Below are 57,350 nucleotides of genomic sequence, written 5' to 3' on the forward strand. Positions count from 1 at the left end.
TGTCGACCATCTTCTCCAGGTCGGCGTTGGTCAGCACCCGTTCGGGCTGGTAGTGGCCTAGCGCGACGACACGGGATCCGGACACGGTGAACTCTCCTCCAGGACGGGCGACGCGGCGAATATAGCAACCGATCGGTCGGTAGCTAAAGGTCCTCGTAAGCTACCGGGATGAGCCCGCGCCGTTCTGTCGCCGACACCCTCGAGACGCGGCAGCGCATCCTCGACCACAGCCTCGCGATCGCCTCGGCGGAAGGCCTCGAAGGACTCACGATCGGCCGGCTCGCCACCGAGCTGGAGATGAGCAAGGCGGGCCTGCTCGGCCACTTCGGCACCAAGGAGGCCCTGCAACTCGCCGTCGTCGACCAGGCCGCCGCGGTGTTCCTGCGCGAGGTGCCCGGCAAGGTCGAGCAGATGCCGTCCGGCCTGCCGCGCCTGCGCGCCGTCTGCGAGGCGTGGGTGTCCTACCTCGAACGCAACGTGCTGCCCGGCGGCTGCTTCTTCACCGCGGCCACCACCGAGTTCGACGGACGCAGCGGCCGCGTGCGCGACGCCCTCGCCGGCATGAACGCCCTGTGGCGCCGCGACCTCCGCATCCACATCCGCCGCGCCGTCAGCGACGACGACCTGCCCCGCTCGACCGACGTCGAACAGCTGATCTTCGAGCTGCTCGGCATCATGCTGGCGCTCAACCACTTCCTTCAGCTGGAGCACGACAACGCCGCGCCCGCCCGAGCCCGTCAGGCGCTGAAGCGGTTGCTCACGAACTGATTCACGATCGTCGCGACCTCCGCCGGCTTCTCGGTGACCAGCCCGTGCGTCGCGTCGATCTCGTGCACCACGACGTTCGCCGGCACGTCCCGGCGCACCCCCGCGCGGTGCGCCTCGGACAACGGCAGCAGAGCTGGCGGCACCGGCAGGTCGCGCGCGGCGAGCACCAGCAGGAACGGCACGGTCACCTCGGCGAACACCGGCAGCGCGTCCACCAGCTCCGGCGAAGTCCGCAGCACGTCGAGAATCCTGCGCGACGGCCGGGTGATCGTCTCCAGCTGCGCGTCGAAGAGCGCGTTCAACTCGGCCAGGCTCCGCGTCACCTCCTCGGCGGCCAGCCCGGGGTAGTTCTCCGGATGCGTTGTGGCGGAACGATGTCCGTCCAGGCTGATCGCCGCCGGGCACGCCGGGTGACGCACCGCCCACAGCCCGGCGCGCACGCCGCCCAGCGAGTGACCGACCACCACGGGCTCGCCGAGTCCGAAGTGGACGACGGTCTCGCCGAGGTCGTCGAGCACCGCCTCCCAGTCCCAGTCGCCGTCGGGCGACTCGCCGTGCCCCCGGAGGTCGACCGCGACCGCGCGTCCGTCCAGCTCCGGCGCGAGCGCGGCCCAGTTCGAGCGGTCGCCGCCCAGCCCGTGCAGGAGCAGGTGCGGCGTGCCTTCGCCGCCGAAATCGGTCGCCGCCAGCTTCACCGGTCTCTCCTCAGTCCTAGCCGTGCCTGGATGGAGTCGACGGCCACCCCGCCGTCCGGATGCCGCTGCAACTTGTGGCGGTTCACGAGGTCGTGCACGCCTTGGCGGGTGATGCCGAGCATCGCGCCCGCCACCCCGAACGACACGCCCTCCTTGCTGGGATGGCCGACCCGGCGTGCGCAGACCCGTCCCAGGGGCGTCGCCCACCACTCCTCGGGCGGGTCGAACGGCTCGTCGCCGGGGTGGAGCACGGCGATCAGCCGCACGGCCACCTGCCGCGCCACCGCGTCGCGTGGCCCGAGGAGCTGGGCGGCCCACATGTCGGCGTCCGCGCGGACGGACAGCCGCAGGCCGTCGAGGTCGGCTTGCGGCAGCAGGATTTCCAGCGGGTCGAGGAGCCGGCTCGTGACGAGCCGGATCAGGTCGTCCCGCAGATCGACGTGTTCCGAGAGGGTCGGCACTTGACAGACGATAGCAAGTACTTGACGCCTGGCGTCAAGTAGTGAGCGCCGACTTCAGCACGTGTGACAGGACCGCTCGTGCGTCCGTGCCGGTCAGGAACGACCCTCGTAGCGCCAACCCGATCCCCACCGCCCCGAGCAGCACGACCACCTGCCGCACCGGCAGCGCGGGCGTGAGCCCCAGCCGTGCCACGTGTTCCTCCAGCACCGCGACCACCTGAGAGTCGTGCTGCTCCTGCACGGCGGCGATCTGAGCCGAGATCTCCGGCTGGGCGGCGGTGGCGGCGAGAACCTCCGCCGCCACCGCCGCCCACTTCGCCGCCTCCGCGTCCGCCACCCCGCTCAGCACCGCGACCAACTCGTCCGCCGACGAGGTCCGGGAGAGCGCGGCACGCAACCCCTCCAGGTGCGTTCCGGCGTCGGCCGACACGACGGCGAGCCACAGCCCTTCCTTGCCCCCGAAGTGCTTGTAGACCGCGCCCCGCGTGTACCCGGCCTCGGCGGCGATCTCCTCGACCGTGGCCGCCAGAAAGCCACGCCGCAGAAACACCAGCCGCCCGGCAGTCAACAGTTCAGCATGGGTCCGCGCCTGCGTCTCGGCTCTGGTCAACCGCACGGCAACCCCATCTCGGTAACACGGTGTTTCTGGAAACGCAGTGTCACTGTACGGTGGAGGACCATGGACCTCCTGGCAGGCCTCGCCGCGGTGCTGAGCCTGCCGCTCACCCTCGCCGCGTTCACCTGGTACGCGCGCAGAGCCCGCCGCACCGGCAGTGGCCAGTCGCTGATGGCGCCGTTCGAGGAGATCTGGGACCCGGTGGCGCACCGCACGCACGTCGAGGTGCACGCGGAAGCACAACGCACGCCCGAAACGCCGGCACCGGGCGACCCTCCGGAGGAGGAGTCGCCCGGCAAGGCGTGAATCAGGCGGCCCACATCTGGACGGGCGCGATGTAGTTCCAGCTGTAGAGCTGGTTCGCGCCGTCGTAGCTGCCGTCCGTGCCGGCGCCGTAGGTGTCGTGGACGTAGAACTGGCCGTTGTCGTGGTAGCCGATCACCACGGACAGGTGGCCTGCGGTCGAGCCCCAGGTGCCGCTCATGATGACGAACTTGCCCTGGTCGAGGAACGCGCGGACCTGCGCCGGGGTGAAGTTGCCCTGCTGGACGGCGGCGCCGTTGCGGGCCAGGAAGTCGCGCTCGGACTCCCAGGAGGCGCAGGGACGGGCCGGGTTGCCGCCGCAGTAGTAGCCGGTGATCCAGCCGTGCGCGCCCTTCCACGCCCCGGTGCGGCCCCAGTCGGCCATCGTGCGGTTGAAGGTGGTGCCGCGGTTGGAGAACTCGTCGGTGATGTAGCGGCCCCACTTCGAGTAGTGCGAGAACGGCTGGGACACCTGGACGCCGTACTCGTTGGGCAGCTGGTAGGTCACGAGGTCGATCACCGCGCTGGTCGGGCCGCAGGACGAGTTGCCGTTGAAGTCGTTGCGGGTGTCCCAGAGCTGGTGGATGTACTCGGCGCGGTTCAGCCGGCCCATCGTGGTCACCTGGCCGCCGTCCAACGACGAGGCCTTGAGCCCGGAAGCCTTCACGTAGCCACGCGCCGGGCTGCCGATCACGGCCTCGGCGCCGTCGAAGCCCGTCAGCGCGTAGTTGAACGACAGGCCCTCGGTGACCCGGGAGGCCTTTTGCGTGGCCAGGTCCTGCACGTAGACACCGTTGAACGCCGAGAACTGGTCAGGCCCGAGCGTCTTGTCCGACACGCAGCCCATGACCTCGTACGCGACGCGGGCGCCGTCGGTGCTCCACACCGCGCTGCGGTAGTGGTGCTTCGTCTGGCCGATCAGCGACGTGACCTCGCCGTTCTCCGACGCCAGCCCGAGCCACTGCGGTTCGGCGCCGCCGCACCGGTAGATCTCGTTGTGCTTGATGAAGCTGACGTGCCGCTTGCCCTCGACGTCGACCAGTTTGAAGTCGCGGTACAAAGCCTCGTCACCAGAACTGATGAGCGGCTTCGCGGCGCCCGACTTCAGGTCGAACCGCACCAGCGAGCCCACGAACGTGCTGTCGTCGGCCACGTCCGGGTGCTCGACGGCGAGCAGGCCCGTGCCGTCGGTGGTGAAGCCGAGCAACGACGGCGAACGCCCCTTGAGCTTGCCCGCGACGACGCCGTCCACCACCACGTTCTCGCCGTCGGCGTAGGCGAGCGTCGCACCGTGGAACACGGCCGACGTGATCGCCCCACGTGCGATGAACCGCTTCTTGCCGTAGCGGTCGACGGTGTGCAGCGAGCCACCGCTCGTACCGTCGAAGTCTGAGATCACAGCCGCATAGGCGCCATCGGCAGAAGACGTCGAACGGACTGTGTAGGCGGGATCGCTGACAGCGAAAGAGGCTCTCGCCACGCCGCCGACGACCACGTCGTAGCCGGAGCCCGAGCGGACGGCGTGCGACTGGGCGGGACTGGAGGAGTAGGGCTCGACGCCCTGGGCGGGGGACACCGCGGCGGCCACCGCGCCGAGTGCCAGCACCAGGGCCAGTGAGGTTTTCGTCATGGTGCAAACGTCCTGGCGCGTGGCATGCGTCCGGTATGCGGTTGGTGGTTACGATCGGGAGTTGTGGAGTTCCGGGTGCTCGGGCCGGTCGAGTGTTACGCCGACGACGGCGTGCGGCTGGGCCTTGGGCCGCCCAAGCAGCGAGCGGTGCTCGCGTTGCTCCTCGCGCAACCGGGCCGGGTGCTGTCGGTCGACCGGCTGATCAGCGTGCTGTGGGACGACGCCCCGCCCAAGACGGCGTTGAAGAACCTCCAGGTCTACGTCTACCAGCTGCGCAAGATCGTGGGCTCGCGGCTGCTCTCGCGCGCCCCCGGCTACCTGATGTCGATCGACCCGGCCGAGCTCGACCTGACCCGCTTCACCGAGTTGCTCGAGGTGGCCCGCCGCGAACGCACGCCGCAGGCCTACCGCGAGGCGCTCGCGTTGTGGCGCGGTCCCGCCCTCGCCGACCTGAGCGCGTCCGGGCTGCTGCGCGGGGTCGTGGCGCAGCTCGAGGAACTCCGGCTCGCCGCCCGCGTCGAGTGCGCCGAGGCCGAGCTGGACCTCGGCCGGCACGTCGAGATCAGCGCGGACCTCACCGAGTGGGTGCGCGAACACCCGTTGCACGAACGCCTGCGGGAACTGCAGATGGTCGCGCTGCACCGCGCGGGCCGGGCGGCCGAGGCGCTCGCCGCCTACCAGGAGTGCCGGCGCGTCCTGCAGGACGAGCTCGGCGTCGAGCCGGGGGAGTCGCTGCGGCGCCTGCAGGCCGAGATCCTGCGGGCGAAACCCGTTGGGGCGGCGGCGATCCGGCAGTTGCCCCCGGACGTCGTCACGTTCGCGGGCCGCTCGCGCGAGCTCACCCTGATCAAGAACCAGCTCCGCCAGGACCGGGTCGCGGTGTGCGTGATCACCGGCCAGGCGGGCATCGGCAAGTCGGCGCTGGCGGTGCGGGCGGCGCACGAGATCGCGGCCCGCTTCCCCGACGGCCAGCTCTACGCCGACCTGTCCGACGGCGCGTCCGAGCGGGTGCTGAGCCAGTTCCTCCGTGCGCTCGGCGAACGTCCCGGCGACGAGGAGGCCCTGCGCTACCGCTCGCTCACCGCGTCCCGCCGCCTGCTCGTGGTGCTGGACAACGTCGCCACCGCGGGCCAGGTCAAACGCCTGCTGCCGACCGGCCCCGGCTCGGCGGTGCTGATCACCTCGCGCCGCCCGCTGACGGCGTTGCACGGTGCCTCGTACGTCAAACTCGGTGCCCTGCAACTGGAAGACGCCTACCGCCTGCTGGAGGGTGTTGCCGGTCGGGTCGAGGACGCCGCCGACCTCGTGCGCTGGTGCGGCGGTCTGCCCCTGGCGCTGCGCATCGCCGGAGCCCGGCTCGCCGCCCGTCCACAGTGGACGGCCCCGTTGCTCGCGACCCGGCTGGCCGACGAGACCCGCCGCCTCGACGAGCTGCGGCTGGGCGACGTCGCGGTCCGCTCGGCGTTCGAGGTCAGCTACGCCGAACTCGGATCCGCCGACGTGGCCAGGGTCTTCCGCCTGCTCGGGCTGCTCGACGGCCCGGACTTCGCGGTCGCCGCCGCCCGCGCCCTGACCGACGTGCCGGACGTCGAGGAACTCCTCGCCGAACTCGCCGACGCGCACCTGGTCGAGGAACCGGTGCCGGGCCGGTACGCCCTGCACGACCTGCTGCGCCTGTTCGCCCGCGAACGCTGCCGCGCCACCGAGACGTCCGGGGAACGCACCCTCGCCCTGGAACGTCTGCACAAGCACTACCTGGAAGCGCTGGCGGACAACCCGACCGACCTCTGGCTGGCCGAGGAACGCGACAACCTCCTGGCCGCCGCCCACCAGGCCTCGCCGGCGGGGGCGATCGCGTTCGCCGAGGGCCTGTCCTGGTACTTCCGCCGCCGCTCGGAGGTCACGGACTGGACGGCGCTGAACACCCTGGCGCTGGAAGCCGCCCGCACGCTGGGCGACCTGCGGGCGGAAGCGCTGGCGCTGAAGGAACTCGGTGCGGCCTGCGAGCGGGGCTTCAGGTTCACCGAGGCCCAGCAGCACTGGACGGCCGCCCTGGAGCTGGCCCGCGCCCTGCACGACCGCCAGCTGGAAGCCGTGACGCTCAACAACCTCGGCATAGCCCACTGGCGCCGCCGCGACCTGCCCGCCGCCCTGACGTCGCTGGAGGCGTCGCTGACGTTGCGCGAGGAGCTGGACGACGCCCAGGGCGCGGCCTACGTGCGCACCAACCTCGGCCTCGTGCACGCGGCGCGCGGGGACCTCCCGGCCGCGCTGGTCTGCTACGAGGAGACGCTGACGACGTTGCGGGCGTGCGGCGACAGGCCGGGGGAGCTGCACGCGCTGGCGAACATGGCCGACGCGCACCGCCAGCTCGGGTCCCTTCCCCAGGCGCTGGAGCTGGCGGACGAGGCGTTGCGGCTGGCCCGGTCGGTGGGGGACCGGCAGATCGAGGCGGGGGTGCTGCTGGACCGGGGGATCGTGCACGAGCTGGCCGGGCGGGTGCAGGACGCCAAGGCCTCCTACGGGGAGGCCGTGGAGTTGTCGCGCCGGATCGGGTTCCGGTGGGGGGAAACGGAAGCGGCGCGGCGACTGGAGGGGCTGGACGGCTGAGCGAGCTGGGCGGGCTGGGCGGGCTGGGCGGGCTGAGCGGCTGGGCGGCTGGGCGGGCTGGGCGGCTGGGCGGGCTGGGCGGGCTGGGCGGGCTGGGCGGCTGGGCGGGCTGGGCGGGCTGGGCGGGCTGAGCGGCTGGGCGGGCTGGGCGAGTTGAGCGGGTTGGGTGGGCTGAGCTGCTGAGCGGACTGAGCGGCACCCCGCCGGGCCGAGTGCCTACCCGGCCGAGTACCTACCCGGCCGAGTACCTACCGGCCGAGTACCTGCTCGGCGCGAACACCCCGTCCGGGTCCAGCGCCAGCCCGATCCGCGCCTGCAAGCCGGTCGGCTCCCCGGGCCGGTCCACGTCCAGCCGGTGCGCCGGAAACCCCTGTGCCGCAAACGCTTCCCTCATCCGCCCCAAAGCCGCACGCGCCTCCGTCACGGCACCGGCGTCGTGCGCCGGGAACGCGAGGGCGATCACGTGGTCGACGGTGTCGAAGTCGTGCACGTTCACCGTGACCGCCGGAGTCGTGGCGCAGCAGTCGCGGATCAGCTTCTCCGTCACCGCCAGCGCCGCACCCGAGAACGGCACCACCGGCAGGAACATCAGCATCCCCACCTCGGCGTCGAGCCGGTCGGCCGGGCAGCCCCTCGTCCGCCGCACGAACCAGGTGTCGGCCGGATCGGGGTCGCCCGCGTACGTCCCCAGCACCGCCGCGTCCACGGCGGGCCCCTCCACCAACGGCGAATCCGCTGCCGCGCCACGAAGAACAGAGCTGAGCGCCTCCACGACCTCGCCCGCGCCGCTCAGGCACACGTGCGCCAGGTAGCCGTCGAACTGGGCGGCCACCGGGTTGTAGAGCTTGGTGGTCGGCGGGATCAGGCGCTGCGCCGTCCACTCGCGCAGGGCGTCGACGGCGTCGGCGAGGTCGTCGCCTGCGAAGGTGAACGGCAGCACCCGGACCTCCTCCGGGCGCGGCAGCAGCCGGACGACGGCGGCGGTGACGACACCGAACGCCGACTGCGTGAACAGGTGGGTGAGCGACGGGCCGAGGCCGTGCGGGCGGGGCGTCGCGGACGTTCCCGGCCACCAGCCGACGTGCTCCACGGTGCCGTCGGCCAGCACGACCTCCAGGCCCACCAGGTCCTCGGTGCGGGAGCGGTGGACGCCGAAGCCGCGTTCCAGGGCGTTGCCGATCACGCTGGTGTGCATCGAGGACGTGGTGAGGTTGAAGATCCTCGGCTTGCCCCGCAACGACTCCGCCAGTGCGCCCTGCGTCACGCCCGGCTCGATCACGGCGTAGCCGCGGTCGACGTCGAGCGCGCGCACCCGGTCGAGGCCCGACAGGTCGAGCACCACGGCGCCGTCGTGCACCGGCAGACCCGAGCCCAGGCCCCAGTTGTGGCCCTTGCTGAACGGGTGCAGCGACCGGCCGGAGCGGACGACGTCCACGACCTCGCCGACGCTGGAGGGCCGGAGGACGTCGGTGATCACGCGCGGGCGGAAGGCGGCGGGCTGCTCGATGGACACGTCGCGCACGATAGGTCGGCCGCAAGCCGGAAACGCCCGCACGCGCGCAGGACTACTCGAACCGGTGAACAAGTGGGGTCGGAAGTCGGTAGCCGCTGGCCGGCGCGGTGGCGAGGATCGGCAGGATGACGAGAATCCTGATCTCGCTGCTCCTCCTCGTGCTCACCCCGGCCACCGCCGACGCCGCCACCCCCTGCCCGCCGGTGATCACCGGCAACGGCCCGTCGCTGCACCCCGAAGGCGTCGCGTACGACCCGCTGCGCCGTCAGTTCCTCGTCGGCTCCGTCACGCACGGCACCGTGTCGAGGGTCGTCGGCGGCCAGGCCCGCACCCTCGTCGACGACCCGTGGCTGATCACCACGATGGGCCTCGCGGTCGATGCGAAGCGCGGCCGCGTGCTCGTCGCCAACGCCGACCTGGGGCTCGCCGACCGCAGCAGGCCGGAGACCACCAGGGCGTTCGCCGGGCTCGGCATCTACGACCTGCGCACCGGCAAGGCGCTGCACCGCGTCACGCTCGCCACCGGCCCCGGCCACTTCGCCAACGACGTCGCACTCGCCCCGGACGGCACGGCGTTCGTCACCGACTCCATCTCCGGCACGGTCCACCGGATCACGCCGAACGGCCACGCCACGCCCCTCGTCCAGCACCCCGGCCTCGCGCAGCCGCCGACCGGGGGCTGGGGCCTCAACGGCATCGTGCACGTCGGCGACCAGCTGGTCGTGGCTCTGTCGGGCGCCCGCAAGCTCGCGGTGATCCCGTTGGGCAACCCGCGCGACGTCACCACGATCACCGCCCCTGTCGGAGCGCCCGACGGGCTGCTCGCGCTGGGCCGCAACCGCTTGCTGCTCGTCGACAACACCGCCGCGAACCGGCTCGTCGAGGTGCGCACGCAGGATCGTTGGCAGACCGTGGAAATCGTCGAGGAGACCGTGTGGCCGGACAAGGCGCCGACCACCCTCGCGCAGACGCCGTGCGGCGTGTACGCGCTGGCAGGCAGGCTGGACGTGTTGCTCGCGGGAGGCCGCAGCGACGAGTTCGTACTCCGAAAGGCCTAGTCTGAGGCGTGTGGAACTGCTGCACCTTCGCTACTTCGTCGCGGTCGCCGAAGAACTCAACTTCTCGGCGGCCGCGAAGAAACTGCACATGGCCGCGTCGCCGTTGAGCCAGCGCATCAAGGACCTCGAACACGAGCTGGGACGCCCGCTGTTCGACCGCAGCACCCACCACGTGGCGCTGACGGCCGCCGGCACCGCTCTGCTGCCGATCGCGCGGGACGTGCTCGACCGGGTCGGCTCCATCCGGTGGCGCCTCGACCAGGCCGCGAAACCCGACCGCACCACCGTGTTCGTCGGCATGCCCGCGGGAGTCCACCCCGTGCTCAGGGAACGCCTCACCCTGCTCGCCGAGGGGGTCGCCGACCGGTTCGAGGTCAAGCGCTGGCCCGGCACCACCACGGACCTCGTCGCCGCGGTGAAGGACGGCAGGCTGGCGCTCACCCTGGCGAGGCTCCCGGTCCAGGAGGCCTCGCTCGACACCCTGCACGTCATGTCCGAACGGCTCGGCGCGGTCGTCCCCGCCGACCGGTTCCAGGGGAAGAAATCGGTCAAACTCGCCGATCTCACCGAAATGGCGTACGCGAAGTCGCCGGAAGAAATCATGCCCGCCTATTTCGAGGTCCTCGACCGGCAGTTGAACGAACTGGGCATCAAAAAGCGCATCCAGCTCAGCAACACCGGCTACCAGGGCACCTCGGAGATCGTCTCGAGCGGCCTCGGGTTCTCCGTGTCGATGCTGGACGAGGACAGCTCCATGCGCGGCTACCAGCTGGAGAACATGGCGATCCTGCCGTTCGAGGACTTCCGCGCCCAGCTCGACACCGGTCTGCTCTGGCGGCGCGACCGGGCGGCGGGCGGCGACCTCGACGACCTCGTCGAAGCGGCAAAAGAAATCTTCGCGGAGCCGATCGTCAAATAGGAAATGGTGTGACCGCTGTGGTCATGCCATTGTTCGCGACCTGATCGTTCCCTTTCCGTTCGGCCGGTACTAACTTCGGTGGTGCAGGAAACGAACAGGTGCGAAAGGACGAACGATGAAGGACATCACCGCCGGTCCGCTGGACGGCGTGCGGGTGATCGACCTCTCGACCGTGGTGATGGGCCCGTACGCGGCCCAGATCCTCGGAGACCTCGGCGCCGACGTGATCAAGATCGAGTCGCCTGTGGACACCGTCCGCAACGGCCGCTACCGCACCACGCCGGGCATGACGGCGTTGAGCCTCAACGTCAACCGCAACAAGCGCAGCGTCGCGTTGAACCTCAAGGACTCCGACGACCGCGAGACCGCGCTCAAGCTGATCGACACGGCCGACGTGCTGATCACCAACATGCGCCCGGGCGCGCTGAGCCGGCTCGGCCTCGACTACGCCGACGTCGCCGAGCGCAACCCCGGCCTCGTCTACGCCCATGCCCAGGGCTTTCGCGGTGACTCCGACCGCGCCGGCATCGCCGCCTACGACGAGACGATCCAGGGCGCGTCCGGCCTGGTCGACATCGCGAACCGCGCCATCGGCAGGCCCGTCTACCTGCCGACGATCCTCGGCGACAAGGTGTCGTCGCTGACCATCGCCTACAGCGTGCTCGCCGCGCTGGTGCACCGGAACAACACGGGTGAAGGCCAGCGGGTCGAGATTCCCATGGCCGACACGATGATCGCGTTCAACCTGGTCGAACACCTCGCCGGGCACGCGTTCGTACCGGCGGAGGGGCCGACGGGCTTCAACCTGTCGATGGCCAAGGGCCACCACGCCGTGCACACCAAGGACGGCCTCGCGTGCGTCGTCCCGTACAACCCGCAGAACTTCCGCGACTTCTTCGCCGCGGCTCAAAGGCCCGACCTGGTCGAGGACCCGCGCGTCGCCGGTGACCGCATCGACCCGAACGACAGCGACGACCTGATGGGGCTCGTGGACGAGTGCGCCGGCGCACTGTCCACAGAGGAATGGGCCGAGGTGTGCGCGAAGCACAGCATCCCGTTCGGACCGGTGCTGGAACTCGACAGGGCGCACGAGGACCCGTACGTCCGCGACGGCCACCTGCTCGACGAGGTGCAGCACCCGAGCGAGGGCGCGATCCGCTCGATCGGCATCCCGGTGAAGTTCTCCGCCACCCCCGCCACCGTCCGCCGCCTGGCCCCGCTGCCGGGCCAGGACACCGCAGAAGTCCTCAAGGAGTTGGCATGAGCGAGGTTCGCACCGAACGCGTCGGTTCGGCACTGCTGATCACGATCGACCGGCCCGAGGCCCGCAACGCCGTCAACGCGGCCGTCGCGGCGCGGCTCTCGGCCGCCCTGGACGAACTGGAGACCACCCCTGAACTCCGCGTCGGCGTGCTGACCGGCGCGGGTGGCTCGTTCAGCGCCGGCATGGACCTCAAGGCCGCGCTGAAGGGCGAGTCGCCGGTGGTCGGCGACCGCGGCCTCGGCGGGCTCACCGAGGCCGAGCTGAGCAAGCCGCTGATCGCCGCGGTCGAGGGCTTCGCGCTCGGCGGCGGGTTCGAGATGGCGCTGGCCTGCGACCTGATCGTCGCCGCGCAGGACGCGAGGTTCGGGTTGCCCGAGGTCAAGCGCGGCCTGATCGCCGCCGCCGGGGGAGTGGTCCGCCTGCCGCAACGGATCCCGCACCACCTCGCGATGGAGATCCTGCTGACCGGCGAGCCGATCGACGGCGTCCGCGCCGGCACGCTCGGCATCGCCAACCGGGTGGTGCCGGCCGGTGAGGCCGCCGCGATCGCACTCCAGCTCGCCGAGCAGATCGCGCGGAACGCCCCGCTGGCGCTCGCCGCCGTCAAGGAAGTCGTGCGCTCCCAGGACCCCTGGGCCGCACAACGCACCGCAAGCGCCCGCCTGATGACCACGGCCGACGTCCGCGAGGGCATGACCGCGTTCGCCGAGCGCCGCGCTCCACAATGGACAGGACGCTGAACCGTGCTGGGCATCACACCTCTCACCGCGCCGGCCTTTCCCGCCGTGCAGCCGAGGTTCTTCGACCGCGAGTACCTCAACATCGTCTACCGGACCGATCCCGATGCGCTGCGGGCCGTCGTCCCGCAGCCGTTGGAGATCGACGAGCCGCTCGTGCGGTTCGAGGTCATGAAGATGAACGACGTCACCGGCTACGGCCCGTACACCGAGGCCGGGCAGGCGGTCCAGGTCGTCTTCGACGGCGAACGCGGCGAGTACCTGCACGCGATGTACCTCGACAGCTTCGCCGCCACCGCGTCCGGCCGCGAGGTCAGCGCGTACCCGAAGGTCATGGCCTCCCCGACGCTCTACGCCGACAACGGCGCCCTGGTCGGAACCCTCGACTACGGCACGATCAGGGTCGCCACGGCCACGATGGGCTACAAGCAGTACGAACTGGACACTCGACAGGCTGAGGCCGAGATCACAGTTCCAACGTTCATGCTGAAGACGATCCCTGACTATGACGGTTCGCTGCGAGTGCAGGAGCTCGTGCGCACGGAGATCACCGACGTCGTGGTCAAGGCCGCGTACACCGGTCCGGCGCGCCTGCAGCTGTTCCAGCACGTCCTCGCGCCGCTCGCCGACCTCCCCGTGCTGGAGGTCGTGTCCGCCAGCCACGTCATCACCGACCTGACGCTCGCTCCCGCCAAGCCGGTCCACAACTACTTGGAGGAAGCGTGAAGACCGCAGTCATCGGTGCCGGGGTCATCGGCCTCTCGTGGGCCCGCTTGTTCGCCGAGCACGGCCACCCCGTGAAGGTGTTCGACCCCCGCCCGGACCTGGACGTCCCCGAGGGCGTCGAGGTCGCGCCGACCGTCGCCGACGCCGTGCGCGACGCCGACGTCGTGCAGGAGAACGGCCCGGAGGACCTGGAGTTCAAGAAGACCCTCTTCGCCGAACTCGTCCGCACAGCGCCGCGGCACGCGTTGCTGCTCAGCTCGTCGTCCGCGATCCCGTCGACCGCGTTCACGCGGGGCGTCGACGGCTCGCGCGTCCTCATCGGACACCCGTTCAACCCGCCGCACGTCCTCCCGCTGGTCGAGGTCGTGCCCGGCGAGCAGACCACCAAGGAGTCCGTCGGCCGGGCCGTCGAGTTCTACCGCGGACTCGGCCGCACGCCCGTCGTGGAACGCAAGGAGATCCCCGGCTTCGTCGGCAACCGACTGCAGGCCGCGCTCTCCCGCGAAGCCGCCTACCTGGTCGAACAGGGCGTGGTGACACCGCAGGACCTCGACACCGTCGTGACGAACTCGCTCGGCCTGCGCTGGGCGACCGTCGGCCCGTTCCTCGGCGCCCACCTCGGTGGCGGCCCCGGCGGCTACCGGCACCTCGCCCAGCACATCGGCAGGTCGATGCAGGGCCTCGAACTCGGCACCCCCGCACAAGATCCGGAACGGCTCATCAAGGCCGTGGAAGACGCTTACGGCTCCTCCACGTACTCGGACCTCGCCGAGACGCGCGACCGCAGGCAACTCGCCGTTCTGACGGCATTGGAGGAGAACTGACATGAACCGCCTCGAAGACCAGCTGACCGCCGACTTCTACAACTACGAGGCGTTGCTCGGCGACGAGGAGCGCAAGATCCTGCTGAACGCCCGCGAGTTCATGACCACCGAGATCAAGCCGCTGGTCAACGAGAACTGGGCCAAGGGCGAGTTCCCGCACGAGCTGATCGACAAGTTCCGCGGCGCCGGACTCACCGCCCTGTCCTACGAGGGCTACGGCGAGCACCCCGCCGCCGTCAGCAACCTCCTCACCGGCATGCTGGCCATGGAGATGACCCGCACCGACGCGTCGGTCGCCACGTTCTTCGGCGTCCACAACGGACTCGCGATGTACTCGATCTACGCGGGCGGCTCGCAGGAGCAGCGCGACCGCTGGCTCCCGGCGATGGCCGCGATGGACGAGATCGGCGCGTTCGCGATGACCGAACCGCTCGGCGGCTCCGACGTCGCGGGCGGCATGCGCACCACGGCTAAGCGCGACGGCGACACGTGGGTGTTGAACGGCGCCAAGAAGTGGATCGGCAACGCCACCTTCGCCGACCACGTGATCGTGTGGGCGCGCGACCTGGAGGACAACCAGGTCAAGGGTTTCGTGGTGGAGAAGGGCACGCCCGGCTTCGTCGCGGAGAAGATCGAGGGCAAGATCGCGTTCCGGATCGTCGAGAACGCCGAGATCACCCTGACCGACGTGCGCGTCCCGGAGACCGACCGCCTGCAGAACATCAACTCGTTCCGCGACGTCGCCGAGATCCTGCGCGCCACCCGCGGCGGCGTCGCCTGGCAGGCCCTCGGCGTGATGATCGGCGCCTACGAACTGGCCCTGGCCTACGCCAAGGAACGCGAGCAGTTCGGCCGCCCGATCGCGCGGTTCCAGATGGTGCAGGACAAGCTGGTGCAGTCGCTCGGCAACATCACCGCGTCGTGGGGCATGCTCGTGCAGCTCGCCCGTCTGCAGGACGCGGGCATCTTCCAGGACGAGCACTCGTCGCTCGCCAAGGCGTTCGTGACGTCTCGCATGCGCGAGGTCGTCGCCTGGGCGCGGGAGATCTTCGGCGGCAACGGGATCGTGCTCGACTACGACGTGGCGCGCTTCTTCGCCGACGCCGAGGCGATCTACTCGTTCGAGGGCACCCGCGAGATGAACACGCTGATCGTCGGCAAGGCGATCACCGGCGAAAGTGCTTTCGTCTAGGTCTCGGGGATCTCGACGACCACGTGGGTCGACTTGATCGAGGCCACCGCGACGCTGCCGACCTCCAGGCCGAGCTCGTCCGCAGACTCCCGGCTCATCAGGGACGTGATGCGGAAGGGCCCGGCCTGCATGTCGACCTGGGCCATCACCCCGTCCTTGACGACGCGCGTGACGATGCCCTTCATCCGGTTGCGGGCCGACGCGGCCACGGTCGCGCCCGGCTCGGCCACCTCGGTCATCTTCTGCGCGAACGCCGCGAGCTCGGTCCCGCTCACGCCCTTGCGTCCGTTGTCCAGGACCACGGACGCGAGACGGCCCTGGTCGATCCACCGGCGCAGGGTGTCGTCGCTCACCCCGAGAAGCGCGGCGGCCTCGCTGATCCGCAAGTTCGGCACGAAGCGAGCCTAGTCCGGCATTCGCCGGGAAGCCTTGCGGGTACGGTGCCAGGCGCAGGGAACTCTTCAATCCGACAGGTCGTGATGCATGAACGAGTTCAGGGACAACCTCCTCGCCCGCATCGAACAGGCGGAGGAGGCCACGCGTGTCGCGGTCGAGCAGAAGGACGCGTACGCGGCTGACGTGCACGGAGCCGATCTGGCGAACCTCCGGCGGCTCGCCGCGGAGCACGGGGTGAGCTGAGGGGCCGGGCACCCGGTGCCGCACCGGGTGCCCGAACTCGGTCAGTGTCCCGCGATGCCGCGCGGCCGGTACCCGGACTCCAGCAGCCGCACCTCGTCGTCGGTGAGTTCGAAGTCGACCGCCGCGATCGCGTCGTCCAGTTGTTCCCGCTTGGTCGCACCGAAGATCGGTGCCGTCACGACCGGGTTGCGCCGCAGCCACGCCAGCGCCACCTGCGCCCGCGACACCTCGCGGGCCGCCGCGATCTCCGCCACCGTGTCGACGATCTCGCGGTCGGAGTCGAGGTACAGCCGCTTGCCGAACTCGTCGGTGTCGGTGCGGGCGGTCGAGGCGTCCCAGTCGCGGACCAGCCTGCCGCGGGCGAGCGGGCTCCACGGGATCACGGCGATGCCCTGGTCCGCGCACAGCGGCAGCATCTCCCGCTCCTCCTCGCGGTAGACGAGGTTGTAGTGGTTCTGCATCGACACGAACCGCGTCCAGCCGTTCTGCCGTTGCGTGAACAACGCCTTCGCGAACTGCCACGCGTACATGGAGGACGCGCCGAGGTAGCGCGCCTTGCCGGACTTCACGACGTCGTGCAGCGCTTCGAGGGTCTCCTCCAGCGGCACGGCCGGGTCGAAGCGGTGGATCTGGTACAGGTCCACGTAGTCGGTGCCGAGCCGGCGCAGCGAGTTGTCGATCTCGGCGAAGATCGCCTTGCGGGACAGGCCCGCCCCGTTGCGGCCCTCGTGCATCCGGTTGTACACCTTGGTGGCGAGGACGATCTCGTCGCGCCGCGCGAAGTCCTTGAGCGCGCGGCCGGTGATCTCCTCGGAGGAGCCCGCCGAGTAGACGTTGGCGGTGTCGAAGAAGTTGATGCCGGCGTCGACCGCGGCCTTGATGAGCGGCCGGGACTCCTCCTCCGGCAACGACCACGGGTGGCCGCCGCGCTTCGGATCTCCGTAACTCATCATGCCGAGACAGATCTCGGACACGTCCATGCCGGCGAGCTTGGTGTACCGCACGGTCAGCCTCTCAAGGAAAACGACGATCACGGTCGGGTGATGGTGACGACAGCCCGTTCAACATCAACCTAGTCCCGCTCGCCGGAAGGTGCCTCTCTTCAACACGACAGTGGCGTTCGCGCCTGTTCGTCTGATCTGCGGGTTTAGCGTCGTTTTCCCGGGGTCTGAGAGGAAAGCGCATGACGAGCATCGACGTGGCCGCACCGCCGCAGGACGTGCAGGCCCGCACCCGTGCGGCGGTCGGTCCGCTGGTGCGGGCGGCCCTCGACGAACTGCCGGGCGAGACGCGCGAGGTGGTCGAGCACGGCCTGGCGGGCCAGGACTTCTCGACGGCCGCGCTGGTGCTGCTGTCCGCGGCGGCGTTCGGGGACGACGACGTGTCGCTGATCGCGGTGGCGCTGGAGTTCGCGCATCTGCACGAACAGCTGCACGCCGGGTTGATGGGCCGCACGGGCGCGCGCGAGGTGTTCGGTGCCGATCGGACGGTCTCGGCCGCGGACGCCTTGCTGTCGCTGGCCTGCGCTCGTCTCACCAAGCCCGGCGTGATGATCCTCAACGTCGCGCTGATGTCCGTTGTGGACGGCTATGTCCAGGAGATCGGCATGGCCGAGGACGACGACACGGACATGGCGCAGCACCTCGGTGTCGCGGCGGCGAAGCACAGCTCGCTCCCGGCGGCGGCGTGCGAACTCGGTGCCCTGGCGGCCGGGGCGACGGCGAGCCAGGCGGCGCACCTGAGGCAGTTCGGCGACGACCTCGGCCTGGCGCGCAAGCACGTCGACGACGTGCGGGGCATCCACGACGCCCTGGCCGCCGGCCGCCGCACGCTGCCGGTCGTGGTGGCGGTCAACGCGGGCGTCGAGGTCGACGGGCCCGACTCGCACCCGGCCGTCGTGGCGGCGGGCGGGGTGCGGTGGTGCGAGCAGCAGGCCGAGCTGCTGCTCGCGCGAGGGGTGAACCACCTGCGGCAGTGCAACCCGAGGGCGGAGGCGGCGGAGGAGCTGGTGCGCCTGGCGAGGAGGGTGACGACGGACCGGTTCGTCGCCGTCGTGCCCTCCCAGCCGACCGTCACCTGACCTACCGCGGTGCCCGGTCGCCCCTGAACCGTCACTCCGCGGCGCGGAGCACCACCTTGCCCTGCACGTGCCCGGTCTCGACCAGTTCCTGCGCCTTGGCCGCGTCGGCCAGTGGCAGGCTCGCCGCGATCCGCACGCGGAGCTCGCCGTCGGCGGCCTGCCGCGCGTACTCACCCAGCCTGGCTCCGAACGGCGCGCCGCCGCCGGTGAACACGACGCCCAGGTCGGCGGCCGCGGGGTCGGCGATGGTGACGATCCGGTCGGTGCCGCCGCGCAGTTCGATCGACACCGGCAGGTCGCCCTGCCCGGCCGCGTCGTAGACGGCGTCGACCCCGTGCGGAGCGGCCGCGCGGACCCGGTCGCCCAGCCCCTCGCCGTACGCGACCGGCGTGGCGCCGAGCGAGCGCAGGTAGTCGTGGTTGGCGGGCGACGCCGTGCCGATGACCGTGGCGCCCCGGGCGACCGCGAGCTGCACGCCGACCGCGCCGACGACCCCCGCCGCGCCGTGGATCAGCACGGTGTCACCGTCCTCGACGCCCAGCAGGTCCAGCACGCGGACCGAGGTCTCGACGGCGGTGGGCAGCGCGGCGGCGGTGTCCCAGTCGAGGCCCGCCGGCTTGAGCGCGAAGTCGGTGGCCAGCGCGTACTCGGCGTACCCCGCGGTGACCCAGCCGAGGACCTCGTCGCCCGCCTTCACCCCGGTGACGCCCTCGCCCACCTCGTCCACGATCCCGGCCGCCTCCAGCCCCGGGATCACGGGGAACGGGGGAGTCATCTGCGGGAACCAGCCGTTGCGGATCTTGTGGTCGAGCGGGTTGACCGCCGCCGCGACGACCTTCAGCCGCACCTGACCGGGACCGGCGTGCGGTTCCGGCGCCTCACCCAGGTTCAGCACCTCGGGTCCGCCGTGCGTGGTGTAGGTGATCGCCTTCATCGTGAACTCCCCGTGCCGTTTTGGTTGACATGTCAACCCTAGCGACGGCGCGAGGGTGCCTGCCCCCGCACTTCGGCTAGTTCGCCCTGGTCGAAAGACCAGCCGACCATCCGTTCGTGCGGGCTACGCTCGGTGCATGGACCTGAGGACCGCCGCCACGCTGATCCAGGCGCCGCTGAGCGAGACGCTGCCGCAGATCTCCGCGGCGCTGGCGGAGGCCATCCCGCACCGGGCGATCGCGGAGCTGTCCAACTGCTCGTTCGCGCCGTTCAAGTTCCGCGGCGAGGTGCCGGGCCCGGCCGTCACGATCACCGACCTCGCCGCGCTGCGCTCGCACGTGCCGGCGCAGGGGACCTGGCAGGGCCGTGCGCTCCTGGGTGGCGCCGAGGTGCCGGTGGTGGTCCTGATCAGCGTCGTCACCGAACCCCGGGCGATGCTCGTGCTGCTGCGCGACGACGACACCCCGGTGCCCGCCGAGGTCCTCGCGCCCGCCGGTGCGTTGTGGGACGTCGTGACCGCGCACATGGAGGGCCTGCGCAACGAGGCCGTGCCCGCCACTCTCGCCGTGTCCCGCGCCGCAGCAGCGGCGCGCGCCGTGGCCATCTCCGACCTCGGCGACGTGCACGGCGCCGCGCTGGCGTCGTTGCTCGGCGTGCTGCGCGACCGCGACGTGGAGGACTCGGTCGCCCGTTCCCGTGCCGTGGACCTGGCGGTGACCGCGCTGGTCGAACTGCGGGCGCGCGCCGACCTCGACCGCGCGCAGGTCGAGGAACGCGCCGGTGACGCGTTCGAGCGCCTCGCCGAGTCGTTGCGCCGCGTGCTGCGCGGCCGGGAGGTGCGCCTCGACCTGGGCCTGCCGGGAGCGGAGGAGGGCGCGGACCGGATCGTGCCGTCCGAGATCACCTCGACGGCCGCCGCCGTGGTCCGCTCGTCCGTGCACGCGATGCTCGACGACCAGGGCGGGGTGAGCCGCGTCCACATCGGCTGGAAGGTCGTCGGGGCGGTGCTGCGCGCGACCGTGCGCGACGACGGCCCCGGCACCCTGTCGTGCGGCAGCCTCGACCGGCGCCGCGTCCCGGAACGGCTCGGGCCGCTCGGCGGCAGGGTCGAGGTCGACGCCGTCCCCGGCTGGGGCGCGACCGTGACGATCGAGGTCCCGCTCGGCCCGCCGGAGACGCCGCGCGAAGACCCGCTGACCGTGCTCGGCGCACGGGAGTTGGAGGTGCTCGGGCAGGTGGCGCGGGGCAGGCGCAACCGGGACATCGCCGGTGACCTGCACATCAGCGAGTCCACGGTGAAGTTCCACGTCGCCAAGATCCTGGAGAAGCTCGGCGTGGGGTCGCGCGGCGAGGCGGCCGCGCTCGCCCACGAGTGGGGCGCGGCGGCGCGCTAGCTGCGCTGAGCGCTCCGCGAGCGAACCTGTGGCCGGTGGCGCGACGATGGTGTTTCGGGCTCGATACAGAGACCTGGACCACGCTCGGTTGCACGTCCAATAGTAGGAAGTCAAACTATTCTCATGACGATGCCGTCCTCTGGGCCGCCCTCCGTGCCCGCGTTGCACAAGCCGGTGAACCCGGTGCGCTTCGTGACCGCGTCCAGCCTGTTCGACGGCCACGACGCGGCCATCAACATCATGCGGCGGATCCTGCAGTCGCAGGGCGCGGAGGTCATCCACCTCGGCCACAACCGGTCGGTGGCGGAGGTCGTCACCGCGGCGATCCAGGAGGACGCGCAGGGCATCGCCATCAGCGCGTACCAGGGCGGGCACGTCGAGTACTTCTCCTACCTGGTCGAACTGCTCAACGAGCGCGGCGCCGGGCACATCCGCGTCTACGGCGGCGGTGGCGGCGTGATCGTCCCCGAGGAGATCGAGCTGCTGCACTCGCGCGGCGTCGCGCGGATCTTCTCGCCGCAGGACGGGCAGACCATGGGGCTCGCCCGCATGATCAACCTGATGATCGAGGAGTGCGACCACGCGCTCACCGCGCCGTTCAGCCACGACGCGCTGCTGACGGGAGCCGACGAGGCCCTGGCGCGCGCGATCACGCACATCGAGGCCGGTACCGCGGAGCCGCTGGAGACCACGCGCAAGGTGCCGGTGCTCGGCATCACGGGCACCGGTGGTTCGGGCAAGTCGTCGCTGACCGACGAGCTCGTGCGCCGGTTCCGGCTGGACCAGCAGGACAAGCTGCGCATCGCCGTGCTCGCCGTCGACCCGACGCGCCGCCGTGGTGGTGGCGCGCTCCTCGGCGACCGCATCCGGATGAACTGCCTCGACGGCGACCACGTGTTCTTCCGTTCGCTGGCCACGCGCCGTGCGGGCAGCGAGATCCCGGACGGCCTGGAGCAGGCCATCGTGGCGTGCAAGGCTTCCGGCGCGGACCTGGTCATCGTCGAGACGCCCGGTATCGGTCAGGGTGACGCGGCCATCGTGCCGTTCGTGGACTTCTCGCTGTACGTGATGACGCCGGAGTTCGGTGCCGCGTCCCAGCTCGAGAAGATCGACATGCTCGACTACGCCGACGCCGTGGCCATCAACAAGTTCGAACGCCGCGGTGCCGAGGACGCACGTCGTGACGTCGCGCGTCAGATGGTGCGCAACCGTGAGGCGTTCGGCGTGAAGTGGGAGGACATGCCGGTCTACGGCACGTCCGCGGCGACGTTCAACGACGACGGCGTGACGGCGCTGTACCAGTTCCTGCGCGACGGCCTGGTGTCGCACGGTCTTGCCGTGGAGGAGGGCACTCTGGTGCCCGTGTCCGGCAAGACGTCGACTTCGGCGTCCACGGTCGTGCCGGCGTCGCGCGCGCGTTACCTCTCGGACATCGCCGACACCGTGCGCGGCTATCACCGCAAGACCGACGAGCAGGTCCTCGCCGTTCGCACGCACACGCAGCTTTCCGCCGCGCAGAAGGCGTTGGAGGCCGCGGGCAAGAGCGTCGAGGACATCGCCGAGCTGGCGGCCGACGCCGAACGCAAGGTGGACCGTTCTTCTGTCGAACTGCTGACGGCGTGGCCGGCGACGGTCGAGCAGTACTCCGGCGACGAGCTCGTGTTCAAGGTGCGGGACAAGGAGATCCGCACGTCGCTGACGCGCGAGACGTTGTCCGGCAACCAGGTCCGCCGCGTCAGCCTGCCGCGCTACGACGACGAGGGCTCGTTGCTGCGGTTCCTGCGCAAGGAGAACCTCCCGGGCTTCTTCCCGTACACCGCGGGCGTTTTCCCGTTCAAGCGCGAGGGCGAGGACCCGGCGCGCATGTTCGCGGGTGAGGGCGACGCCTTCCGCACCAACCGCCGCTTCAAGTACCTGTCCAAGGGCAACCCGGCCACCCGCCTGTCGACGGCGTTCGACTCGGTCACGCTCTACGGCCGCGACCCCGACACCCCGCCGGACGTCTACGGCAAGATCGGCACGTCCGGCGTCTCGATCGCCTCGCTGGACGACATGAAAGCGCTCTACGACGGCTTCGACCTGGTGGCGCCCACGACGTCGGTGTCGATGACGATCAACGGCCCGGCGCCGACGATCCTCGCGTACTTCCTGAACACCGTGATCGACCAGCAGGTGTCCGCCTTCGTCGAGAAGGAGGGCCGCGAGCCGTCGGCGGAGGAGCACGCGAAGATCAAGGCGTTCGCGCTGGCCAACGTGCGCGGCACCGTGCAGGCCGACATCCTCAAGGAGGACCAGGGCCAGAACACCTGCATCTTCTCCACGGAGTTCTCGCTGCGCATGATGGCGGACATCCAGGAGTGGTTCATCCAGCAGCAGGTGCGCAACTTCTACTCGGTGTCGATCTCGGGCTACCACATCGCCGAGGCCGGGGCGAACCCCATCAGCCAGCTCGCCTTCACGTTGGCCAACGGCTTCACCTACGTCGAGTCGTACCTCGCGCGCGGCATGAACATCGACGACTTCGCGCCGAACCTGTCCTTCTTCTTCTCCAACGGCATGGACGCCGAGTACAGCGTCATCGGCCGGGTCGCCCGCCGCATCTGGGCCGTGGCCATGCGCGACCGCTACGGTGCCGCGGAGCGTTCGCAGAAGTTCAAGTACCACGTGCAGACCTCGGGCCGTTCGCTGCACGCGCAGGAGATGGACTTCAACGACATCCGCACGACGTTGCAGGCTCTCTGCGCGCTGTACGACAACTGCAACTCCCTGCACACCAACGCTTACGACGAGGCGATCACCACGCCGACGGAGTCGTCCGTCCGCCGCGCGATGGCCATCCAGATGATCATCAACAAGGAGTGGGGCCTCTCCGCCAACGAGAACCCGCTGCAGGGCTCGTTCGTCATCGACGAACTCACCGACCTCGTCGAAGAGGCCGTCCTGATGGAGTTCGACCGCATCTCCGAGCGAGGCGGCGTCCTCGGCGCGATGGAGACCGGCTACCAGCGCGGCCGCATCCAGGACGAGTCGATGCTCTACGAACAGCGCAAGCACGACGGCTCGCTGCCGTTGATCGGCGTCAACACCTTCCTGCCCGAGGACGGCACGCGCGAGGTCGTGAAGATCGAGCTCGCCCGCGCCACCGAGGAGGAGAAGGAGTCGCAGGTCGACCGCACGCGTGCGTACCAGGCAGCGCACCGCGACGAGGCCCAGAAGGCGCTCGCGCGGCTGCGGGAGGTGGCGCAGACGAACGAGAACGTGTTCGCGGTGCTGATGGACGCGGCGCGGGTGTGCACGCTCGGCCAGATCACCGAGGCGTTCTTCGAGGTGGGCGGGCAGTACCGCCGCAACATCTAGACGGCGTAGGGCCGGCCGACGATCCACCCGCCGACGTGCGCGGGCAGTTCGTCGGTCGGCACCACCTCGACGGGATCGCCGACGTTCACCACCCCGGACCGGACCACCCAGCTGTCGAGGCACAGCACCCCGCCGAACTCGTGCCGGATCCGCCGGTGCACGTCCAGGTCCTGCGCCCCGGTGTCGGGATCGATCGTCGTCACCACGCACCGCGCCCGCTTCTGGTACATCCCGATCACCACGTCGCCGACCACCAGCGCGTGTCCGGGCCACGTGTCCTCGACCCCGGCCTCCACCCCGCCGATCAGGATGTTGGGGCGCAGCCGCCGCACGTCGACACCGGCGGCGGCGACCTGTCCGTCGGTCGCCACCAGCACGTTCAGCACGTCGAAGCGTTCCGGCCCGTCATAGCGCGTCAGCCGTCCGCCGAACGGCAGCACGCGCTCGTGCGCCTGCCAGCTGTCCCACGGGTGCCCGTCCACCAACGGCCCGTCAGGCCCGGTGGTGGCGGGAATCGTGAGCAGTCCGTACCGCGTGCGTCCCGTCAGCACGCCGCGCGGTCCCTGCACGTGCACGAGCCGGTCGCCCTCGACGCCGTCGGACGTGAACCGCGCCTGCTCCAGGGGCTCGCCGCCGAGCGATTTCACCGGGTAGCGCCACAGCGCCTCGACGTGCACGTCACTCCGCCGGGATCTCGTCGGTGGACGACGGGTCGACGCGGCGTTCCGACTCCGCGATCCGCACGTCGTTGATGCTCGCCTCGCGCCGCGCCATCAGGCCCGACTCGGCGAACTCCCAGTTCTCGTTGCCGTAGCTGCGCCACCACTGGCCTTCGTCGTCGTGCCACTCGTACTGGAAGCGCACGGCGATGCGGTTGTCGCTGAACGCCCACAGCGACTTGCGCAGCACGTACTCGTGCTCGCGCTCCCACTTCGCGGTCAGGAACGCCACGATCTCGTCGGTGCCGCGGACGAACTGGGACCTGTTGCGCCACACCGAGTCCGGCGTGTACGCGCCGGCGACGCGCACCGGGTCCTTGGTGTTCCAGGCGTCCTGGGCGGCCTGCACCTTCAGCCGGGCGGTCTCGGCGGTGAACGGGGGCACGAGTTTCACGACGGTCCTTCCAACGGTTGGGCGACGTTGTAAACGTTAGAACGAAGACCTAACGGATGCAAGCCTGTGTTACCGTTAGACGTGCTGACGCCCGACGAGCCCCGTCCGGTCCTGTTGATGAACACCATCTGGGCCAACCGGTCGCACCTCCACGACGACCTGACGACTGTCGGTGGGCTTCGCGAGTTCCTCGGCGTGCCCGCCGACGAGGCCGACCTGGAGGCGTTCCTCGAGCTGCGGCAGGCCTTGCGCGACCTCGCCGCGACGCTCACGCAGGACACCCGCGAGATCGCGCAGGGCCGCGACCTCGCCCGCGCGGTGCTCGCGGTCAACCGGGCGGCGCGCAGCGCGAAGCACTGGCCCCAGCTGACCGTGCGCGACGGAGAGTTGGTGCGGCACAACGAAAGCGAGGGCTCACTCGCGGATCGCGAACGGGCCGCGATCGCCGCCGAGGCCGTCGAACTGTTCACCGGCGAGGACCGGCTGCTGGTGCGCGCCTGCCACGCCCCGGGCTGCGTGCTGTACTTCGTGAAGGACCACCCGCGCCGCGAGTGGTGCTCGCCCTCGTGCGGCAACCGGGTCCGCGCGGCCCGCCACTACCGGCGCAACCGGGGGTGAATTCCCTGGTCCGAACGGGTTTTCCTGATCAGCGGGGGTAAACATGAGCCGCGCCGGTTCCGATTAAACGGACAACAGTTGGGCGCGTTTTGTGTGTGGTGGTGATCCGCGATGTCCCGAGAATCCGTGCCAGGTCACGACATCAGCTATCACCTCGTCTGCTTCGACGAGACCGGCAACGAGCGGGGGCGCGACAGCGCGGACGTGCTGTACGACGCCCGCCGAGGCGTCACCGACGTCTTCTTCTTCATACACGGGTGGAACGGCGACGTGCCGGCCGCCCGCCACCAGTACGGGCAGTGGGTCAGAACCATGGCGGACTGCCGCGCCGAACGTGAAGCGGCACATCGGCTTCCGGGCGGCTTCAAGGCGTTGCTCGTCGGGCTCCACTGGCCGTCGAAGGCGTGGGGCGACGAGGACGTGCGGTCGGACGAGTTCATCAAGGCCCAGGCGAACCGCCTCGGCGGAGGCGCCGGCCGCACGGCCGCGGTGCGCACGATCGTCGAGGCCGCGCGGCAGCACCCCGGCTGGATGTCGGCCGCGGTCAAGCAGGCCTACGACTACCTGGAGAGCTCGGTGCCCGACCTGCCGGGCGAGGACGGCATGGTGTTCGACGCCGAGCAGCTCTACCGCGCGTGCCTCGAGGACCCGGCGCTGGGCGGCATCCTGTCGCCGTTGCGGATCCTGACGTTCTGGAAGATGAAGCGGCGCGCCAAGGTCTTCGGCGAGAGCGGCGCCGCGCGCATCGCCCGCGACGTCGCGCAGGCCGCCCCGCAAGCCCGCATCCACCTGATGGGCCACAGCTTCGGCTGCATCACCGCCACCGCGATGGCGAACGTCGTGCCCGCCGCGACGCTCACGCTCGTGCAGGGCGCGATGTCGCTGTGGTCGTTCGCGGAACGGCTGCCCGGCGAACCGGGCTCCGGCTACTTCCGCGGCGTGCTCGCCCGCGTGCCGGGCCCGATCATCGTCACCACGTCGTCGAACGACTACGCCATCGGCAGGTTCTACCCGCTGGCCGCGCGTTCGGGCCGCCAGGTCGACCTCGACTCGTACCCGAAGTACGGCGGCATCGGCTCCCACGGCGTGCAGGGCACGTACGCGCACGGCCACAACATCGGCGCGCCCGGCGAGCTGTCGCGTGGGCAGGTGCACAACGTCGACTGCACGTCCGTGATCCGCCGCATCGACGGGATCGCGGGCGCCCACAACGACATCTGCCACCCGGAACTCGCGCGACTGCTCTGGAAGGCGGTGCTGGTCCGCTAGACCGTCGTGGACGGTGACCCGCCGAGCCGCAGCACCACCTGCGGCACCAGCGTGTTGCCCAGCGACGGCCGCAGATCCGCGCGCAACGCCGCCAGGCCCGCCGGGTCGAGCGCGGGGGAGACGGCGAACCCGACCGTCGCCGCCGTCAGCACGACCCGCTGCATCGCCTGCCCCGCGCGGATCTCCGCCGCCGCGCCCTGGTTGAACGTGCAGAGCACCAGCTCCGTCGAGCTCTGCACGTGCAGCCAGGCCCGCTCGACCTCGGCGGCCCGCGACAGCAGCCCGCGCCACGAGGCCAGTTCGGGGAACGCCGTCCACGTGCGACGGCCCGCGCGCAGGGCGTGCAGCAACGCCACCACGTCCGGCCCCGCCTCCTGGTACCCGCCGAGCCGGATGGCCGCGGCCGCGTCGTTCGCGCTCGGCCCCGGCAGCAGCGTCACGAGTGGACGGATGCCGTGCCCCTGCAACGCCAGCCGGGCGTTGAGCAGCGCGACCCCGCAGCCGAGCCGCGTCTCCCTGCCGTGCGGGACGGCGGTGTGCAGCTCGATCTGCTCCGGGCGCACCTCGAAGCGGACACCGGACACCGAGGCCCTGGCGAGTGCGAGGACGTTGCGCACGTCCTCGCCCGCGAGCCCGAGCGAGCCGGGCACAGCGATCGTCATGGTCATACTCTCCGGCCGCTTCCGCGGGTCAGCCACGGTCGAAGGTCCTCACTTCCCAGGGCCTGTTTCAGGCAATCGTTCGCGACAGCCGGGGCCGAGGCGGCCCCTGACGGCACGGGCGGCCGACCCGAATACGCACCGGTATGCGGATCGGCCGCCCGCACCGCCAGGAACCACCTCGACCGCGTCTCTCATCGAACGATTGCCTGAAACAGGCCCTGGCCGTGCGGGGCCGCAAAGTGTGCGAATCTAGGCGGCGTGCCTGACGCGCCCGGTCGCCGCGACCTCGACGAGCTGCTCGACGAGGTCCGTGACCGCATGGACGAGATCGTCACCACCCGCGACCACATGCAGGAACTGCTGGGCGCGGTGCTCGCGGTCGCGTCCGGCCTCGAACTCGACTCGACGCTGCAGCGCATCGTCCAGGCCGCCGTCGACCTGGTCGGCGCCCGCTACGGCGCGCTGGGCGTCCTCGGTACCCGCGACGACCTCGCGGAGTTCGTCTACGTGGGCGTGGACGAGGCGACCCGCGCCGAGATGGGCCACCTGCCGGAGGGCAAGGGGCTGCTGGGCCTGCTCATCAAGGACCCCACGCCGTTGCGGCTGCGCGAACTCTCGCAGCACGAGATGTCCGTCGGCTTCCCGCCCAACCACCCGCCGATGCGCGGCTTCCTGGGCGTGCCGGTGCGCGTGCGCGACGAGGTGTTCGGCAACCTCTACATGACCGAGAAGATCGACGCGGCCGAGTTCACCGCCGACGACGAGGCCGTGCTGCAGGCGTTGGCGGCCGCCGCGGGCATCGCCATCGAGAACGCCCGCCTGTTCGAACGCTCCCGCATGCGCGAACGGTGGCTGGAGGCCATCGGCGAGGTCAACTCCGAACTGCTCGGCGGCGCCTCCGGCGAGTACGCGCTGCGCCTCATCACGCAACGCACCGTCGAACTGGCCGGCGCCGACGCCGCCCTGGTCGTCCTCGGCGACGGCCGGCACACGCCGTTGTCCGTGGCCGCCAGCGCGGGTGTCAAGGTCGAGGACTTCGACGCGGGCGACTACGCCGTCGACGAGGTCGTGCGTTCCGGCGTCCCGTTGCTCGTCGACGACCTGGGCACGGCGTTCGGCCCGGCGCTCGCGGTGCCGTTGCGGTCGGAGATGGGCGTGACCGGCGCGTTGCTGGTGCTGCGCCGCGGCGGCGAGACCCGGTTCCTGCCCGACCAGGTGCCGATGCTCGCGTCGTTCGCCGACCAGGCCGCCGTCGCCCTGGAATTCGCCGAGCAGCAACGCTCACAGCGTCTGCTCGACGTCCTCGAAGACCGCGACCGCATCGCCCGCGACCTGCACGACCACGTCATCCAGCGGCTCTTCGTCACGGGCCTCACGCTGCAGGCCACCATGCGCCGCGTCACCGAACCCGAGGTCGCCGCCCGCCTGCAGACCGCCGTCGAGCAGCTCGACGAGACGGTCCGCGAGATCCGCACGTCCATCTTCGACCTGCACTCGACCGACAACACCTCGCTGCGCCGCCGCCTGCTCGACCTGGTGGCGGGCCTGACCGAGGCGACGCACCTCAAGCCGTCCATCCGCATGTCCGGCACGGTCGACAACTCCGTACCACCCGAACTGGCCGAGCACGTCGAGGCCGTGGTGCGCGAGGCCGTCACGAACGCCGTCCGGCACGCCGAGGCCACCGAACTGACGGTGCTGATCGACGCCGGCGAGGACGTCGTGATCACGGTGCAGGACAACGGGGTCGGCATTCCCGCCGACGCGGCCCGCAGCGGGCTGCGCAACCTCTCCCACCGCGCGGCGCAGTTCGGCGGGACGCTCGCCGTGCACGCGACGGAGGGCGGCGGCGCCTGCGTGGTGTGGCGCGTGCCGCTCGGCTAGTACTTGATGGGGCCTAGTGCTGGGGTTTCTCGCCGTCCTTGCGGAACTGCGAGGCGAACACCGCTGCCTGCGTGCGGCGTTGCATGCCGAGCTTGGCGAGCAGGTGTGAGACGTAGTTCTTGACGGTCTTCTCCGCCAGGAACATGCGTTCGGCGATCTGCCGGTTGGTGAGGCCCTCGCCGATCAGGTCGAGCACCGTGCGCTCCTGCTCGCTGAGCATGCGCAGCGGGTCGCCCTCCTCGCGTTCGCGGCGAATCCTGTTGAGCAGCGCGGACGTCGTGCGGGCGTCCAGAAGGGACTGTCCCGCCGCGACGGTGCGCACGGCGTTGACCAGGTCGGCGCCGAGGATCTGCTTGAGCACGAAGCCCGAGGCGCCCGCCATGATCGCGTCGAACAGGGCCTCGTCGTCGGCGAAGCTCGTCAGCATCAGGCACTGCAGGCCGGGGATGCGGCTGCGCAGTTCGCGGCACAGTTCGATGCCGTTGCCGTCGGGGAGCCTGATGTCGAGCACCGCCACGTCGGCCTGGGCACCCGGCACCTTGGCCAGGGCCTCCGCGACCGACGCGGCGTCACCGACCACCTCGAGATCGGACTCCTCGCCGAGCAGGTCCGCGATGCCGCGGCGGACGATCTCGTGGTCGTCGACGAGGAAAACACGCGTCGCCATGGAGGTCACGGTAACCCAAAGACCCTCCCGGAAGGGGGCCGGCGGCAGGCGGCTCACTACGACGATCGGGTCAATTCAAGACGAAGGGCGCGACGGATCCGCCGGGTGCCGCCGGGTTTCCCCCGCAGCACCCCGATCCGCCGCGCCCTGTGCCCTGGTCGCCTGTCGTCAGGCCTGCTTGATCGCGGAGATCTCGAACTCCAGCACGACCTTCTCGCTCACCAGCACGCCGCCGGCCTCGAGCGCGGCGTTCCAGCTGACGCCGTAGTCCTTGCGGTTGATCGTGTGGGAGCCCTCGAAGCCGACGCGGGTGTTGCCGAACGGGTCGACGGCCACGCCCTCGAAGGCGAACGGGATGGTGATGTTCTTGGTGACGTCCTTGATGGTCAGGTCACCGGTGATCTCGAAGTTGTCGTCGTCGATCTGCTTCGCGGAGGTCGAGACGAACTTGATCTCCGGGTAGGTCTCGACGTCGAGGAACTCGTTCGTGGTCAGGTGGCCGTCGCGCTGCGCGTTGCGGGTGTCGATGCTCGCGGCCTTCAGCGTGACCTCGGCGGTGGTGTTCTCCGGCTTGTCGCCGTCGATGGAGATCTTGCCGTCGAACTCGTTGAACGCACCACGAACCTTGGTGACCATGGCGTGGCGGGCGACGAAACCGATGCGGGAGTGGGAACCGTCGATGACGTAGTCGCCGGTCAGTTCGGTGAGGTTGGTGGCGGTGGTCATGGTGTCAAGTCCTTCGGTTGCTCGATCTGGTTGAAGTATCACTCACCCTGCCGGAACGTGGATGATGTGTCAACTATTCCCGTATGCTGAACCGGTGACACGATGGTTGGAACCTGAGCAGCAGCGGGCGTGGCGTGCCTACGTCCGCATGCAGGGGGAGCTCAATGCGCATCTGAGCAGGCAGATGTCGGTCGATTCGGACATCTCGATGGCCGACTTCGCCGTGCTGGTGCAGCTCACCGACACGCGTGAGGAACGCGTGCGCGTGTTAGAGCTCGCACGGTCGTTGCACTGGGAGAAGAGCCGTATCTCACATCACGTCGCACGGATGGAGAAGCGCGGCCTGGTGCGCCGGGAGAACTGCCGCAGCGACGGGCGCGGGTCGTTCGTCGTGCTGACGGACCTGGGGCGCGAGGCCATCGAGGCTGCCGCCCCCGCGCACGCCGAGACGGTGCACAAGCTGGTGTTCGACCTGCTGAGCGACTCCGAGGTCGTGGCGTTGCGGGAGATCTCCGAGAAGATCTTCGAGCGCCTAACGACAGGAGAATGTGCGGCGGTAGTCGCTCGGTGCGACGCCGACGACCCGATGGAAGTGGTGTCGGAGGAGAGCGGCTGTTCCGAAGCCTGACCTGGTCGCGACCGAGTCGACGTCCAGGTCGGTCTCTTCCAGCAGCCTGCGCGCGTGCAGCACCCGCTGCAGCGACAGCCACTTGTTCGGCGTGGTGCCGGTCTCGGCGGCGAACCGGCGCGCGAAGGTCCGTTCGGACATGACGGCGAGCTTCGCCATCGTCGCCACCGTGTGGTTGTCGGCGATCGTGTCGAGCACCCGTTCCAGCACCGGCTCGAGGCTGTCCGAGCTGCACTCGGGGATGGGCAGCTCCACGAACTGCCGCTGACCCCCGTCGCGCTGCGGGGCCACGACCATCCGGCGCGCGATGGTGTTGGCGACCTTCGTGCCCAGCTCGCGGCGCACGAGGTGCAGGCACGCGTCGATGCCCGCCGCGGTGCCGGCGCTGGTGATGATGTTGCCGTCGTCCACGAACAGCACGTCCGCGTCGAGCCGTGCCTTCGGGAAGCGCTCCTTGAACGTGCGCGCCTCACGCCAGTGCGTGGTGCAGTGCCTGTCGTCGAGCAGGCCGGCCGCACCCAGGATGAACGCCCCGCTGCACACGCTGAGCAACGTCGCGTTGGTCTCCCTGAGCGCCTTGACCAGCTTCTCGGGGTAGTCGTCCCGCACCCGCGCGGCGGGCAGTGCGACGAGGTCGACGCTCTGCAGCGCGTCGAACCCGTGTTCCGGCGTGATGCTCACGCCGCGGATGCTCGTCGGCACCGGTTCGTTCGGGGTCTCCCCGCACACCCGGAAGTCGACCAGCGGCACGCCCTCCTCGGTGCGGTCGATGCCGAACACCTCGCAGAGCAGGCCGAACTCGAACGGCGCGACGCCGTCGATGAGCGGGACCGCCACAGAACGCAGCATGGCAGGATATTAGCGTGCAGCGTCAGATCTGCCACTGTTGGCTGGATATTGCTGGCCGCAAACTTACTGACATGACTCTTGCAGCGATCGTCCTGGCAGTGGCAGCACTCTCCGTCTGGCTCGACCGGCACCGCGACCGCAACGCCGGCCTGGCGGGCTCCTCCGACGTCAACGACCGTGACCGCGTCCGCGTGCGCAACGACCTGAGGTACCTCACCTGAGCTGCGTCGACCCGATCCGGGGAGCTGGTCCCGTGTAGCGGGCGACCGGCCGGATGATCTTCTTGTCCTCGGACTGCTCGAGGGCGTTGGCGCACCATCCGACCACCCGGCTGCACGCGAACGTCGGCGTGAACATCTCGCGCGGAATGCCGCACCGCTCCATCACCACGCCGGCGTAGAACTCCACGTTCGCGTACAGCTGCCGGCCGGGCTTGAGCTCGGCCAGCAGCTCCGTGACCCTCCGCTCGACGGTGACCGCGAACTCGGTGAGCGCGGTCGGCTGTTCCAGCGCGATCTCCTTGAGCAGGCGCGCCCGCGGGTCCTCCGTCTTGTAGACGGCGTGGCCGAAACCCATGATCCGGTCGCCCTGCTCGATGCGCTCGCGCACCCACGCGTCGATGTGGTTCGGCGACCCGATGAGGTCGAGCGCCTCCAACGCCCGATCCGGCGCGCCCCCGTGCAGCGGCCCGGAGAACGTCCCGATCGCCGCCGTCACCGCCGACACGACGTCGGCCCCTGCGCTCGCCACCACGCGTGCGGTGAACGTTGACGCGTTGAACCCGTGGTCGATCGTGGCGATCAAGTACTGCTCTACTGCACGGCTCGTCCATGTTGACGGCTCCAGTCCAGTCAACATGTACAACCAGTTCGCCGACATTGACAAATCAACCCTGGGGTTGACGGGATCAAGTCCACAGTTGATTCGGTGCAGCGCGGCGAGGATCGTCGGCGTCATCGCGCTGACCTTGAGCGCGTCCGCCTTGCGTTCGTCCATGGGCGCGTCCCACATCGGCCGGCTCGGCAGCATCGACAACGCGGTCCGCAACCCGGCCAGCGCCGTGCACCCCGACCTCGCGACGGCGGGTAGCACCTCGCGGATCGACGCGGGTAGCTCTCGCAGTTGAGCGGTGTGTTCGGTGAACCGCGCGGCCTCCTCGGCGGTCGGCAGTCTGCCTTCGGTGAAGAGGAACCACACCTCCTCGAACGACCGCGTCCTGGCCAGTTCGATCGCGTCGTGCTCGCGGTAGTGGTAGTAGCCCGCGGCCCCGTTCACGTCCCCGATCCGGGTGGTCGTGACGACGACGTCTTTAAGCCCTTTGGGGGCATCAATCAACATGTACGACAGGCTCCGTCAACATGTCCTGTACAGTCAACGTTGATGGAATCAATGTTGACGACGAATCAAGCTGCCCGTCGCCTCGGCGTGAAGCCGGCGACGGTCTACGCGTACGTCAGCCGTGGACTCCTGACCAGCGAAAAGGTCAACCGTTCCAGCATGTTCGACGTGGCCGAGGTAGAAGCTCTGGCGCAACGCACTGGTGCCCGCGGAGCAGTGGCCGCTGTGACCGATCGCATCCGCACCAGGATCTCGTTGCTGGAGAACGACCGCCTGTACTACCGCGGCCGGCCGGTGCCCGAGATGGCCGCCACGAAGCGGTTCGAGGACGTCGCCCACTGGCTGTGGACCGGCATCGACTCCGTGAACATCCAGTTCCCCGAGGGCCAGGAGATCTGGATGGCCCTCCCCGACAGTGCCACACTCACCGACCGGGTCAGGGTGGCCATCGCGCTGGCGAGCGTCGGCGATCCGCTCCGGTACGACCTGGACCGGGCCGTCACCAGCGCCAAGTCGTTGATCGCCGACGTGGTAGAGTCCCTGCCGCTCGTCGGGCGGCCCGCCGGCACCGACATCGCGGAGCGCCTCTGGGCCCGCCTCTCCCCGGAACCCGCGCAGACCGACCTGCTGAACGCGACGCTGATCCTCCTCGCCGACCACGACCTGGCGATCTCGACCATGGCCGCCCGGGTCGCCGCCTCGGCCCACGCCCACCCCTACGCCGTGGTGTCCGCCGGCATGGGGGCCATGGAGGGGCAGAAGCACGGCACCGCGACGACGATCGCGCACCGGTTCCTGATGCAGGCCGAGTCCGACCCGATGGGGACGGTGGCCGAGCACCTGCGGTCCGGTCTGCCGATCCCGGGGTTCGGGCACCGCGTGTACCAGCAGCGCGATCCGCGCGCCGACTACCTGCTGGCCGAGTTGCGGCGCCACGGGGACCTGGTGGCGGACAAGGTGATCGCCACCCAGACGCAGGGCTTCCCGAACGTCGACCTGGCGCTGGCGCAGTTCGCGCTCATGTTCAAGATGCCGCCCGACGCCGGCGAGGCCATCTTCGCGATCGCGCGCATCGTGGGCTGGATCGCGCACGCGATGGAGGAGTACAAGGAGCCGGGCCTGCGCTTCCGCGCGATGGGCGTCTACACGGGCGACCGGCCCTAGCTCGGTCCGGCGGATCGGCGCGGTCTTCCCGCACGACGATCTCCGCCGCCTTCTGGCCCACGAACTTCCCGGCCGAGGAGGAGATGCTGAGCCACGCAGATCGTCGATCCCGGCTCGACCGGCCGTTCCCCGGCTGACGAGGTCGGCCCGCTTGGGCGCTGGCGTGTTCGGCACGAGAAGCGGACCATGAAAACCATGAGATTGTCCGCAGTGGACAACTTGAAGGTGATCCTGGTGGCGTGGGTCATCGGCGGCCACGCGCTGCTCGGCTACGCCGCGATCGGTGGCTGGCCCTACGACGAGGTCAACGAGGTCACGTTCCACCCCGGTGCCGAGACGGTGCTCGCGGCGGTGATCGGGCCGTCCGGGTTGTTCTTCATGGGGACCTTCTACTTCATGGCCGGGATCTTCACGCCCGGCTCGATCGAACGCAAAGGGCGGCAGCGGTTCGTCGCCGATCGGCTCGTCCGGCTGGGGACGCCGTGGGTGGTCAGCGCGCTGGTGGTGTGGCCGACGTTCGTGTGGATCGCCTACAACGGTGCCGGGCGCGATGTGTCGTGGTGGCAGGCGTTCACGAACCGCGATCCCTTCCTCGACAGCGGGTCGTTGTGGTTCGTGGGCGTGCTGCTCCTCTTCAGCATCGGCATCGCGCTGGCGCCGCCGATCAGGGAACGGGTCATCACGCCGAAGACCGTGGTGGGCATGACGATGGCGGTGGCGGGGACGACGTTCCTGACGCGCCTGGTGTTCCCGGCGCGCAGCGGGCAGGTCGGGGACCTGCACCTGTGGTGGTGGCCGCAATGCCTGGGGATGTTGTTGCTGGGGGCCATCGGCGGGCGCAAGCTCGCTGAGCGGGTGCCGGACGAGATCTACCGCATGACGCGCACCGTGGTGGTGGGCACGATCGCGGTGCTGCCGGTCGCCGCAGCGCTCATGGGCGTGCTGGACCTGGCCGCGAGCGCTGAGCCGTTCCTCGGAGGCTGGCGGTGGCAGGCGGCGGCCCTCGCGGTGGTCGAGGGGATCCTGGTGGTGGCCGGGAGTCTGTGGCTCATCGGGTTGGCGCAGCGGCGGTTGACGCGCCAGGGGCCTTGGGCGCAAGGACTGGCGCGGTCCGCCTACGTCGCGTTCGTCGTACAGGGGCCGATCTTGTTGTTGCTGGCCACCGGACTCCGTGCGCTGCCGGCACCTGCCGAGGTCAAGGCCCCGTTGGTGGGGGCGGGGGCCATCGCCCTGTCGTTCGCCGTCGGATGGGTGGTCACTTCACGCCGAGGCGCTTCAGCACGCTCGTCGTGATGCCGGCCGAGTCGAGGCCGTGGGCTCGGAGGATGCGGGCCCGCGAGTCGTGCGGCAGGAAACGGGGCGGCAGCGCGAAAGTCGCCACGCACGTGGACGTCCCGGCCAGCGCCTGACCGAGACGGGCCCCGAGAGCACCGGTCGACGTGGCGTCCTCCACGGCCAGCACCAGGCGGTGCTGGCCGCTGTACTTGACCAGGTGCGGATCCAGGGGAGCGGTCCAGCGCGGGTCCACCACGGTCACGCGGACGTCGTGCGACGCCAGTTCCTCGGCGGCCGCCAGGCAGGGAGCGGCCAACGGGCCGACCGCGATCAGCAGGACATCGGCGTCCGCAGACTCCTTCAGCACGTCGAAGTGGCTCACACGACGCAGGGCAGGGATGTCCGGGCCCACCGCGGCCTTGGGGTAGCGGACGACCGTGGGCCCGTCGGAGACGTCCACGGCTTCGCGCAGCAACGCCGCCAGCGACGCCGGGTCACGTGGCGCGGCCAGGCGCAGACCGGGCACCACCGGGAGGATCGAGGCGTCCCACATGCCGTGGTGGGACGCGCCGTCCGGGCCCGTCACGCCCGCGCGGTCCAGCACGAACGTGACCGGCAGGCGGTGCAGCGCCACGTCCATCAGGAGCTGGTCGAACGCCCGGGACAGGAACGTCGCGTACACGGCCACCACCGGGTGCAGACCACCCATCGCCATGCCCGCGGCGGACGTCACGGCGTGCTGCTCGGCGATGCCCACGTCGAACACGCGCGTGGGGAAGTGCTCGGCGAACGGGCGCAGCCCCACCGGCTCGAGCATCGCGGCGGTCACGCACACCACGTCCGGACGGGCGGTGCCGATCGCCACGATCTCGTCGGAGAACGCGTCCGTCCAGGTGCGGCCACCCGAAGCACCGGACGCGCCCACCGCGTGCATGCGGTCGGCCTCGTCCGACTCGGCGGCCGAGTACCCCTTGCCCTTCACCGTCTTGCAGTGCACCACCACCGGACGGCCCAGGGACTTGGCCTCCCACAAGGCGTTCTCGACGGCGTGCACGTCGTGACCGTCGACCTCGCCGATGTAGGCCAGGCCCAGCGACTCGAACAACGCCCGCGCCGAGCCCGCCAGCAGAGACGCCGCGAAACCACCGGCGGTCGGGTCATAGGAACGGCCGTTGTCGTTCAACAGCACCACCACCGGACGTGCGGAGCCGCCGATGTTGTTCAGCGCCTCCCAGCACATCCCGCCGGTCAGGGCGCCGTCGCCGACGATCGCGACCACCCGCCGTTCGGCCGAACCCAGTTCGAACGCCTTGGCCAGACCGTCCGCATAGGACAGTGCGGTCGAGGCGTGCGAGTTCTCGATCACGTCGTGCGCCGACTCGGCCGCGGACGGGTAGCCCGACAGGCCACCTGCCTGCCGCAACGAGTCGAACTCCGCGCACCGGCCCGTCAGCATCTTGTGCACGTACGCCTGGTGGCCGGTGTCGAACAGCACCACGTCGACCGGCGAGGCGAAGACGCGGTGCACCGCGATCGTCAGCTCGACGGCACCGAGGTTCGGCCCGAGGTGGCCACCGGTCCGGTGCACCTTGGAGATCAGGAACGACCGGATCTCCGCGGCCAGGGACTCGAGCTCCGAGGACGACAGTGCGCGCACGTCCGCGGGCGAGGTGATGTCAGCCAGCACGGCGCACCGCCAACGGCAGGGTGAACGCGATCGTCTCGGTCGCCGTCGTGTGCGTGGAGACCGTCACGGACCCCAACGCCTCCAACGCCGCCACGACCTCGTCCACCAGCTCGGGAGGCGCCGACGCACCGGCCGACAGACCGACGGACGACACGCCGTCGAGCCACGCGGGATCGATCTCCGAGGCGTCGTCGATCAGGTACGCCGGGGTGCCACCGCGGGCGGCCAGCTCCACCATCCGCACCGAGTTGGACGAGTTCTTCGAACCCACCACCAGCACCAGGTCGGACTGCGCCGCGACCTCGCGGATCGCGATCTGCCGGTTCGTGGTGGCGTAGCAGATGTCGTCGGACCCGGGCCCGCGCAGCTGCGGGAACTTCCGCTCCAGCGCCGCGATGACCTCCAGCGTCTCGTCCACGGCCAGCGTCGTCTGCGTCAGGTACGAGACCGGCCCGGTGATCTCCAGGGCCTCGACGTCCTCCACGGTTTCCACCAGCACCATCTGGTCCGGTGCCTCGCCGAGCGTGCCCTCGACCTCCTCGTGCCCGGCGTGCCCGATCAGCACGATCGTGTCGCCGCGCTCAGCGAACCGGCGGGCCTCGGAGTGCACCTTCGTCACCAACGGGCAGGTGGCGTCCAGCACGTCCAGGTCCCGCAGACGGGCCTCCGCGCGCACGGCAGGAGACACGCCGTGCGCGGAGAAGACCGCCGTGGCACCGAAAGGCACCTCGGACAGCTCCTCCACGAACACGGCGCCACGATCCTCCAGCGAACGCACGACGTGGACGTTGTGCACGATCTGCTTGCGCACGTAGACGGGACCGCCGCGTTGGTCGAGCAGTCGTTCCACGATCTCGATGGCCCGCTCCACCCCGGCGCAGAACGACCGGGGTGACGCCAGCAACACCGAACGCGGCGGATGGTCTGTCATCTAGCGCCTTCCCGAAGCAGGTCCCGAAACGGGTTCAGTGGTCCCGGTGTGTCACGAGCTGGGCGAGCGTGCCGAGCTCCACGGCCGCCCGCGCGGTCGGCGAGGCCTCGCCGAGGTGCACCAGCGCCCGCGTGTGGAGTTCGTCGGCCTGCGTCTGGCTCCACGCGCGCCCACCGGCCAGATCGACCAGCCGAGCCGCCCGCGCAAGCGTTTCCGCGTTCATCTCCTGCGACCCGAGGTACAGCACGCCGAGTTCCTCGGACGCGGGCACACCGGCGTTCAACGCCCGCACGACCGGCAGGGACTTCTTGCGGTTCACCAGGTCCGAGTGCACGGCCTTGCCGGTCACCGCCGGGTCGCCCCAGATGCCGAGCAGGTCGTCCACGTGCTGGAACGCGAGCCCGAGCTCGGCGCCGAAGCCGCGCATCGCCTCGACCTGCTCGTCGGACCCGTCGCCGTACAGCGCGCCCAGAGCCGTCGAAGCACCGAGCAACGCGCCGGTCTTGCCGCGCGCCATCCGCTCGACCTCGGGCACGGACACGTCGTTGCGCGTCTCGAAGTCCAGGTCGTACGCCTGCCCGTCGAGCAACGCCACCACGGCGTCACCCAACGTCCGGATCGCCTCCAGCGAACGCGGGTGGCCCGATCCCGCCAGGACGTCCACGGCCAGCGCCTGCAACGCGTCCCCGGCCAGGATCGCCGCGTTCACGCCGAACACCGTCCACGCCGTGGGCCGGTGCCGCCGCGTGGTGTCGCGGTCCATCACGTCGTCGTGCAGCAACGAGAAGTTGTGGATCAGCTCCACCGCGACCGCCGCCGGCACGGCGGAGGCGGGGGTGCCGCCGACGGCCTCGGCCGCCAGCAGCACCAACGCGGGACGGATCGCCTTGCCGCCGTTCTCCAGCACCGGGTTGCCGTACTCGTCGCGCCACCCGTGGTGGTACTCCGCGACGGTCCGCAACGACGGCGGCAGCTGGTCGACGGCCTTGCGCAGAGCGGGCAGCACGAGGCTCCGGCTCCACGCGAGGACCTCGCCGGACGGACGCCCGGCGGTCAACGGTTCGGTCATCTCGGCTGTCATCGCTAGAGACCGATCTCCACGTTCTCCAGCACGCCCAGGGCGTCCGGCACCAGCACCGCGGCCGAGTAGTACGTCGACACCAGGTACTTGAGCATCGCGTGCTCGTCGATGCCCATGAACCGCACGTTCAGGCCGGGCTCGTACTCGTCCGGGATGCCGGTCTGGCGCAGGCCGACGACGCCCTGCTTCTCCTCGCCGAGCCGCATCGCGATGATCGACGTGGTGCCGTTCTTGTTGACCGGGATCTTGTCGCACGGCGCGATCGGGATGCCGCGCCACGACTGCAACGCCTTGCCCTCGACCTCGACCGTCGGCACGTACAGGCCGCGGTTGTTGAGCTGACGGCCGAACGCGGCGATCGCCTTGGGGTGGGCCAGGATCAGCTTGGTGTTGCGGCGCCGCGAGATCAGCTCGTCCATGTCGTCCGGCGTCACCGGGCCGGAGCCGGTGCTGACCCGCTGCTTCAGGTCGGCGTTCGCGAGGAGACCGAACTCCTTGTTGTTGACGAGCTCGAACTCCTGGCGCTCGCGCAACGCCTCGATGGTCAGCCGCAACTGGTGCTCGACCTGGTCCATCGGCTGGCTGTAGAGGTCCGCGACACGCGTGTGGACGCGCAGGATCGTCTGCGCCACGCTCAGTTCGTACTCGCGCGGGCGCAGCTCGTAGTCGACGAACGTGCCGGGCAGCGCGGGTTCGCCGTCGTGGCCGGACGAGATGTCGATCTCGGCCTCACCGTGCTTGTTGGAGGCGTTCGTCGGGTTTGCGAGCTGCCGCGCGATGTGCTCGCGCAACGGTTCGATCTGCCCGTTGAGCTGGGCGAACGCCGCCCGCGACAGCACCACCGCGGTCGTCGGCGTCAGGGCGCGGGCGGTGAAGCTCCAGTCCTTGTCGGCACCGGAGAGCACCGGCTCGTCGCCGATGTACTCGCCGTCCGCGATCGTGCCGAGCGCCACGTCGTCGCCGTACTCGCCGCGCCCGGTCTTGGTGACCTTGCCGTGCGCGATCACGATGATCTCGTCGACCGACTGGCCGCGCTGCGCGATCACCTCGCCCGGCTCGTACTCGCGTTGCTCGAAGCGGTTCGCGACGGCCGTGAGCGCCGCCTCGTCCTCGAACCCGCGCAGCAGCACGAACTCCGCCAGCTCCTGCGGCACGATCCGCACCTCGGAACCCACGGCGGTGAACGTGACCCGGCCGTCGCCGATCGCGAAGGTGAGCCGGCGGTTGACCCGGTAGGCACCACCCTTCGCCTCGACCCAGGGCAGCATGCGCAGCAGCCACCGGGGTGAGATCCCCTGCATCTGCGGTGCGGACTTGGTGGTCGTGGCGAGGTTGCGCGCGGCTGCCCTGGAGAGGCTCAGCTGCTTGTCCTCGACCCCAAGGCCCGGATCGGTAACAGTCACGAGAAGTCCTGCCAATCTGCTGGTGCGGTTGTGGAACTAGCGAACGAGCACGGCTGCGGTACCGAGACCCGTCGGCCGGTGGAAGGACGCCACAGAAGGCGTCGGGTAGGGCTCGTAACGGCCCGTGCGTTGCGTCCACATGAGCTCGCCCGCGAGCCATGCCTTCAACGCCTCGACGTACGCCTTCAACGCGGTGCGTTGCGCCGAGTCGAGCCGGTACTGGTCGGCGAGGTACGGCAGGTCGTCCGCCGCCGACGTCGCGAACTGCTTCATGCGGGCGTTCACCAGGTCCGCGACCATGGTCACCGCCTGCTGGAGTTCGCAGTCGAAGAACGTCCGCACGACGTGCACCGCGTTGGTGATCAACCCGGTGTCCGGGCCGAACCGCTCGTAACCCACGACGTCGGCTTTGAGACTGGTGATGTCGGCGAACGCGTCGACCATCGCCTGCATCGTGGAGTTCGCCATCAGCTCCGGCGGCAGCTGGTCGATCAACGGCCCGGCGGCGAGCCGCGCGGACATGTCGGCGGCGATGGTCCTGCGCCGCATCTCCACGAAGTCGACCGGGTCGGGCACCCGGCCCTGCGCGTTGGCGTGCACCTCCCACAGCATCGCGTCGAAGTACTCGTCGAGCGACGCCCGGTCCCTCGCGTCGAGCGGCGCGCGGGTGAGCAGGTCGGCCAGCGCCCGCTCGGCCACGGTCCACGTCGCCTGCGCCGGACTGTCCATGATGGACCGCATCCGCGCGACGAACGCCTTGGCGCCCGCCAGGTCGCGGGTGCGGAAGTAGCCGTCGTAGAAGATGTCCGCCACGTACCAGGCCCACACGTGCATGTCGCTGATCTGGACGAGCGCGTCCAGGCCGAGCGTCGGGTGGGCCAGGGGCGTGAACGAGCCGAAGTCGGACCGGTCGTAGTACGCCTCGGTCCAGAGCGTGCCGTCGAGCATGCCCATGTCCCGCGCCCACCGCTTGCTGTGCTGGCGCACCTTGTCGACGTGCGGCGAGAGCCGGGCGGAGAACGGCATGTCGAACGCCGGGAGCTCAACCACGTGCGACCCCCAGCCACGCGCCGGACGTGCCCAGGCCGGTCGGCCCGCGCAGGATCGTGCGGAAGAACGCGGAGTTGCCGGCCCCGCCGTCCCACCCAGAATCGTCGAACTTGCTGTAGCGGCCCGCGTGCAGGTGCCACTCGTGGCCGCCGGACTGCCAGTCCTGCAGGCCCTTGACGTACTTCAGGACCTGGGCCTGTTCGTGCGGCAGCAGCGCGTTCTCCGCGAACAGCAACGGCAGTTCGGTGAACACGGTGTTCTCGAACTGGTGCAGCCGCGAGGTCAGCAGCGCGTTCACGGCCTCGACCGCGGTCTGCGTGTCGTGGCCGAAGAACTTCTCGAACACGAGCACCCCGTTGGAGTTCTCGCCCTCGCGCTCGACCTCCCGTTCGTACGAGAAGATGTCGTTGCGCAGGTGGATCGCGTCGGAGAACGTGTCGGACAGGACCCGCAGCGGGCGGGTGCCCGCGACGGACGCGGGCACCTCTGCTGCTTCGGAGACCTCCACCAGGTTCGCCGACCACGGCGCGCCGCCGACCTTGCGGCGCATCTCGATGTACTCGATCGGGTTGGCGACCGTGCCGCTCTCGATGTTGCGGATCTCCCACATGCACTCGAGCAGCAGGTTGTGGGTGCTCGTGGTGAACCGGCGCCGCCAGTCCTGCGACATCAGCGGAATCGTCCGCTGCCACAGGTCGACGAGACCGCGTTCGGTCGGGTTCTGCGGCTCCGGCCACGGGTCCGTGCCGTTCAGCGGCATGAACGCCGGCAGCCGGTCGAGGTACGCCTTCGCGCCCGGCACGTCCTTGCTCTGCTTGAACTCCGCGAAGAACTCGTCGTCGAAGTAGAAGACCCAGACGTACCAGTCCGTGATGAGGTCGAGGACCTCCGCGGGCGCGTCCGGGTGGGTCCACGCGCACATGAACCCGTAGTCGTCGCCCGCGAGGACCTCCTCGGTCCACACCCCGGTGTCGAGCATCCCCATGTCCCGCGCCCACCGCGTGGAGTGGGCGCGGGCCCGTTCGAGGCTCGGGTTCATCCGCGCCGGGTGCGGCACGTAGAACTCCGGCATGGTGAAGGAGGCCAACTCAGCCCTCGCGACCCAGCTCGACGTGCTCCAGCACACCGATCGCGTCCGGCACCATGATGGCGGCCGAGTAGTAGGCGCTGACCAGGTAGTTGATGATCGCCTGGTCGTTGATGCCCATGAACCGCACCGAGAGGCCCGGCTGGTACTCGTCCGGGATGCCGGTCTGGTGCAGGCCGATGACGCCCTGGTTCTGCTCGCCGGTGCGGATCAGCATCACCGACGACGTGCGGGTGTCGGAGACCGGGATCTTGTTGCACGGCAGCACGGGGATGCCGCGCCACGCCGGCACCTGCTGGCCGTTGAAGTCGATGTGCTGCGGGTACAGGCCGCGCTTGTTGAGCTCACGGCCGAACGCGGCGATCGTGCGCGGGTGCGCGAGGAAGTACCCGGGGTCCTTCCACACGATCGACAGCAGCTCGTCGAAGTCGTCCGGCGTGGGCGGGCCGGACCGGGTGTGGATGCGCTGCTTGAGGTCCGCGTTGTGCAGCAGGCCGAACGACCTGTTGTTGACGATCTCGTGCTCCTGGCGTTCGCGCAGGGCCTCGATCGTGAGCCGCAACTGCTGCTCGACCTGGTCCATCGGGTTGTTGTAGAGGTCCGCGACGCGGCTGTGGACCTGCAGCACCGTCTGCGCGACGCTCAGCTCGTACTCGCGCGGCGAGAGCTCGTAGTCGACGAACGTGCCGGGCAGCACGGGCTCGCCGTCGTGACCGGACGCCATGCCGATCTCGGCCTCGCCGTGCTCGTCCTGCGGCTTGTTGCGGCTGTTGAACGTCTGCTGGATGTGCGCCCTCAGGCCGCCCGCTTCCCCGTTGAGCGCCTGGAAGTCGTCCCACGACAGCGTCAGCACGGTGACCGGGGTGACGGCCTTGGCCGTGTACTCCCACTCGCCCTGCGGTCCCGCGAGGACGGTCTCGCCGAAGTACTGGCCGTCCGCGAGGTTGCCCAGCACGGTCTCGCCGCCGTACTCACCGGTGCCGACCTTGTCGACCTTGCCGTGCGCGATCAGCACGACGGTGTCCTTCGGGCGGCCCTTCTCGACGATGACGTCGCCGATGCCGAACTCCCGCTGGGTGAACCGGCCGGCCAGCGCGGCGAGCACCTCGTCGTCCTCGAACCCCTTGAGCAGGGCCAGTTCGGTGAGCTCCCGCGGCACGACGCGGATCTCCGCGCCGATGTTGGTGAACGAGACGCGGCCATCGCCCAGCGTGTAGGTGAGACGGCGGTTGACGCGGTAAGCACCACCAGCGGCCTGCACCCAGGGCAGCACCTTGAGCAGCCAGCGGGAAGTGATTCCCTGCATCTGCGGGACGGACTTGGTGGTAGTGGCCAGATTTCGTGCGGCGGCCGTGCCCAAACTCAGCTGCTGACGGCCCTCATTGAGGTCAGAATCCGTCACAGTCACAACCGGTACCCACCTATCTCAATGCGCTAATGGACCAATCCGATAAGCCGGAACGGACGTTAGTTCGCGCTGTTGAGAACTGTGAAGGGGCCAAAAAGGCGACATTCGGGTGGGTGGTTTACGCCTGAAGGTGCTACGGAGCGTACAACCACTGCCTCATGCAACGGCGGTTGTATCGGCAGGTGGGTGACTGATCGTTATTCTTGCGAGGATGGAATCGGGCACTCGTTTGGCCCAGTAAGATCACTCTTTCGTGCGCATTGTGGCGGCTGGTGCTGATGTTATGAGAACACCACTTCGAGTGGGCTGAAATCCACTCGAAGTGGTGGGTCCTATTTGTACCAACGACTATTCGAGTTATTACGCGTCGCGCGAGTTCAGGAACGATTCCAGCTCGGCGACGACGAACGCGTGGTCCTCCGCCTGGGGGAGTCCGGAGACCCCGACGGTGCCGACGGGTCCCGTTCCACGAAGGATGACGGGAAACACACCGCCGTGCGCGGCGTACAGATCCGGGTCGAGCCGCGACTCCGCCTCGAACGTCGTCCCCTTCTCCCGGAACGTCTCGCCGACGTAGAACGAGCTGTGGCCGAACAGCTCGACGACACGGGCCTTGCGCTCGAGCCACCTGTCGTTGTTCGGCGCGGTGCCGGGCAGTGCGGCGTGGAAGAGCCGATGTCCGTTGCGCTGCACCGAGATCGCGACGGGCAACCCCTGCGCGCGAGCGGCGTCGAGCAGGTGCAGCCCGAGTTCGATCGCGACGTCGTTGCCGAACCGGTCGAACTGGAGCCGGCGCTCCTGGGTGAGGAGTTCTTCGGAGTTCACAGCTCTACCACCTCGTTCTCGCGTGCGGACAGGAATGCGGCCTCGATGACCTTCAACGCGGCGACGGCGCCGGCGGGGTCGACGGGAACCCGCCCGGCCTGGATCTCGGCGTAGAACTGCTGGTACGCACCGGGTTCCACGGCGACCTCGACCGTCTCGTCGAGTACCCCGAGCCGTCCGGTGCGGTCCTCCCGCCCCCAGTCCCGCCCCGGCCTGCGCCCGGCGGCGAGCGCGTCCTCCTGCTCGTCGAGCCCGTCGATCTCGAACGCCCCCTCGCTGCCGAGCACCCGGAACCGCGGCCCGTGGTTCGCCGCGTGCGCACTGGCCCACAGGTGTGAGCGCACGCCGTTCTCGTGCGTCAACGCGACGAACACGTCGTCGTCGACCTGTGCGTTGGGCCGCCGCCTGTCGAGTTCCGCGTACACCGTCCTGACCGGGCCGAACAACTGCACCGCCTGGTCGACGAGGTGCGCGCCGAGGTCGTACAGCAACCCGCCCGCCTCCGCGGGATCACCGAACTCGCGCCAGTTGTCCCAGATCTCCGGCACCCACCGCTCGAACCGCGACTCGAACCGCCGGACCTCACCCAGTTGCGCGGTGACCTTGCGAAGGGTCAGGAAGTCGCTGTCCCACCGCCGGTTCTGGAACACGGTGAGCGGCACGTTCGCTGCCCGGGCGGTCGTGATGAGCTCCGCGGCCTCGGCCGACGAAGGCGCGAACGGCTTGTCCACCACCACCGCGACACCCTTGGCGATCGCCCGCTTCGCGTACTCGACGTGCGTCCGGTTGGGCGTGGCCACGACGACCAGGTCGAGGTCCAGGTCGAACAGCTCGTCGGCGGTGACGATCTTCGCGTCCGGGTGCGCCGCCCGGGCCTGCGCCTGCCGCTCCGGGTTCGCCGTGACGATCGCGACGAGGTCCATGCCCTCGGTCGAGGTGATGAGCGGGGCGTGGAAGACCCGCCCCGCGATGCCGTAGCCCAGAAGTCCGACCCTAGTCATGCTTCCGATTAAAGCAACGCTGTTTAATAATTGCGACCGTGGACCTCACCTCGCTGCGTTCGCACAACGACCGGACCGTGCTCCGCCTGGTCCGTGCAGGTGTCCTGAGCAGGGCTTCCATCGCCGAGCAGGCAGGCCTGACCCCGCAGGCGGTCTCGAAGATCGTGGCGAGGCTCATCTCGGCGGGCCTGCTGGAGGAGACCGGCCCCGTCCGCGCCGGCACCAGGGGCAAGCCCCGCCGCTCCCTGCAACTCGCCGCCGACGGCGCGCACGCCTATGGCGCCTACGTGGACCGCGACGAACTTCGACTGGTCCAGCTCGACCTGACCGGCGAGGTCGTGTCGTCGACCGTCGCGCCACTGCCGCCGATGTTCACCCCGGACGACGTGCTGTCCACCCTGGAGCCGCTGATCGCCCCGGACGACAAGGTGCTGGGACTCGGCATCGGCATAGCCGGTCCGCTCGACTTCCGCGACGGCGTCGTGTCCCCGAACGGCCTGCCGGGCTGGTCCGCCGTCCCCCTGCGCGCGCTGGCGGCGGAACGCCTGGGCCTGCCCGTCGTGGTCGACAAGGACACCAACTGCGCGGTGCTCGCCGAGGCGTGGCGACGCCCGTTGCAGGACGCGGCCCTCGTGTTCGTGGGCACCGGTCTGGGCGTGGGCCTGTTCCTCGGAGGAGAGGTGCACCGAGGCGCACGGTCAGGCGCCGGCGAGTTCGGCCACACGACCATTCAACTCGACGGCCCGCTGTGCGTCTGCGGGCGGCGAGGCTGCATCGAGGCGGTGCACGCGGCCGCCACGGGCGTCGACGCGGCGCGGGTGATCGCGGCCGCCGTGACGAACCTGGTGCAACTGCTCGACCTCGACCAGATCGTCCTGAGTGGACGGAAGGTGCTCGCGTCGCCCGACCTCTACCTGCGGGCGATGCCGGACGTGGAGGTGAGCGTGACGGAACTCGGTGCCGACCTGGTGCCGGTGGGCGCAGGCCTGCTGGTGCTGGGGGAGTTGTTCTAGTGGTGTGGCCCGGAACGTTGCCGGGGGAATTCGCGGTCAGACGGGTGCGTCGTGGTGCCGCCCCCACGTCCTCGTACTGGTGGTACGGGGGCGTGGGGGCGGTGCCGCGAGGCGCCCTGCTGGGCGTGGATCACCTCGCCAACGCTCCGAGACGCGCCACTAGCATCGGGAGCGTGGACGTCGAGCACGTCATCGGCCTGCCGCACCCGCGGCTGAGACCGTTCGTCACGCGCTACTCCGGGTACCGGATGCACACGGCCCCCGGCGTGCATCGCGGCCTGCCCTCCCGCTCCCTGACGCTGGTCATCACGCTGGACGGCACGGTCGACCTGCCGGAGGGCCGGTTCGCCACGCTGTGCGGCGGGCTGCACGACGAGGCCGTCCTCATCACGCACGACGGGTTCCAGCACGGCGTGCAGTGCGACCTCACGCCGCTGGGCCTGCGCGCGTTGTTCGGGATGCCTGCCGGGGAGTTGAGCGCGACCACCGTGGGGCTCGACGCCCTCGACGCGCCCGTCTGCCTGCGGGAACGGGTGCAGGACGCGCCCACGTGGCTCGACCGGTTCGCGCTGCTCGACGAGCTGTTCGGCGCCCTGGTCCGGCCGGTGAAGCAGCAGGTCGAGGTGGCCTGGGCGTGGCAACGCCTGGCCGCGGGCGCCGCGGTGGCCGAGATCGCCGCCGAAGTCGGCTGGAGCAGGCAGCACCTGAGCGCGCGGTTCGCCGCCGAGTACGGCCTGACCCCCAAGGTCATGGCGAGGGTGATGCGCTTCGAGAACGCCAACCGGATGCTGCGCGGCGAACGCCGCCCCACCCTGACCGAGGTGGCGGCGGCCTGCGGCTACACGGACCAGGCCCACTTCAACCGGGACTGGCGCGCCCTCTGCGGCGCGACCCCGACGGAGTGGATCGCCGCCGAGCTTCCATTCGTACAAGGCAGCGAGCGCGGCCAGGCCTCACAGTGGTGACCATGAGCACACCACCACCCACCTGCTGGCCCACACTGTCCTATCAGGACGCTCCCGGGGCGATCCGCTTCCTGGTCGAGGCGTTCGGTTTCGAGGAACACCTCGTGGTTCCGGGCGAGGCCGACGGCGAGGTCGTGCACTGCGAGCTGGTCTGGCCGGAGGGCGGCGGGGTCATGCTCGGGTCCGCCGTGCGGTCGGTCGGCGAGGTCGAGGCGACGAAGGCCGGGCAGGCCTCGGTCTACGTCGTCACCGATCGACCGGACGAACTCCACGCCAAGGCCTTGGCGAACGGCGCACGGGAGATCCGCGGGCTGCGGGACGAGGACTACGGGTCGCGCGGGTTCACGGTCGCCGATCCCGAGGGCAATCGCTGGAGCTTCGGCACCTATCGCGGAGCGTGAGGCAACCTTCACGCGCTGTTCGCAGTCTCCCTGGGTGGAGAGGTTCACATCCCAGGGGAGGACACGTGCGCCTTGCACGATGTTTGGTGATCGCCGCGGTCGCCGCCGGACTGGTCGGTCCGGTGACGGCCGCGCAGGCGGAACCGCCGAGAGCTCAGCAGACCTCGACCATCACGTTGATCAGCGGCGACAAGGTCGTGGTCGGCGAACGAGGGGAGCTCGTCCGGGTCGAGGGCCGGCCGGGCATGTCGTTCGCCCGGTACGTGCGCGACGGTCACCAGTTCGTGGTGCCGGCGGACGCGGTCGACGCGGTGGGGCAGGATCGCGTCGACCAGCGCTTCTTCGACGTCACGGCGTTGCACTCGTACGGCTACACCGACGACAAGATCGACCGGATCCCGTTGCTCGCCAACGGGTCCGTCAAGAAGCAGGAGGCCGCCCGGCAGTGGAGCGGCCGCGCGCACGCGTCGCGGGCCGGGAAGTTGTGGCTCGACGGCAAGTCGAGGATCTCGCTGACCGAGAGCGTGCCGATGGTCGGCGGGCCGGCGGCGTGGCAGGCGGGGTTCGACGGCGGCGGCGTCACGGTCGCGGTGCTCGACACCGGCTACGACCAGCAACACCCCGAGCTGCAAGGCGTGGTCAGCGTGGCCAAGGACTTCACGCCCGCCGGCATCCAGGACGACGTCGGGCACGGCACGCACGTCGCGGCCACGATCGCGGGCCGCGGCAGCCGGCACGTCGGGGTCGCGAAGGGCGCGAACCTCGCCGTGGGGCGGGTCTGCGAGGCCGACTGGTGCCTCGACAGCGCGGTGATCGCCGGCATGGAGTGGGCGGCGCGCGAGGTCAAGGCCAAGGTCGTCAACCTGTCGCTGGGCGGTGACCAGTCCGACGGCACCGACCCGTTGTCGGTGAAGCTCAACGAACTCACGGCCGAGACCGGCACGTTGTTCGTGGTGGCGGCGGGCAACTACGGGACGTTCCGCAAGGTGTCGTCGCCCGCGTCGGCGGACGCGGCGCTGGCCGTCGCGAACCTCACCAAGGCCGGTGCGGTCAACGAGCTGTCGTCACGCGGGCCGCGGTGGAACGACTTCGCGGTCAAGCCGGACATCGCCGCTCCCGGCACGGACATCGTGGCCGCACGGGCCAAGGGAACCTACCCGGAGCACGCGGTCGACGAGTTCCACGCGCGACTGTCCGGCACGTCGATGGCCTCGCCGCACGTGGCCGGCGCCGCGGCGGTGCTGGCGCAGCGCCATCCGCAGTGGCGGGCCGCCGAGCTGAAGGCGCAGCTCATGGCGACGGTCAAGCCGGTCGCGGACAGCCCGGTGAACGTCGGCACGGGTCTGCTCGACGTCGGGCGCGCGGCCACCCAGAACGTCCGCGCGGACGTCGGCAGCCTGTCGTTCGGGCTGGTGGAGTGGCCGCACACCACCACGATCACGAAGACGATCACCTACACGAACTCGGGTGCGCAGCCGATCCCGCTCGCTCTGCAGCACGACCTGGGAGCGAACTTCACCGTGCCCGCGTCGGTGACGGTGCCCGCGGCGGGCAGCGTGGCGGTCGACGTCGTGCTGGACCCGCGCAAGGGGCTCGGCACGTTCTTCGGGCACGTCCAAGCGAGTGGCGACGGTGTTTCGCTCACCACGTCCGTCGGCGCGTACGTGCAGGAGGAACGGCACGAGCTGAAGGTCTCGATGACCGGCCGCGACGGCAAGCCCGTGCCGGACGAGTTCGTCGTCGTCGTGAACATGACGACGAAGGAAGCCTCGGTGCTGTCCATCGCCGGCGGCGTCGGGTCGGTGAAGCTGCCGGTCGCCGACTACGCCGTGCTCGGCCGCATCGACGAGCGCACCCCGAACCACGACTGGTTCGCGCCGGTGTCCGTGACCGATCTGGCGGGCCGCGTCTCGCTCACGCAGTCGGTGTCGGTCGACCTCGATGCCAGGCAGGGCAAGCGGTCCAGCGTGGAGTTGCCGGAACGCGACTCCGTCGTCTGGTACCGCGACACGGACCTGCGGGTGCCGTTCACGCCGGGCAAGATCAGCGGCGTCACGAGCATCCTGGACGGCCGGGTTCCCGTGTACACCCTGATGTTCGGTGGTCCGCTGCCCGAGCTGACCTACGTCGACGGCCTCAAGGGCGGCCAGCCGCTGATCTCCGTCGTCGACGGGTTCCCGGTGCGCTACTACGACGGCAGCGGGTTCCTGAAGCCCGGCGACCACCGGCTCGACGTGGCCGAACGCGGCGGTGACGTGCGCGGCAAGCTCGCGTTCGTCCGCCAGGCCGGTGAAGATCCCTACCTGGTGGCGCAGGAGATGAAGGACGCCGGAGCGGTCGCCGTGCTGTGGACGGGACCGGTGCCGTTCGCCCTCGAACCGCAGACCGCGATCCCCGTGATCGCGGTCCCGGAACACCACGTGACCACCGTGCCCGCGCAGCTCACGCTGCGGGCGATCGCGGGGTCGCCGGTCTCCTACACGTTGCTGCTGCAGGACGAGGGGAAGCTGCCGTCCGGCGTCCGGAAGATCCGGCACGTGGACCTCGGCGAGGTCAAGGCCCGCTACCACACGTCCGGCGCGGACGGCCTGGTCGGCCAGCGCAACTACCCGGTGGTCGACGGCGTGCTCGACCTGAGCATGGTGCTCGACGAGGACCTCTTCGCCCCAACGCAACGCACGGAGTACTTCACCGCCGGAAACGGGGTGAGCTGGTACCAGGAGGGGTTCGACGGACGCATGTTCGGTGCGGGCGACGACCAGAGCGCCACGTCGTGGGCCGACCTCGCCCCGGTGCGGTTCCAGCCGGGACGCAAGTACGAGAAGTCGAACCTGCGCGCGGTGACGTCGCCACGGCTCGGTGGCGCGTGGCAGGTGACGTGGGCGGACGGCGGCGGCGTCACGCGGTCCGGCGACCAGATCACCACGAAGATCTCGCCGTTCGGCGGTTCCGGCTGGGTGGAGAACTGGCACCGCGGCGGCTGGGCGTGGCTGGAGCTCAAGCACAACGGCGTCACCCGGGGCTACGCCGACGGCCGGCAGGGCACGCTGCCCGCACCGGCACGTGACGGCCGGTACCAGCTGGTGCTGGAGGGCGAACGCGACCGGCTCGCGCTGTCGACCGCGATTCGCACCGAGTGGGACTTCGCCGGTTCCGCCGACGGCCGCCTGCCGTTGCTGGAGGTCGACTACGCGGTGCCGGTCGACCTGCGCAACAGCTGGAAGGCCGGGGTGCCGATGCCGGTGAAGTTCAGCGCGGCCCGCCAGTCCGGCGCGGGCAAGGCGTCCGTGCGCTCGTTGCAGGCGTACGCCTCGTTCGACGACGGCGTCACGTGGACCCCGGTGAAGTCACTGATACCCGCGGGTGGTCAGGCGGGCGGCTTCGTGTCGTTGCGCGTGGTCGCCACGGACTCCGACGGCAACAAGGTCGACCAGACCGTGAAGAGGGCCTATCGGTTGCGTTAGTTCCCTCTAGCGGGTGACAACCTCGTTGTAGGCCGAACGGTCGTGCTTGTGTTGCGTCTTAGGGCGTAACCGCACGGCCGTTCGGTCGTTGTAAACCCCTGCGGCACCTGCCCTGCCGAGCGCGAGACGAACCAGGGACGCGGCGTCTCAGCGCCCAGGGCAGGTGCCGCCATTCTCAGTGGCTCGTTCTCCGTCTTTGTGGTGGCATTCGTGCTCGTGGGGACTTTCGAGGCGCTGGTGGCTGAGGGCGAGTCCGTGCCGCTGGACGGCTGGGACTTCTCGTGGTTCGAGGGACGCGCCACCGAGGAACGCCCGCCGTGGGGCTACGCGAACCGGATCGCCGAACGCCTGGGAGCGGTCTCATCAGCGCTGGACCTGCAGACCGGCGGGGGAGAGGTGACGGCCTCGGCACCCGTGCTGCCGCCGCTGATGGCCGCCACGGAGTCGTGGCCTCCCAACGCTCTCGTGGCGGCGCGGAACCTGCCGTTCGTGGTGCGGGCACCGGACGACGGGCCGTTGCCGTTCCGCGACGCGACCTTCGACCTGGTGATCTCACGCCATCCCGTGGTGACGCCGTGGGCGGAGATCGCGCGGGTGCTGAAGCCGGGCGGGACCTACTTCTCGCAGCAGATCGGGGCCGGCACGAACCGGGAGCTCACCGACTTCATGATGGGCCCGCAGCCGGTGAACCCCGTGCGGTCGACGGCGGTGGCGCGCGCGGAGGCGGAGGCGACCGGGCTGGAGGTGCTGCGACTGGAGCCGGTGTCGCTGCGGGTGGCGTTCTTCGACGTGGGCGCGGTCGTGCACTTCCTGCGCAAGGTGCTGTGGACCGTGCCGGGGTTCACGGTGGAGGCGTACCGCGACCGGCTGCGCGAGATGCACGAGCACATCGAGGAGCACGGCGAGTTCGTGTCGACGTCGGAACGTTTCCTCGTCGAAGCGCGAAAGACCCCCTCCTGAGGTGAGAGGGGGCCTCGTCGCGTTCGTGGACTAGCGGGGCTGGCGCTCCCGGCGGATCGTCACGCGCTTGCCCTTGATCGTGGCGTCGCGCAGCTGGTCGATCACGTCGTTCGCGGCCGGGCCGGGCACCTCGACCAGCGAGAACCGGTCGGCGATCTCGATCGCGCCGATGTCGCGGCCCTTGAGCTGCGTCTCGCCGGTGATGGCGCCGACGATGTCCTGCGGGCGGATGCCCGACGAGCGGCCGGCGCCCAGGAACAGGCGCGTCATGCCCTCGGACGGCCCGCGGCGCTCGCGACGCGGGCCGGACGGGGCACCGTCGCGGCGCGGGCGGTCCTCGCGCGGGCGGACCTCCGGGATCTCCTCCTCGTCGGCCGCGGCACCGGACGCCTCGTGGGCGAGCTTGACGGCGGCGAGGGCGATCTCCATGACGTCGAACTCGTCGGCGAGCGTCTCGACGACGACGCGGAAGCGCGACAGGTCGTCCTCGAGCAGCGACTCGTGCAGTGACGAGCGGGTCAGCTCCAGCTGGCGGGCGCGCAGGTCGGCGACCGTCGGGACCTTCTCGACCGGGATCTTGGTCTTGGTGACGCGCTCGATCGTCTTGAGCATCGAGTTCTCGCGCGGCTCGACCAGGGTGATCGCGACGCCCTCGCGGCCCGCGCGGCCGACGCGGCCGATGCGGTGCGTGTAGGCCTCGGGCGCGGACGGCACGTTGTAGTTCACGACGTGCGTGAGCTGCTCGATGTCGAGGCCGCGGGCGGCGACGTCGGTGGCGACGAGCAGGTCGGCCGTGCCGGAACGCAGGCGCGACATGACGCGGTCGCGCTGCTCCTGGCTGATGCCGCCGTGCAGCGACTCGGCGCGGTAGCCGCGGCCGTTCAGGGTCTCGGTGAGCTGGTCGACCTCGTCGCGGGTGCGGCAGAAGACGACGGCGGCCGTGGGCGACTCGACGTCCAGCACGCGGCCGAGGGCGGCGGGCTTGTGCTCGCGGCGCACCAGGTACGCGGTCTGCCGCACGCGCGGCGCCTCGCCCGGCTCGGTCTTCTCGCGCTCGATCTGGATGAGCGTGGGGTTGCGCAGGTGGCTCTTGGCCATGCGGTCGATGCGCGGCGGCATCGTCGCCGAGAACAGCACGGTCTGCCGTTCGGCCGGCGTCTCGGTGAGGATCGCGTCGATGTCCTCCGCGAAGCCCATGTCGAGCATCTCGTCGGCCTCGTCGAGCACGACGACCTGCAGGTCGCCGAGCTGCAACGTGCCGCGCTGGAGGTGGTCGATGGCGCGGCCCGGGGTCGCGACCACCACGTCGACGCCGCGGGACAGCTCGCGCAGCTGACGGCCGATCGGCTGGCCGCCGTAGATCGGCAGGACGCGGGTGCCCATGTGGCGGCCGTAGCGGTGCACCGCCTCGGACACCTGGACGGCGAGTTCACGGGTCGGGGCGAGCACGAGGGCGAGCGGCTTCTCGCCCTTGCCGATGCGGTCGGCGATGCGTTCGAGCAGCGGCAGCGCGAACGCCGCCGTCTTGCCGGTGCCGGTGGCCGCCTGGCCCAGCAGGTCGTTGCCCGCGAGCAGGGGCGGGATCGCTTCGCTCTGGATCGGCGTCGGCTCCTCGTAGCCCAGCGTGGTGAGTGCGTTGAGGATGTCGGAGCGCAGCCCCAGGTCGGCGAAACCGTTGTCGGCGGTGGTCATGGGGAGTATCTTCCCCCACCGCCTCACATCGCACTCACTCAGACCAGCTCAGGCGGTGTTCCGCGCCTCCACGCGGACGTCCGCGCGGGCCGTCACGCCGTTGACCGTGACCGAGATCTTCGCCTGACCAGGCCTGATCCCGGTGAGGACGCCGCTGTCCGGTTCGAGCCAAGCGACGTGCCACGGCCTGATCCCGGCCTTGCCGCCCACGTGCAATCCACGTGACCCTTCCCACACCGCGCCCATCGGATAACGGACCGGGATCTGCCTCGAACCCTGTTTCACCGTCGCCGCAACCGTTTCCGCGCCACCCGCCGGCAGCGTGGACGGAGCCGTGACCTGGAGCGCGTCCACGTGCGGCCGGATCTCGGCTCGGATGCCGTTCCCGGTGACGCCGACGAGCGTCCAGCCGGTGAACCCGCCCGCCTCCGAGGGTGCCTTGCCGGAGTTGCCGTTGATCACCTGCGCGACGCCGTCCACTGTGGACGCGAAGAACCCTCCCACGTGGCCTGCGATGAACGCCGTGGGTTCGTCTCGTTCGGACATCAGCCTCACGAGGTGGTCTGCCTCCATGCGGTCCGCGAGCTGGCTCGTGCGCGCGGGCGTGGGATCGAGCGGAGGGTGGTGCATCATCACGACGGCCTGGCCCTCGGCCGTGGCGAGTGCGGTGTGGAGCATCTCCACCTGCTCGATGCCGCCGCCCCTGAGCGTTCCGGTCGACGAGTCCAGCAACACGAACCTCGTGCCCTTGTGGTCGAACGTGCGGTACGTCGCGCCGAACTCGCGGCGGAAGTTGTCGATCGTGCCCGGCCCCATGACCTCGTGGTTGCCCGGCACGTAGTACCAGGGGAGGTCGCCGAGCTCCTCGGTGAGGGTCCTGCGCGCGAGCTTCAGGTCCTCGGGTGACGCCTCGTCGACCAGGTCGCCGTTGATCACCACGAACTCCGCGCCCGAACGTGTGACCTCTCGCAGCGTGCGCCGGGCGGACCGGACGAGGTCGCTGTCGGGGTTCCGCGCCACGAACTGCGCGTCGGACATGACCGCGAACGTCCAGCCCTCCGCCTGACCGACGTGGTCCTCGCGCAGCTCCTCGGCCGGAGGCAGGGTGACGTCCGGCGGCACCTGCGCGGTGATGTCGTCGACGATCACCTCGCCGGTGTAGGAGCGGTCCGCCTTGGTCTCGATCACGGTGAACCTCGTGACCCGGACCGGGAACCTCAGCTCGGGCGGGACGGCGACCTCGATCCGCTGCCAGCCGTCCCAGGTGACGTGGGGGCCGTAGAGCGACCGCGACCGTCCTGTCGAGTCGGTGACGGTGAACGCGGTCCACTCGCCGTTGCCCGCGCCGTGCACCCAGGCGGCGAGGGACAGGGGTTGCCCGCCGGCCTGGAGCGGGCGCGGCGGGACGGCGTACGCGGTGCGGGTGCCGGTGGACTTCGTGAAGTCGTAGCTCAGCCTGAGGCCCTCGCCGGTGTGGCCCCGGGTCTCCGGTTCGGCCCTGCCGGTCGCGCGGGCCGACCCGAACGTCCACTGTGGAGCATCGGTGAAGTCGGCGATCAGCTGGTCGTGCACGCCGACCGTGACGGCGATCTGCGTCTCCTCGCCCCGGGCGCGTGCCTTGATCGTGGTGGCGCCGGTGGCCAGGGCCCTGACCTGGAGGTCCGGGGTGACCTCCACGATCCTGCGGTCGTAGCTGAGGTCCAGGTCGGCGCGTTCGATCGGCGCTGTGAAACCCCTGCGGTCGAAGCCGTTGATGCGCAAAGGTTTGCGCTCGTCCTTTGCGAGGCTGATCCGGGCCTCCTCCGGAGAGAGGCGGGTGAGTTCGCCGAGGACGGTGAGGTGCTGCTGCTTCGCGGTGAGGCCGCGGAACGCCGTGAACGTCGCGGGTCCGGGGTGAGGAGAGGCGTGGAAGGTGTCACCGATGGCCCACCCGTTCGTGGCGCGCGAGACGTGCTCGCCCGGTGCCGGTCCGAACGTCTCGTCGTGGCCGCGGACGGTCATCCGGCGCGTCATGCCGGGGAAGACGCGGGTGCTCGCGGTGCTGACGTCGAACCCGGCGAGCCTCCCGCTGCCGGCGCGGGCGTAGAGCGCGAGGCCGTTGGGGACCGGGCGTTCGCCGCCCTCCGACGGGGTGTTCACGAGCGTGAGCGCGGTGGTGCCGGGGTCACGGGCGAGCATGGTCGACGAGCCGCCGCCGTCGAGGTTGAGGGCGTGGTGCGCGCCGAGTCCGATCATGGCGTCGGCGAGGTCACGCAGGTCGAGCCCCTGCAGGTAGGGGCTCTGTCGTCCGTCGACGGTCAGCATCTGCATCTTCCTGCCGTCCGCTGAGAACCCGACGGCGGTGCGGGGGTGCAGCGGTTCGGCGGGGGCGACGTTCCTGCCGTTCTCGACGAGCAGCTGGCGCCCGCCGATGGCGGTTTTCGGTTCGCTGCCGTCGCTGGTGCGGTTCTTGTAGCTGACCTCGACCCTG

The 57,350-nt window shown here is 70.2% G+C and carries 53 protein-coding genes and 1 pseudogene (2 of these 54 running past the window's edge); 27 read left to right on the forward strand and 27 right to left on the reverse strand.

Translation table 11 applies throughout. From position 1 onward, the window contains the following. Positions 1–85, reverse strand: the beginning of a protein-coding gene (locus QSK25_RS00570) for a beta-ketoacyl-ACP synthase III (protein WP_285630785.1). 860 nt of this gene lie to the left of the window's left edge; only the first 85 of its 945 coding nucleotides appear in the window; it begins with the start codon at positions 83–85; the stop codon falls past the left edge of the window. Positions 86–168: 83 nt separating this feature from the next. On the opposite strand from QSK25_RS00570, the gene QSK25_RS00575 reads away from it, so the two are divergent. Further along, positions 169–768, forward strand: coding sequence for a TetR/AcrR family transcriptional regulator (locus QSK25_RS00575; RefSeq protein WP_285630788.1), 600 nt, complete (start codon positions 169–171; stop codon positions 766–768). Here QSK25_RS00575 and QSK25_RS00580 read toward each other — a convergent pair. From QSK25_RS00580 to QSK25_RS00590, 3 genes are read right to left on the reverse strand one after another with little or no spacing between them, the layout of a single operon-like run. Further along, positions 738–1,463, reverse strand: a complete 726-nt coding sequence (locus QSK25_RS00580) for an alpha/beta fold hydrolase (RefSeq protein WP_285630791.1) — start codon at positions 1,461–1,463, stop codon at positions 738–740. The genes QSK25_RS00575 and QSK25_RS00580 overlap by 31 nt on opposite strands. Next, complete coding sequence (locus QSK25_RS00585) at positions 1,460–1,924, reverse strand: hypothetical protein (protein WP_285630794.1); 465 nt, start codon at positions 1,922–1,924, stop codon at positions 1,460–1,462. Before QSK25_RS00585 ends, QSK25_RS00580 begins: the two co-directional genes overlap by 4 nt. 34 nt (positions 1,925–1,958) lie before the next feature. Continuing rightward, positions 1,959–2,492, reverse strand: coding sequence for a TetR/AcrR family transcriptional regulator (locus QSK25_RS00590; protein ID WP_285630797.1), 534 nt, complete (start codon positions 2,490–2,492; stop codon positions 1,959–1,961). 111 nt (positions 2,493–2,603) lie between these two features. Between QSK25_RS00590 and QSK25_RS00595 the strand changes: the two genes are divergently transcribed. Further along, entirely contained in the window at positions 2,604–2,846 is a 243-nt protein-coding gene (locus QSK25_RS00595; RefSeq protein ID WP_285630800.1) for a hypothetical protein, read from the forward strand. A gap of 1 nt (position 2,847) precedes the next feature. Here the strand turns inward: QSK25_RS00595 and QSK25_RS00600 are convergent, their stop codons facing one another. Further along, on the reverse strand, positions 2,848–4,473 hold the full coding sequence (locus QSK25_RS00600; RefSeq protein WP_285630803.1) for a C39 family peptidase: 1,626 nt from the start codon (positions 4,471–4,473) through the stop codon (positions 2,848–2,850). Between the two features lie 63 nt (positions 4,474–4,536). Between QSK25_RS00600 and QSK25_RS00605 the strand changes: the two genes are divergently transcribed. Then, positions 4,537–7,083 (forward strand): AfsR/SARP family transcriptional regulator, encoded by a 2,547-nt coding sequence (locus QSK25_RS00605; protein ID WP_285630805.1) that lies wholly within the window; start codon positions 4,537–4,539, stop codon positions 7,081–7,083. After that, positions 7,035–7,214: a hypothetical protein gene (locus QSK25_RS00610; RefSeq protein WP_285630808.1), complete on the forward strand. Its 180-nt coding sequence runs from the start codon at positions 7,035–7,037 to the stop codon at positions 7,212–7,214. Before QSK25_RS00605 ends, QSK25_RS00610 begins: the two co-directional genes overlap by 49 nt. Before the next feature lie 101 nt (positions 7,215–7,315). On the opposite strand, the gene QSK25_RS00615 is transcribed toward QSK25_RS00610, so the two are convergent. Further along, entirely contained in the window at positions 7,316–8,596 is a 1,281-nt protein-coding gene (locus QSK25_RS00615) for an FAD-binding oxidoreductase (RefSeq protein WP_285630811.1), read from the reverse strand. Positions 8,597–8,721: 125 nt separating this feature from the next. Here QSK25_RS00615 and QSK25_RS00620 point away from each other — a divergent pair, with 125 nt between their 5' ends. The 7 genes from QSK25_RS00620 (at position 8,722) to QSK25_RS00650 (ending at position 15,316) form a co-directional block, all read left to right on the forward strand. Then, entirely contained in the window at positions 8,722–9,654 is a 933-nt protein-coding gene (locus QSK25_RS00620) for a hypothetical protein (RefSeq protein WP_285630814.1), read from the forward strand. Positions 9,655–9,664: 10 nt separating this feature from the next. After that, a complete protein-coding gene (locus QSK25_RS00625) occupies positions 9,665–10,573 on the forward strand; it encodes a LysR family transcriptional regulator (protein WP_285630817.1) in 909 nt (302 codons plus the stop codon). A 115-nt stretch (positions 10,574–10,688) separates the two neighbouring features. Beyond that, a complete protein-coding gene (locus QSK25_RS00630; protein WP_285630820.1) occupies positions 10,689–11,837 on the forward strand; it encodes a CaiB/BaiF CoA transferase family protein in 1,149 nt (382 codons plus the stop codon). Continuing rightward, the gene (locus tag QSK25_RS00635) at positions 11,834–12,577 is read left to right on the forward strand and encodes a crotonase/enoyl-CoA hydratase family protein (protein ID WP_285630823.1); all 744 of its coding nucleotides are present in this window, start codon (positions 11,834–11,836) and stop codon (positions 12,575–12,577) included. The genes QSK25_RS00630 and QSK25_RS00635 overlap by 4 nt, the downstream gene beginning before the upstream one ends. Before the next feature lie 3 nt (positions 12,578–12,580). After that, positions 12,581–13,300 carry an acetoacetate decarboxylase gene (locus QSK25_RS00640; protein ID WP_285630826.1) on the forward strand — a complete coding sequence of 240 codons (720 nt, stop codon included), beginning with the start codon at positions 12,581–12,583 and terminating at the stop codon, positions 13,298–13,300. Then, on the forward strand, positions 13,297–14,124 hold the full coding sequence (locus QSK25_RS00645; protein ID WP_285630829.1) for a 3-hydroxyacyl-CoA dehydrogenase NAD-binding domain-containing protein: 828 nt from the start codon (positions 13,297–13,299) through the stop codon (positions 14,122–14,124). The genes QSK25_RS00640 and QSK25_RS00645 overlap by 4 nt, the downstream gene beginning before the upstream one ends. A gap of 1 nt (position 14,125) precedes the next feature. Next, positions 14,126–15,316 (forward strand): acyl-CoA dehydrogenase family protein, encoded by a 1,191-nt coding sequence (locus QSK25_RS00650; RefSeq protein WP_285630832.1) that lies wholly within the window; start codon positions 14,126–14,128, stop codon positions 15,314–15,316. On the opposite strand, the gene QSK25_RS00655 is transcribed toward QSK25_RS00650, so the two are convergent. Further along, positions 15,313–15,711 (reverse strand): TOBE domain-containing protein, encoded by a 399-nt coding sequence (locus QSK25_RS00655; protein WP_285630834.1) that lies wholly within the window; start codon positions 15,709–15,711, stop codon positions 15,313–15,315. The genes QSK25_RS00650 and QSK25_RS00655 overlap by 4 nt on opposite strands. An 88-nt stretch (positions 15,712–15,799) precedes the next feature. Here QSK25_RS00655 and QSK25_RS00660 point away from each other — a divergent pair, with 88 nt between their 5' ends. After that, positions 15,800–15,955: a hypothetical protein gene (locus tag QSK25_RS00660; RefSeq protein ID WP_285630839.1), complete on the forward strand. Its 156-nt coding sequence runs from the start codon at positions 15,800–15,802 to the stop codon at positions 15,953–15,955. 41 nt (positions 15,956–15,996) lie between these two features. Here the strand turns inward: QSK25_RS00660 and QSK25_RS00665 are convergent, their stop codons facing one another. Beyond that, positions 15,997–16,959 carry an aldo/keto reductase gene (locus QSK25_RS00665; RefSeq protein WP_285632920.1) on the reverse strand — a complete coding sequence of 321 codons (963 nt, stop codon included), beginning with the start codon at positions 16,957–16,959 and terminating at the stop codon, positions 15,997–15,999. A 179-nt stretch (positions 16,960–17,138) separates the two neighbouring features. Between QSK25_RS00665 and QSK25_RS00670 the strand changes: the two genes are divergently transcribed. Next, positions 17,139–18,035, forward strand: coding sequence for a polyprenyl synthetase family protein (locus QSK25_RS00670; protein WP_285630842.1), 897 nt, complete (start codon positions 17,139–17,141; stop codon positions 18,033–18,035). A gap of 31 nt (positions 18,036–18,066) precedes the next feature. Here the strand turns inward: QSK25_RS00670 and QSK25_RS00675 are convergent, their stop codons facing one another. Further along, positions 18,067–18,969, reverse strand: coding sequence for an NADP-dependent oxidoreductase (locus QSK25_RS00675; RefSeq protein WP_285630845.1), 903 nt, complete (start codon positions 18,967–18,969; stop codon positions 18,067–18,069). A 136-nt stretch (positions 18,970–19,105) separates the two neighbouring features. Here QSK25_RS00675 and QSK25_RS00680 point away from each other — a divergent pair, with 136 nt between their 5' ends. Beyond that, a complete protein-coding gene (locus QSK25_RS00680) occupies positions 19,106–20,362 on the forward strand; it encodes a helix-turn-helix transcriptional regulator (protein ID WP_285630850.1) in 1,257 nt (418 codons plus the stop codon). A gap of 123 nt (positions 20,363–20,485) precedes the next feature. Next, on the forward strand, positions 20,486–23,719 hold the full coding sequence (icmF, locus tag QSK25_RS00685) for a fused isobutyryl-CoA mutase/GTPase IcmF (protein WP_285630853.1): 3,234 nt from the start codon (positions 20,486–20,488) through the stop codon (positions 23,717–23,719). Here the strand turns inward: icmF and QSK25_RS00690 are convergent. Together QSK25_RS00690 and QSK25_RS00695 are read right to left on the reverse strand one after the other, a co-directional pair. After that, a complete protein-coding gene (locus QSK25_RS00690) occupies positions 23,716–24,396 on the reverse strand; it encodes an MOSC domain-containing protein (protein ID WP_285630857.1) in 681 nt (226 codons plus the stop codon). The two genes, icmF and QSK25_RS00690, sit on opposite strands and share 4 nt — an antisense overlap. Position 24,397: 1 nt before the next feature. Beyond that, entirely contained in the window at positions 24,398–24,832 is a 435-nt protein-coding gene (locus QSK25_RS00695) for a nuclear transport factor 2 family protein (protein ID WP_285630860.1), read from the reverse strand. Positions 24,833–24,949: 117 nt separating this feature from the next. On the opposite strand from QSK25_RS00695, the gene QSK25_RS00700 reads away from it, so the two are divergent. Then, on the forward strand, positions 24,950–25,450 hold the full coding sequence (locus QSK25_RS00700) for a CGNR zinc finger domain-containing protein (RefSeq protein WP_285630864.1): 501 nt from the start codon (positions 24,950–24,952) through the stop codon (positions 25,448–25,450). A 111-nt stretch (positions 25,451–25,561) separates the two neighbouring features. Continuing rightward, positions 25,562–26,719, forward strand: coding sequence for a hypothetical protein (locus QSK25_RS00705; RefSeq protein WP_285630867.1), 1,158 nt, complete (start codon positions 25,562–25,564; stop codon positions 26,717–26,719). Here QSK25_RS00705 and QSK25_RS00710 read toward each other — a convergent pair. Beyond that, positions 26,716–27,381 (reverse strand): hypothetical protein, encoded by a 666-nt coding sequence (locus QSK25_RS00710; protein WP_285630871.1) that lies wholly within the window; start codon positions 27,379–27,381, stop codon positions 26,716–26,718. The genes QSK25_RS00705 and QSK25_RS00710 overlap by 4 nt on opposite strands. Positions 27,382–27,699: 318 nt before the next feature. Between QSK25_RS00710 and QSK25_RS00715 the strand changes: the two genes are divergently transcribed. Next, positions 27,700–29,265 carry a sensor histidine kinase gene (locus QSK25_RS00715; RefSeq protein WP_285632923.1) on the forward strand — a complete coding sequence of 522 codons (1,566 nt, stop codon included), beginning with the start codon at positions 27,700–27,702 and terminating at the stop codon, positions 29,263–29,265. Positions 29,266–29,278: 13 nt separating this feature from the next. Here QSK25_RS00715 and QSK25_RS00720 read toward each other — a convergent pair whose 3' ends face one another. After that, on the reverse strand, positions 29,279–29,932 hold the full coding sequence (locus QSK25_RS00720) for a response regulator transcription factor (protein ID WP_285630873.1): 654 nt from the start codon (positions 29,930–29,932) through the stop codon (positions 29,279–29,281). Between the two features lie 168 nt (positions 29,933–30,100). Beyond that, positions 30,101–30,658, reverse strand: coding sequence for a YceI family protein (locus QSK25_RS00725; RefSeq protein ID WP_285630875.1), 558 nt, complete (start codon positions 30,656–30,658; stop codon positions 30,101–30,103). A 94-nt stretch (positions 30,659–30,752) separates the two neighbouring features. Here QSK25_RS00725 and QSK25_RS00730 point away from each other — a divergent pair, with 94 nt between their 5' ends. After that, complete coding sequence (locus QSK25_RS00730) at positions 30,753–31,286, forward strand: MarR family winged helix-turn-helix transcriptional regulator (protein WP_285630877.1); 534 nt, start codon at positions 30,753–30,755, stop codon at positions 31,284–31,286. Here the strand turns inward: QSK25_RS00730 and QSK25_RS00735 are convergent. Further along, the gene (locus QSK25_RS00735) at positions 31,191–32,135 is read right to left on the reverse strand and encodes a helix-turn-helix domain-containing protein (RefSeq protein ID WP_285630879.1); all 945 of its coding nucleotides are present in this window, start codon (positions 32,133–32,135) and stop codon (positions 31,191–31,193) included. The two genes, QSK25_RS00730 and QSK25_RS00735, sit on opposite strands and share 96 nt — an antisense overlap. Positions 32,136–32,206: 71 nt before the next feature. On the opposite strand from QSK25_RS00735, the gene QSK25_RS00740 reads away from it, so the two are divergent. Next, positions 32,207–32,356, forward strand: coding sequence for a hypothetical protein (locus tag QSK25_RS00740; protein ID WP_285630881.1), 150 nt, complete (start codon positions 32,207–32,209; stop codon positions 32,354–32,356). Here QSK25_RS00740 and QSK25_RS00745 read toward each other — a convergent pair. Next, a complete protein-coding gene (locus QSK25_RS00745; protein WP_285630883.1) occupies positions 32,349–33,473 on the reverse strand; it encodes a citrate/2-methylcitrate synthase in 1,125 nt (374 codons plus the stop codon). The two genes, QSK25_RS00740 and QSK25_RS00745, sit on opposite strands and share 8 nt — an antisense overlap. A 42-nt stretch (positions 33,474–33,515) precedes the next feature. Between QSK25_RS00745 and QSK25_RS00750 the strand changes: the two genes are divergently transcribed. Continuing rightward, on the forward strand, positions 33,516–34,637 hold the full coding sequence (locus QSK25_RS00750) for a citrate synthase (protein WP_285630886.1): 1,122 nt from the start codon (positions 33,516–33,518) through the stop codon (positions 34,635–34,637). A gap of 195 nt (positions 34,638–34,832) precedes the next feature. Continuing rightward, positions 34,833–35,930 (forward strand): acyltransferase family protein, encoded by a 1,098-nt coding sequence (locus QSK25_RS00755; RefSeq protein WP_285630889.1) that lies wholly within the window; start codon positions 34,833–34,835, stop codon positions 35,928–35,930. Here the strand turns inward: QSK25_RS00755 and QSK25_RS00760 are convergent. The 9 genes and pseudogenes from QSK25_RS00760 to QSK25_RS00800 all read right to left on the reverse strand — a co-directional run bounded on the left by QSK25_RS00760 (position 35,893) and on the right by QSK25_RS00800 (position 46,385). Next, a complete protein-coding gene (locus QSK25_RS00760) occupies positions 35,893–37,599 on the reverse strand; it encodes a 1-deoxy-D-xylulose-5-phosphate synthase (protein ID WP_285630892.1) in 1,707 nt (568 codons plus the stop codon). The two genes, QSK25_RS00755 and QSK25_RS00760, sit on opposite strands and share 38 nt — an antisense overlap. Further along, on the reverse strand, positions 37,589–38,530 hold the full coding sequence (locus QSK25_RS00765) for a 4-hydroxy-3-methylbut-2-enyl diphosphate reductase (RefSeq protein WP_285630895.1): 942 nt from the start codon (positions 38,528–38,530) through the stop codon (positions 37,589–37,591). Before QSK25_RS00765 ends, QSK25_RS00760 begins: the two co-directional genes overlap by 11 nt. A 34-nt stretch (positions 38,531–38,564) precedes the next feature. After that, the gene (locus tag QSK25_RS00770) at positions 38,565–39,611 is read right to left on the reverse strand and encodes a family 2 encapsulin nanocompartment cargo protein polyprenyl transferase (RefSeq protein ID WP_502881790.1); all 1,047 of its coding nucleotides are present in this window, start codon (positions 39,609–39,611) and stop codon (positions 38,565–38,567) included. 2 nt (positions 39,612–39,613) lie between these two features. Further along, on the reverse strand, positions 39,614–41,014 hold the full coding sequence (locus QSK25_RS00775) for a family 2B encapsulin nanocompartment shell protein (RefSeq protein ID WP_285630898.1): 1,401 nt from the start codon (positions 41,012–41,014) through the stop codon (positions 39,614–39,616). Between the two features lie 36 nt (positions 41,015–41,050). After that, a complete protein-coding gene (locus tag QSK25_RS00780; RefSeq protein WP_285630901.1) occupies positions 41,051–42,064 on the reverse strand; it encodes a terpene synthase family protein in 1,014 nt (337 codons plus the stop codon). Positions 42,065–42,179: 115 nt separating this feature from the next. Beyond that, positions 42,180–43,151: pseudogene (locus tag QSK25_RS00785) on the reverse strand (terpene synthase family protein); the annotation flags it as partial. Between the two features lies 1 nt (position 43,152). Continuing rightward, entirely contained in the window at positions 43,153–44,559 is a 1,407-nt protein-coding gene (locus QSK25_RS00790) for a family 2B encapsulin nanocompartment shell protein (protein ID WP_285630908.1), read from the reverse strand. A gap of 360 nt (positions 44,560–44,919) precedes the next feature. Then, positions 44,920–45,384 (reverse strand): heme-degrading domain-containing protein, encoded by a 465-nt coding sequence (locus QSK25_RS00795; protein ID WP_285630911.1) that lies wholly within the window; start codon positions 45,382–45,384, stop codon positions 44,920–44,922. Then, positions 45,381–46,385, reverse strand: a complete 1,005-nt coding sequence (locus QSK25_RS00800; protein WP_285630913.1) for a Gfo/Idh/MocA family protein — start codon at positions 46,383–46,385, stop codon at positions 45,381–45,383. The genes QSK25_RS00795 and QSK25_RS00800 overlap by 4 nt, the downstream gene beginning before the upstream one ends. A gap of 38 nt (positions 46,386–46,423) precedes the next feature. Between QSK25_RS00800 and QSK25_RS00805 the strand changes: the two genes are divergently transcribed. From QSK25_RS00805 to QSK25_RS00825, 5 genes are all read left to right on the forward strand, one after another. Further along, positions 46,424–47,398, forward strand: a complete 975-nt coding sequence (locus tag QSK25_RS00805) for an ROK family transcriptional regulator (RefSeq protein ID WP_285630916.1) — start codon at positions 46,424–46,426, stop codon at positions 47,396–47,398. Positions 47,399–47,571: 173 nt separating this feature from the next. Beyond that, entirely contained in the window at positions 47,572–48,363 is a 792-nt protein-coding gene (locus tag QSK25_RS00810) for an AraC family transcriptional regulator (RefSeq protein WP_285630919.1), read from the forward strand. A gap of 2 nt (positions 48,364–48,365) precedes the next feature. Then, entirely contained in the window at positions 48,366–48,764 is a 399-nt protein-coding gene (locus QSK25_RS00815) for a VOC family protein (RefSeq protein ID WP_285630922.1), read from the forward strand. 65 nt (positions 48,765–48,829) lie between these two features. Beyond that, positions 48,830–52,228 carry a S8 family serine peptidase gene (locus QSK25_RS00820; RefSeq protein WP_285630925.1) on the forward strand — a complete coding sequence of 1,133 codons (3,399 nt, stop codon included), beginning with the start codon at positions 48,830–48,832 and terminating at the stop codon, positions 52,226–52,228. Positions 52,229–52,444: 216 nt separating this feature from the next. Beyond that, complete coding sequence (locus tag QSK25_RS00825; protein ID WP_285632928.1) at positions 52,445–53,188, forward strand: class I SAM-dependent methyltransferase; 744 nt, start codon at positions 52,445–52,447, stop codon at positions 53,186–53,188. A gap of 30 nt (positions 53,189–53,218) precedes the next feature. On the opposite strand, the gene QSK25_RS00830 is transcribed toward QSK25_RS00825, so the two are convergent. Further along, complete coding sequence (locus QSK25_RS00830; RefSeq protein ID WP_285630929.1) at positions 53,219–54,880, reverse strand: DEAD/DEAH box helicase; 1,662 nt, start codon at positions 54,878–54,880, stop codon at positions 53,219–53,221. 48 nt (positions 54,881–54,928) lie between these two features. Beyond that, positions 54,929–57,350 carry the 3' portion of a phosphodiester glycosidase family protein gene (locus tag QSK25_RS00835; RefSeq protein WP_285630933.1) on the reverse strand. 689 nt of this gene lie beyond the right edge of the window, so 2,422 of the gene's 3,111 nt are visible here — the last part of the coding sequence; its start codon lies beyond the right edge, outside the window — the gene reads right to left on this strand; its stop codon occupies positions 54,929–54,931.

Origin of the sequence: Lentzea sp. NBRC 102530 (assembly GCF_030269365.1) — a bacterium.
Lineage (GTDB): Bacteria > Actinomycetota > Actinomycetes > Mycobacteriales > Pseudonocardiaceae > Lentzea.

Coding starts and splice junctions, on each gene's coding strand:
- QSK25_RS00575 (WP_285630788.1), top strand. CDS start 169: ATGAGCCCGCGCCGTTCTGTCGCCGACACCCTCGAGACGCGGCAGCGC.
- QSK25_RS00595 (WP_285630800.1), top strand. CDS start 2,604: ATGGACCTCCTGGCAGGCCTCGCCGCGGTGCTGAGCCTGCCGCTCACC.
- QSK25_RS00600 (WP_285630803.1), bottom strand. CDS start 4,473: ATGACGAAAACCTCACTGGCCCTGGTGCTGGCACTCGGCGCGGTGGCC.
- QSK25_RS00620 (WP_285630814.1), top strand. CDS start 8,722: ATGACGAGAATCCTGATCTCGCTGCTCCTCCTCGTGCTCACCCCGGCC.
- QSK25_RS00630 (WP_285630820.1), top strand. CDS start 10,689: ATGAAGGACATCACCGCCGGTCCGCTGGACGGCGTGCGGGTGATCGAC.
- QSK25_RS00635 (WP_285630823.1), top strand. CDS start 11,834: ATGAGCGAGGTTCGCACCGAACGCGTCGGTTCGGCACTGCTGATCACG.
- QSK25_RS00650 (WP_285630832.1), top strand. CDS start 14,126: ATGAACCGCCTCGAAGACCAGCTGACCGCCGACTTCTACAACTACGAG.
- QSK25_RS00660 (WP_285630839.1), top strand. CDS start 15,800: ATGAACGAGTTCAGGGACAACCTCCTCGCCCGCATCGAACAGGCGGAG.
- QSK25_RS00670 (WP_285630842.1), top strand. CDS start 17,139: ATGACGAGCATCGACGTGGCCGCACCGCCGCAGGACGTGCAGGCCCGC.
- QSK25_RS00675 (WP_285630845.1), bottom strand. CDS start 18,969: ATGAAGGCGATCACCTACACCACGCACGGCGGACCCGAGGTGCTGAAC.
- QSK25_RS00680 (WP_285630850.1), top strand. CDS start 19,106: ATGGACCTGAGGACCGCCGCCACGCTGATCCAGGCGCCGCTGAGCGAG.
- icmF (WP_285630853.1), top strand. CDS start 20,486: ATGACGATGCCGTCCTCTGGGCCGCCCTCCGTGCCCGCGTTGCACAAG.
- QSK25_RS00700 (WP_285630864.1), top strand. CDS start 24,950: ATGAACACCATCTGGGCCAACCGGTCGCACCTCCACGACGACCTGACG.
- QSK25_RS00705 (WP_285630867.1), top strand. CDS start 25,562: ATGTCCCGAGAATCCGTGCCAGGTCACGACATCAGCTATCACCTCGTC.
- QSK25_RS00710 (WP_285630871.1), bottom strand. CDS start 27,381: ATGACGATCGCTGTGCCCGGCTCGCTCGGGCTCGCGGGCGAGGACGTG.
- QSK25_RS00715 (WP_285632923.1), top strand. CDS start 27,700: ATGGACGAGATCGTCACCACCCGCGACCACATGCAGGAACTGCTGGGC.
- QSK25_RS00720 (WP_285630873.1), bottom strand. CDS start 29,932: ATGGCGACGCGTGTTTTCCTCGTCGACGACCACGAGATCGTCCGCCGC.
- QSK25_RS00725 (WP_285630875.1), bottom strand. CDS start 30,658: ATGACCACCGCCACCAACCTCACCGAACTGACCGGCGACTACGTCATC.
- QSK25_RS00735 (WP_285630879.1), bottom strand. CDS start 32,135: ATGCTGCGTTCTGTGGCGGTCCCGCTCATCGACGGCGTCGCGCCGTTC.
- QSK25_RS00740 (WP_285630881.1), top strand. CDS start 32,207: ATGACTCTTGCAGCGATCGTCCTGGCAGTGGCAGCACTCTCCGTCTGG.
- QSK25_RS00745 (WP_285630883.1), bottom strand. CDS start 33,473: ATGTTGATTGATGCCCCCAAAGGGCTTAAAGACGTCGTCGTCACGACC.
- QSK25_RS00750 (WP_285630886.1), top strand. CDS start 33,516: ATGGAATCAATGTTGACGACGAATCAAGCTGCCCGTCGCCTCGGCGTG.
- QSK25_RS00755 (WP_285630889.1), top strand. CDS start 34,833: ATGAGATTGTCCGCAGTGGACAACTTGAAGGTGATCCTGGTGGCGTGG.
- QSK25_RS00765 (WP_285630895.1), bottom strand. CDS start 38,530: ATGACAGACCATCCGCCGCGTTCGGTGTTGCTGGCGTCACCCCGGTCG.
- QSK25_RS00770 (WP_502881790.1), bottom strand. CDS start 39,611: ATGACAGCCGAGATGACCGAACCGTTGACCGCCGGGCGTCCGTCCGGC.
- QSK25_RS00800 (WP_285630913.1), bottom strand. CDS start 46,385: ATGACTAGGGTCGGACTTCTGGGCTACGGCATCGCGGGGCGGGTCTTC.
- QSK25_RS00815 (WP_285630922.1), top strand. CDS start 48,366: ATGAGCACACCACCACCCACCTGCTGGCCCACACTGTCCTATCAGGAC.
- QSK25_RS00830 (WP_285630929.1), bottom strand. CDS start 54,880: ATGACCACCGCCGACAACGGTTTCGCCGACCTGGGGCTGCGCTCCGAC.